At 56.9% G+C, this 57,037-nt stretch carries 57 protein-coding genes (2 of these 57 only partly in view); 37 read left to right on the top strand and 20 right to left on the bottom strand.

Going from position 1 to position 57,037, the window contains the following annotated elements; translation table 11 throughout:
* The 6 genes in view from tsaE to trxA are tightly spaced (at most 59 nt apart) and all read left to right on the top strand, a layout consistent with a single transcriptional unit that may run on beyond the window.
* Nucleotides 1–285, top strand: partial view of a tRNA (adenosine(37)-N6)-threonylcarbamoyltransferase complex ATPase subunit type 1 TsaE gene (gene tsaE, locus C7964_RS00555; RefSeq protein ID WP_110277780.1) — the 3' portion only. 180 nt of this gene lie to the left of the window's left edge; only the last 285 of its 465 coding nucleotides appear in the window; the start codon falls outside the window, past its left edge; its stop codon occupies nt 283–285.
* A complete protein-coding gene (locus C7964_RS00550) occupies nt 278–1,249 on the top strand; it encodes an aminoglycoside phosphotransferase family protein (RefSeq protein WP_110277779.1) in 972 nt (323 codons plus the stop codon). The genes tsaE and C7964_RS00550 overlap by 8 nt, the downstream gene beginning before the upstream one ends.
* Nucleotides 1,246–1,917, top strand: a complete 672-nt coding sequence (locus C7964_RS00545) for a nucleotidyltransferase family protein (RefSeq protein WP_110277778.1) — start codon at nt 1,246–1,248, stop codon at nt 1,915–1,917. Before C7964_RS00550 ends, C7964_RS00545 begins: the two co-directional genes overlap by 4 nt.
* The gene (gene addB / locus C7964_RS00540) at nt 1,910–4,837 is read left to right on the top strand and encodes a double-strand break repair protein AddB (protein ID WP_110277777.1); all 2,928 of its coding nucleotides are present in this window, start codon (nt 1,910–1,912) and stop codon (nt 4,835–4,837) included. The genes C7964_RS00545 and addB overlap by 8 nt, the downstream gene beginning before the upstream one ends.
* Nucleotides 4,834–8,172 (top strand): double-strand break repair helicase AddA, encoded by a 3,339-nt coding sequence (gene addA, locus C7964_RS00535; protein WP_110277776.1) that lies wholly within the window; start codon nt 4,834–4,836, stop codon nt 8,170–8,172. Before addB ends, addA begins: the two co-directional genes overlap by 4 nt.
* A gap of 59 nt (nt 8,173–8,231) precedes the next feature.
* The gene (gene trxA / locus C7964_RS00530; RefSeq protein WP_055295234.1) at nt 8,232–8,552 is read left to right on the top strand and encodes a thioredoxin; all 321 of its coding nucleotides are present in this window, start codon (nt 8,232–8,234) and stop codon (nt 8,550–8,552) included.
* A 53-nt stretch (nt 8,553–8,605) separates the two neighbouring features.
* On the opposite strand, the gene C7964_RS00525 is transcribed toward trxA, so the two are convergent.
* Entirely contained in the window at nt 8,606–9,523 is a 918-nt protein-coding gene (locus tag C7964_RS00525) for a capsular polysaccharide export protein, LipB/KpsS family (RefSeq protein WP_110277775.1), read from the bottom strand.
* 100 nt (nt 9,524–9,623) lie between these two features.
* Between C7964_RS00525 and hslV the strand changes: the two genes are divergently transcribed.
* Genes hslV through hslU form a run of 3 tightly spaced genes read left to right on the top strand, consistent with a single transcriptional unit; the run spans nt 9,624 to nt 12,550 of the window.
* The gene (hslV, locus tag C7964_RS00520; RefSeq protein WP_110277774.1) at nt 9,624–10,181 is read left to right on the top strand and encodes an ATP-dependent protease subunit HslV; all 558 of its coding nucleotides are present in this window, start codon (nt 9,624–9,626) and stop codon (nt 10,179–10,181) included.
* Nucleotides 10,178–11,233, top strand: coding sequence for a hypothetical protein (locus tag C7964_RS00515; protein WP_110277773.1), 1,056 nt, complete (start codon nt 10,178–10,180; stop codon nt 11,231–11,233). The genes hslV and C7964_RS00515 overlap by 4 nt, the downstream gene beginning before the upstream one ends.
* A 9-nt stretch (nt 11,234–11,242) precedes the next feature.
* Entirely contained in the window at nt 11,243–12,550 is a 1,308-nt protein-coding gene (hslU, locus tag C7964_RS00510) for an ATP-dependent protease ATPase subunit HslU (RefSeq protein ID WP_110277772.1), read from the top strand.
* A 23-nt stretch (nt 12,551–12,573) separates the two neighbouring features.
* On the opposite strand, the gene C7964_RS00505 is transcribed toward hslU, so the two are convergent.
* Complete coding sequence (locus tag C7964_RS00505) at nt 12,574–12,954, bottom strand: hypothetical protein (RefSeq protein WP_110277771.1); 381 nt, start codon at nt 12,952–12,954, stop codon at nt 12,574–12,576.
* Nucleotides 12,955–13,100: 146 nt separating this feature from the next.
* Here C7964_RS00505 and C7964_RS00500 point away from each other — a divergent pair, with 146 nt between their 5' ends.
* The gene (locus C7964_RS00500; protein ID WP_110277770.1) at nt 13,101–14,336 is read left to right on the top strand and encodes an MFS transporter; all 1,236 of its coding nucleotides are present in this window, start codon (nt 13,101–13,103) and stop codon (nt 14,334–14,336) included.
* Here C7964_RS00500 and C7964_RS00495 read toward each other — a convergent pair.
* Genes C7964_RS00495 through C7964_RS00485 form a run of 3 tightly spaced genes read right to left on the bottom strand, consistent with a single transcriptional unit; the run spans nt 14,319 to nt 16,562 of the window.
* On the bottom strand, nt 14,319–14,906 hold the full coding sequence (locus tag C7964_RS00495; protein ID WP_110277769.1) for a Smr/MutS family protein: 588 nt from the start codon (nt 14,904–14,906) through the stop codon (nt 14,319–14,321). The two genes, C7964_RS00500 and C7964_RS00495, sit on opposite strands and share 18 nt — an antisense overlap.
* Nucleotides 14,906–15,859: a murein transglycosylase A gene (mltA, locus tag C7964_RS00490; RefSeq protein WP_502693546.1), complete on the bottom strand. Its 954-nt coding sequence runs from the start codon at nt 15,857–15,859 to the stop codon at nt 14,906–14,908. The genes C7964_RS00495 and mltA overlap by 1 nt, the downstream gene beginning before the upstream one ends.
* A gap of 40 nt (nt 15,860–15,899) precedes the next feature.
* Nucleotides 15,900–16,562, bottom strand: coding sequence for a Tim44/TimA family putative adaptor protein (locus C7964_RS00485; protein WP_110277768.1), 663 nt, complete (start codon nt 16,560–16,562; stop codon nt 15,900–15,902).
* A gap of 111 nt (nt 16,563–16,673) precedes the next feature.
* Here C7964_RS00485 and C7964_RS00480 point away from each other — a divergent pair, with 111 nt between their 5' ends.
* Both C7964_RS00480 and secB read left to right on the top strand, forming a co-directional pair.
* The gene (locus C7964_RS00480; protein WP_110277767.1) at nt 16,674–17,156 is read left to right on the top strand and encodes an FxsA family protein; all 483 of its coding nucleotides are present in this window, start codon (nt 16,674–16,676) and stop codon (nt 17,154–17,156) included.
* Between the two features lie 58 nt (nt 17,157–17,214).
* Nucleotides 17,215–17,712, top strand: a complete 498-nt coding sequence (gene secB, locus C7964_RS00475; protein WP_110277766.1) for a protein-export chaperone SecB — start codon at nt 17,215–17,217, stop codon at nt 17,710–17,712.
* A 3-nt stretch (nt 17,713–17,715) separates the two neighbouring features.
* Here the strand turns inward: secB and dnaQ are convergent, their stop codons facing one another.
* The 4 genes from dnaQ to C7964_RS00455 are packed head-to-tail and all read right to left on the bottom strand — an operon-like array spanning nt 17,716 to nt 20,444.
* A complete protein-coding gene (gene dnaQ / locus C7964_RS00470; RefSeq protein ID WP_110277765.1) occupies nt 17,716–18,441 on the bottom strand; it encodes a DNA polymerase III subunit epsilon in 726 nt (241 codons plus the stop codon).
* Nucleotides 18,434–19,024 (bottom strand): dephospho-CoA kinase, encoded by a 591-nt coding sequence (gene coaE / locus C7964_RS00465; RefSeq protein ID WP_110277764.1) that lies wholly within the window; start codon nt 19,022–19,024, stop codon nt 18,434–18,436. The genes dnaQ and coaE overlap by 8 nt, the downstream gene beginning before the upstream one ends.
* Nucleotides 19,021–19,848, bottom strand: a complete 828-nt coding sequence (locus C7964_RS00460) for a shikimate dehydrogenase (RefSeq protein WP_181417072.1) — start codon at nt 19,846–19,848, stop codon at nt 19,021–19,023. Before C7964_RS00460 ends, coaE begins: the two co-directional genes overlap by 4 nt.
* Nucleotides 19,845–20,444, bottom strand: a complete 600-nt coding sequence (locus C7964_RS00455; RefSeq protein ID WP_110277762.1) for a Maf family protein — start codon at nt 20,442–20,444, stop codon at nt 19,845–19,847. The genes C7964_RS00460 and C7964_RS00455 overlap by 4 nt, the downstream gene beginning before the upstream one ends.
* A 405-nt stretch (nt 20,445–20,849) precedes the next feature.
* On the opposite strand from C7964_RS00455, the gene hemJ reads away from it, so the two are divergent.
* The 7 genes from hemJ (at nt 20,850) to C7964_RS00420 (ending at nt 28,180) form a co-directional block, all read left to right on the top strand.
* Nucleotides 20,850–21,299, top strand: coding sequence for a protoporphyrinogen oxidase HemJ (gene hemJ, locus C7964_RS00450; protein WP_110277761.1), 450 nt, complete (start codon nt 20,850–20,852; stop codon nt 21,297–21,299).
* A gap of 119 nt (nt 21,300–21,418) precedes the next feature.
* Nucleotides 21,419–22,690, top strand: coding sequence for a transcription termination factor Rho (gene rho / locus C7964_RS00445; RefSeq protein WP_110277760.1), 1,272 nt, complete (start codon nt 21,419–21,421; stop codon nt 22,688–22,690).
* Nucleotides 22,691–22,719: 29 nt separating this feature from the next.
* Complete coding sequence (mnmE, locus tag C7964_RS00440) at nt 22,720–24,000, top strand: tRNA uridine-5-carboxymethylaminomethyl(34) synthesis GTPase MnmE (RefSeq protein ID WP_110277759.1); 1,281 nt, start codon at nt 22,720–22,722, stop codon at nt 23,998–24,000.
* A gap of 12 nt (nt 24,001–24,012) precedes the next feature.
* On the top strand, nt 24,013–25,881 hold the full coding sequence (gene mnmG / locus C7964_RS00435) for a tRNA uridine-5-carboxymethylaminomethyl(34) synthesis enzyme MnmG (protein ID WP_110277758.1): 1,869 nt from the start codon (nt 24,013–24,015) through the stop codon (nt 25,879–25,881).
* 3 nt (nt 25,882–25,884) lie between these two features.
* Nucleotides 25,885–26,505: a 16S rRNA (guanine(527)-N(7))-methyltransferase RsmG gene (rsmG, locus tag C7964_RS00430; RefSeq protein WP_110277757.1), complete on the top strand. Its 621-nt coding sequence runs from the start codon at nt 25,885–25,887 to the stop codon at nt 26,503–26,505.
* Nucleotides 26,495–27,292 (top strand): ParA family protein, encoded by a 798-nt coding sequence (locus tag C7964_RS00425; RefSeq protein WP_110277756.1) that lies wholly within the window; start codon nt 26,495–26,497, stop codon nt 27,290–27,292. The genes rsmG and C7964_RS00425 overlap by 11 nt, the downstream gene beginning before the upstream one ends.
* Entirely contained in the window at nt 27,293–28,180 is an 888-nt protein-coding gene (locus C7964_RS00420; protein ID WP_110277755.1) for a ParB/RepB/Spo0J family partition protein, read from the top strand. It abuts the gene before it with no gap.
* On the opposite strand, the gene hemW is transcribed toward C7964_RS00420, so the two are convergent.
* Genes hemW through rph form a run of 3 tightly spaced genes read right to left on the bottom strand, consistent with a single transcriptional unit; the run spans nt 28,177 to nt 30,648 of the window.
* Nucleotides 28,177–29,331: a radical SAM family heme chaperone HemW gene (gene hemW, locus C7964_RS00415; protein WP_110277754.1), complete on the bottom strand. Its 1,155-nt coding sequence runs from the start codon at nt 29,329–29,331 to the stop codon at nt 28,177–28,179. The genes C7964_RS00420 and hemW overlap by 4 nt on opposite strands.
* A gap of 1 nt (nt 29,332) precedes the next feature.
* Nucleotides 29,333–29,941 carry an RdgB/HAM1 family non-canonical purine NTP pyrophosphatase gene (gene rdgB, locus C7964_RS00410; RefSeq protein WP_076660353.1) on the bottom strand — a complete coding sequence of 203 codons (609 nt, stop codon included), beginning with the start codon at nt 29,939–29,941 and terminating at the stop codon, nt 29,333–29,335.
* Nucleotides 29,941–30,648, bottom strand: a complete 708-nt coding sequence (gene rph, locus C7964_RS00405; RefSeq protein ID WP_110277753.1) for a ribonuclease PH — start codon at nt 30,646–30,648, stop codon at nt 29,941–29,943. Before rph ends, rdgB begins: the two co-directional genes overlap by 1 nt.
* Before the next feature lie 115 nt (nt 30,649–30,763).
* Between rph and hrcA the strand changes: the two genes are divergently transcribed.
* Both hrcA and C7964_RS00395 read left to right on the top strand, forming a co-directional pair.
* A complete protein-coding gene (hrcA, locus tag C7964_RS00400; protein WP_110277752.1) occupies nt 30,764–31,828 on the top strand; it encodes a heat-inducible transcriptional repressor HrcA in 1,065 nt (354 codons plus the stop codon).
* Between the two features lie 11 nt (nt 31,829–31,839).
* Nucleotides 31,840–32,397, top strand: coding sequence for a nucleotide exchange factor GrpE (locus C7964_RS00395; protein ID WP_110277751.1), 558 nt, complete (start codon nt 31,840–31,842; stop codon nt 32,395–32,397).
* A 17-nt stretch (nt 32,398–32,414) separates the two neighbouring features.
* Here C7964_RS00395 and mutS read toward each other — a convergent pair whose 3' ends face one another.
* The gene (gene mutS, locus C7964_RS00390) at nt 32,415–35,036 is read right to left on the bottom strand and encodes a DNA mismatch repair protein MutS (protein ID WP_181417071.1); all 2,622 of its coding nucleotides are present in this window, start codon (nt 35,034–35,036) and stop codon (nt 32,415–32,417) included.
* 123 nt (nt 35,037–35,159) lie between these two features.
* Here mutS and C7964_RS00385 point away from each other — a divergent pair, with 123 nt between their 5' ends.
* The 4 genes from C7964_RS00385 (at nt 35,160) to C7964_RS00370 (ending at nt 39,998) form a co-directional block, all read left to right on the top strand.
* Nucleotides 35,160–37,415: an NADP-dependent malic enzyme gene (locus C7964_RS00385; protein ID WP_110277750.1), complete on the top strand. Its 2,256-nt coding sequence runs from the start codon at nt 35,160–35,162 to the stop codon at nt 37,413–37,415.
* Nucleotides 37,415–38,281, top strand: coding sequence for a ribokinase (locus C7964_RS00380; RefSeq protein WP_110277749.1), 867 nt, complete (start codon nt 37,415–37,417; stop codon nt 38,279–38,281). The genes C7964_RS00385 and C7964_RS00380 overlap by 1 nt, the downstream gene beginning before the upstream one ends.
* A gap of 66 nt (nt 38,282–38,347) precedes the next feature.
* Nucleotides 38,348–39,247 carry a D-amino acid aminotransferase gene (locus C7964_RS00375; protein WP_110277748.1) on the top strand — a complete coding sequence of 300 codons (900 nt, stop codon included), beginning with the start codon at nt 38,348–38,350 and terminating at the stop codon, nt 39,245–39,247.
* A gap of 52 nt (nt 39,248–39,299) precedes the next feature.
* On the top strand, nt 39,300–39,998 hold the full coding sequence (locus tag C7964_RS00370; protein WP_110277747.1) for a sulfotransferase-like domain-containing protein: 699 nt from the start codon (nt 39,300–39,302) through the stop codon (nt 39,996–39,998).
* Between the two features lie 68 nt (nt 39,999–40,066).
* On the opposite strand, the gene C7964_RS00365 is transcribed toward C7964_RS00370, so the two are convergent.
* Both C7964_RS00365 and C7964_RS00360 read right to left on the bottom strand, forming a co-directional pair.
* On the bottom strand, nt 40,067–41,281 hold the full coding sequence (locus C7964_RS00365) for an argininosuccinate synthase (RefSeq protein WP_110277746.1): 1,215 nt from the start codon (nt 41,279–41,281) through the stop codon (nt 40,067–40,069).
* A gap of 140 nt (nt 41,282–41,421) precedes the next feature.
* Nucleotides 41,422–41,859 carry an NUDIX hydrolase gene (locus tag C7964_RS00360; RefSeq protein ID WP_110277745.1) on the bottom strand — a complete coding sequence of 146 codons (438 nt, stop codon included), beginning with the start codon at nt 41,857–41,859 and terminating at the stop codon, nt 41,422–41,424.
* Nucleotides 41,860–41,935: 76 nt separating this feature from the next.
* Between C7964_RS00360 and hslO the strand changes: the two genes are divergently transcribed.
* The 8 genes from hslO (at nt 41,936) to C7964_RS00320 (ending at nt 50,718) form a co-directional block, all read left to right on the top strand.
* Entirely contained in the window at nt 41,936–42,928 is a 993-nt protein-coding gene (gene hslO, locus C7964_RS00355; RefSeq protein WP_110277744.1) for an Hsp33 family molecular chaperone HslO, read from the top strand.
* Nucleotides 42,921–43,505 carry a CoA pyrophosphatase gene (locus C7964_RS00350; RefSeq protein ID WP_110277743.1) on the top strand — a complete coding sequence of 195 codons (585 nt, stop codon included), beginning with the start codon at nt 42,921–42,923 and terminating at the stop codon, nt 43,503–43,505. The genes hslO and C7964_RS00350 overlap by 8 nt, the downstream gene beginning before the upstream one ends.
* On the top strand, nt 43,502–44,638 hold the full coding sequence (locus tag C7964_RS00345) for a CCA tRNA nucleotidyltransferase (RefSeq protein ID WP_110277742.1): 1,137 nt from the start codon (nt 43,502–43,504) through the stop codon (nt 44,636–44,638). The genes C7964_RS00350 and C7964_RS00345 overlap by 4 nt, the downstream gene beginning before the upstream one ends.
* Nucleotides 44,631–45,212 (top strand): LysE family translocator, encoded by a 582-nt coding sequence (locus C7964_RS00340; RefSeq protein ID WP_110277741.1) that lies wholly within the window; start codon nt 44,631–44,633, stop codon nt 45,210–45,212. Before C7964_RS00345 ends, C7964_RS00340 begins: the two co-directional genes overlap by 8 nt.
* 46 nt (nt 45,213–45,258) lie before the next feature.
* Nucleotides 45,259–47,103, top strand: coding sequence for an ABC transporter ATP-binding protein (locus C7964_RS00335; protein ID WP_110277740.1), 1,845 nt, complete (start codon nt 45,259–45,261; stop codon nt 47,101–47,103).
* Nucleotides 47,103–48,935, top strand: coding sequence for an ABC transporter ATP-binding protein (locus C7964_RS00330; RefSeq protein WP_110277739.1), 1,833 nt, complete (start codon nt 47,103–47,105; stop codon nt 48,933–48,935). The genes C7964_RS00335 and C7964_RS00330 overlap by 1 nt, the downstream gene beginning before the upstream one ends.
* A complete protein-coding gene (locus tag C7964_RS00325) occupies nt 48,936–50,138 on the top strand; it encodes a class I SAM-dependent RNA methyltransferase (protein WP_110277738.1) in 1,203 nt (400 codons plus the stop codon).
* An 88-nt stretch (nt 50,139–50,226) separates the two neighbouring features.
* Nucleotides 50,227–50,718, top strand: a complete 492-nt coding sequence (locus tag C7964_RS00320; protein ID WP_286163672.1) for a L,D-transpeptidase family protein — start codon at nt 50,227–50,229, stop codon at nt 50,716–50,718.
* On the opposite strand, the gene dalA is transcribed toward C7964_RS00320, so the two are convergent.
* The gene (gene dalA / locus C7964_RS00315; protein WP_110277736.1) at nt 50,715–51,266 is read right to left on the bottom strand and encodes a divisome-associated lipoprotein DalA; all 552 of its coding nucleotides are present in this window, start codon (nt 51,264–51,266) and stop codon (nt 50,715–50,717) included. The genes C7964_RS00320 and dalA overlap by 4 nt on opposite strands.
* Before the next feature lie 168 nt (nt 51,267–51,434).
* Here dalA and C7964_RS00310 point away from each other — a divergent pair, with 168 nt between their 5' ends.
* Nucleotides 51,435–52,016 carry a L,D-transpeptidase gene (locus C7964_RS00310; RefSeq protein WP_110277735.1) on the top strand — a complete coding sequence of 194 codons (582 nt, stop codon included), beginning with the start codon at nt 51,435–51,437 and terminating at the stop codon, nt 52,014–52,016.
* 83 nt (nt 52,017–52,099) lie between these two features.
* On the opposite strand, the gene C7964_RS00305 is transcribed toward C7964_RS00310, so the two are convergent.
* From C7964_RS00305 to C7964_RS00290, 4 genes are all read right to left on the bottom strand, one after another.
* Nucleotides 52,100–53,389, bottom strand: a complete 1,290-nt coding sequence (locus tag C7964_RS00305) for a serine/threonine protein kinase (protein WP_110277734.1) — start codon at nt 53,387–53,389, stop codon at nt 52,100–52,102.
* Nucleotides 53,390–53,614: 225 nt separating this feature from the next.
* Complete coding sequence (locus tag C7964_RS00300) at nt 53,615–53,866, bottom strand: DUF6522 family protein (protein ID WP_110277733.1); 252 nt, start codon at nt 53,864–53,866, stop codon at nt 53,615–53,617.
* A gap of 9 nt (nt 53,867–53,875) precedes the next feature.
* A complete protein-coding gene (gene hemH / locus C7964_RS00295; protein WP_110277732.1) occupies nt 53,876–54,961 on the bottom strand; it encodes a ferrochelatase in 1,086 nt (361 codons plus the stop codon).
* Between the two features lie 52 nt (nt 54,962–55,013).
* The gene (locus C7964_RS00290; RefSeq protein WP_110277731.1) at nt 55,014–55,838 is read right to left on the bottom strand and encodes a methyltransferase domain-containing protein; all 825 of its coding nucleotides are present in this window, start codon (nt 55,836–55,838) and stop codon (nt 55,014–55,016) included.
* 22 nt (nt 55,839–55,860) lie between these two features.
* Between C7964_RS00290 and C7964_RS00285 the strand changes: the two genes are divergently transcribed.
* The 3 genes in view from C7964_RS00285 to C7964_RS00275 are tightly spaced (at most 32 nt apart) and all read left to right on the top strand, a layout consistent with a single transcriptional unit that may run on beyond the window.
* A complete protein-coding gene (locus C7964_RS00285) occupies nt 55,861–56,583 on the top strand; it encodes a ComF family protein (RefSeq protein ID WP_110277730.1) in 723 nt (240 codons plus the stop codon).
* A gap of 32 nt (nt 56,584–56,615) precedes the next feature.
* On the top strand, nt 56,616–56,873 hold the full coding sequence (gene grxC, locus C7964_RS00280; protein ID WP_076660395.1) for a glutaredoxin 3: 258 nt from the start codon (nt 56,616–56,618) through the stop codon (nt 56,871–56,873).
* Nucleotides 56,870–57,037, top strand: the start of a protein-coding gene (locus C7964_RS00275; RefSeq protein ID WP_110277729.1) for a carbon-nitrogen hydrolase family protein. 663 nt of this gene lie beyond the right edge of the window; only the first 168 of its 831 coding nucleotides appear in the window; the start codon lies at nt 56,870–56,872; its stop codon lies off the right edge, out of view. The genes grxC and C7964_RS00275 overlap by 4 nt, the downstream gene beginning before the upstream one ends.

Raw genomic sequence — 57,037 nt, 5'->3', positions numbered from 1 at the left:
GTGCCGTCACCCACCTTTACGCTGGTCCAAACCTATGAAGACCCGCGCGGCGATATCTGGCACTGTGATCTTTACCGGTTGACCCACCCTGACGAAGCGCTCGAGTTGGGGCTGGACGAGGCGTTTGAGACCGCGATCTGCCTGATCGAATGGCCGGACAGACTGGGCGATGCAGCCCCTGCCTCCGCGCTCACCCTATCCTTTGTGGCAAGCAGTGATGCGCATCACGTCACGATCAGCGGACCAGACCCGTGGCCCGAACGTCTTGAGGGCCTGCATGTCTGACCGCAACGCCCTTATCAATGATTTCCTGACTGATACTGCATGGCAGGACTGGACACACGCACCCTTGGCCGGTGATGCCTCAGCCCGACGTTATCACCGGTTATCCTCAAACGGCCAGTCGGTGATCCTGATGGATGCCCCGCCCGAGAACGGCGAAGACACTGTACCCTTCGTCGAAATCGCAACGCTGTTGCGCAAGGCGGGCTTTGCTGCCCCTGATATACTGCTGCATGATGCCAAGAATGGGCTGCTTTTGCTGAGTGACCTTGGGACAGCTGACTATGCGCAATGGTTGCGCAAAACCCCGACAGATGAGGGGAGGCTCTATCACTCTGCGACGACCGTCCTGCTAAAGCTGGAAGATCTCCCGCCACCGCCGCACCTCAAACATCTGACCCCTGCCATTGGCGCTGAGATGGTTGAGATCGTCGGCACCCACTATACCCACGCATCCGTTGCAGACCTTTGCACCGAGGTCAAAAAATCCCTCGAAGAATTCGCGCCCGAACCAACGGTGCTGGCCTTGCGCGACTATCACGCCGAAAACCTGATCTGGCGGGCAGGGAAAACAGGCATAGATCAGGTTGGTCTGCTTGATTTCCAGGATGCCTTCATCGCACCGCCCGGCTATGATCTTGCGTCGCTCTTGCGGGATGCACGGCGTGATGTGAGCCCTGCAATCGTTGAGGACATGATCACTTATTTCGGCGCACGTACCAAAGCAACAACACCATTCCGCACATCACTTGCCTGCCTTGGTGTGCAGCGCAACCTGCGCATCCTGGGCGTTTTCGCCCGCCTGGTCAGCACGCTCAACAAACCACGTTACACCGCATTCATGCCCCGCGTCTGGGCACACATCATGGAAGACCTGCAAGATCCCGCGCTGGCAACACTGCGACAGGCAGTGATAGATCTGGTCCCGGAACCCACCGCAACTCGGCTTGCGGGGCGCGCGACATGACATTGCCCATTCTCTTTTTCGCCGCTGGGCGTGGCACCCGTATGGGCCCGCTGACCAAAGACCGGCCAAAACCGCTGATCAACGTGGCCGGCAAAGCACTGATCGACCATGCGCTGGATATCGCAAACGCGGCCGCAGTCGGTCGGAAAGTCGTGAACCTGCACTACCACGGCGAGATGATCCGGCAGCATCTGGCGGGCCAGAACATCACTTTTTCTGACGAGCGTGCACAGCTTCTGGAAACAGGCGGCGGCCTCAAGAAAGCCTTGCCACTGTTGGACGCCAGTCCGGTCCTGACGATGAACACAGATGCGGTGTGGCAGGGGCCGAACCCGATCACACAGATCCTCAACGCTTGGCGCCCCGAGATGGAGGCGCTGATGCTGCTGGTCGAAAAGAAAGATGTGGTGGGCCATCTGGGCAAAGGTGATTTCGAGATCGACAAGGACGGACGGCTGAAACGCGCGCCGGAAGATATCTACACGGGTCTCCAGATTATCCGGACCGATGTGCTGGGCGAGATCACGGACACTGCGTTTTCCATGAACGCCGCATGGGACATCATCGCAGCACGCGGCGGGCTTTTTGGCACCCGCTTTGCGGGCAAATGGTGCGATGTCGGCCAGCCTGAAAGCATCCCTCTGGCCGAGGATATGCTACATGTTTGACCCCGGCAAAACCCCTCGCATCTTTGCCAGTCCCCCCGGCGTGGATTTCGCTGAAGGATTGGTTGCAGGGCTCTTGAACCGCACAGCTGGGATGGCGCCCAATGATCTGGCAAGGGTCGAAATCTACGTCAACACAACACGGATGCAGCGCCGGATCAGGGCCGTCTTTGACGCAGGGCCACCGCGCTTGTTGCCGCGCATCAGGCTGATCACAGACCTCGCCAATGATCCAGTTTCGCTTGCCTTGCCGCCAGCGGTTTCACCACTGCACAGGCGGTTGGAATTGTCCCAATTCGTGGCCAAATTGCTGGAACAGCAGCCCGATCTTGCACCGCGCGCAGCGCTCTACGATCTTTCCGACAGCCTTGCGAAACTGATGGACGAAATGCAGGGCGAGGGCGTCAACCCCGACACGATCGCCAATCTCGAAGTTGCCGACGAATCCGGCCATTGGGAACGCGCCCTCAAATTCGTCAAAATCATCACCCGCTATTTTGACGACCAGGACCAAGCGCCCGACAAAGAGGCACGCCAACGCATGGTCATCGAAACGCTGGCCGCTCGCTGGCAAGACACGCCACCCGATCATCCGGTCATCATCGCGGGCTCGACCGGATCGCGCGGCGCGACGGCGCTGTTCATGCAGGCGGTGGCGAAACTGCCGCAAGGCGCGATCATCCTGCCCGGTTTTGACTTCGATCTGCCCGCCCATGTCTGGGACGCGATGGACGATGACATGACCGCCGAGGATCACCCGCAATACCGCTTCCGCCGCTTGATGGATATCATTGGTTTCACGCAGGACGACGTCAGATCATGGTCGGTCCATCAACCTGTCCACCCCCAACGCAATGCGCTTGTGTCCCTATCGCTCCGTCCGGCACCTGTCACCGATCAATGGCTGGCTGAAGGGCCCAAGCTTGGGGATCTTCACAAAGCAACCAAAGGCCTCACACTCGTCGAGGCCGCGTCGCCACGCGCCGAGGCGGAAACCATCGCGCTGCGTCTGCGCCAGGCCGCCGAAGACGGCATCACCGCCGCGCTGATTTCCCCTGACCGTATGCTGACCCGTCAGGTCACGGCGGCCCTGGATCGCTGGAACATCAAACCCGATGACAGCGCGGGCATCCCGCTCGCGCTATCCCCGCCAGGGCGATTTCTACGCCATGTCGCAGACCTTTTCGGCAAGCCATTAACAGGAGAGGCCTTGCTGACGCTGCTGAAACATCCGCTGTGCCATTCCGAGCACCCCGACCGAGGCGATCACCTGCGCCACACCCGCGATCTGGAGTTGCACCTGCGCCGCAATGGACCCCCGTTTCCGACGGCTGATGACCTGATGACTTGGGCCAAAAACGGATCAGGGCGCGCGGAATGGAGCGCATGGCTTGCCGGTCTTGTGACAGGTCTGGACACGGTTGGCGCAAGACCACTCGCTGATCATCTCGGCGATCATCTGGCGCGCGCAGAACAACTCGCCGCTGGGCCGGAGGCCGATGGCACAGGCGGTCTTTGGGACGAGGCCGCAGGCCGCGAGGCCCGCAAGATTTGCGACAACCTGATACAGGCCGCCAGCGCCGGCGGCACTATGACCGCGCGCGATTACAGCGCCCTTTTCAGTGCCGTCATCGCCGAAGGCGTCGTACGTGACCGGGACGCTGGCCACCCCGGTATCCTGATCTGGGGCACGCTAGAGGCACGGGTGCAGGGCGTGGACTTGACGATCCTTGGCGGTATGAACGATGGCGTCTGGCCCGAAGCCCCGCCACCCGATCCGTGGCTTAATCGCGTGATGCGGGCCAAGGCAGGGTTACTGTTGCCGGAACGCCGGATCGGCCTTTCGGCACATGATTACCAGCAGGCCGTAGCAGGGCGCGAGGTCTGGATTACACGGGCGAAACGTTCGGCGGACGCGGAAACCGTCCCGTCCCGTTGGGTAAACCGGCTGACAAACCTGCTCAAAGGATTGCCCGAACAGGGCGGGGAGGACGCCCTGAAAGCCATGCGCAAAGAGGGTGATCGCTGGTGCGCAATGGCCGAAGCCCTCTCTGCGCCCAACGAGAAGACCAAACTCGAACCGCGGCCTTCGCCCTGTCCACCCATCGACGCGCGGCCCCAGAAATTTTCGGTTACGGAAATCAAAACCCTGATCCGCGATCCCTTTGCGATCTATGCCCGGAAAACTCTGCGGCTGAAGGTGCTTGACCCGCTGGTGCCCACAGCTGACGCACCTTTGCGGGGCACGCTGATCCATAAAATCCTTGAAGTTTTCATTGCCGCTGGCCATGGCCCCGATGACCGCGCTGCGCTCTTGAAAATCGCCGAAGACATGTTTGTGCAAGATTGCCCATGGCCCACAATCCGCGCGCAATGGATGGCCCGACTGGCCCGCTCCGTCGATCAGTTCCTCGCCGATGAGCGCGCGCGTCAGGCGCTGGCCCCTGACCGCTTGCTCGAAAAATTTGGCGAAATCATCGTGGCCCCGTCCGGCGTGACGCTGACCTGCAAAGCCGACCGGATTGATCTGACACCATCAGACGAAGCGTTGATCTACGACTATAAGACCGGTGCCGTGCCTACCGGCCCGCAGCAGGAAAAATTCGACAAACAACTCTTGCTCGAGGCCGCGATGGTCGAACGCGGCGCATTCAAGGATGTGGGCAAAAAACCGGTTCTGGCCGCCACATTTATTGGCGTGAACACGACAATGAAAAACAGCAACGCCCCGCTGGACAAACACCCGCCCGAACAGGTCTGGGAAGAACTCGAAGCGCTTTTCGCGGCATGGCAAGACATCAGCCGCGGCTACACCGCCCGCCTCGCGCTGTTTTCGAAGACCGACATCAGCGACTATGACCACCTGTCCCGCTTTGGCGAATGGGACACGCATGATGAACCGGCCCCGCAGGTGCTGACATGATCCGCGACGAGGCCACTCAAAGGCAGGTCGACGCCGCAAATCCCGGCACCTCGACATGGCTGTCCGCCAATGCCGGGTCGGGCAAAACCCGCGTGCTGACCGACCGTGTTGCACGGTTGTTGCTGGATAAGGTGTCGCCGCAGAATATCCTGTGCCTGACCTATACCAAGGCTGCTGCTGCCGAAATGCAGAACCGGCTGTTCCAGCGCCTTGGCGAATGGGCAATGATGCCCGAGGATGACTTGCGCCGCGCCCTGCAAACCCTTGGCATTGATCGCGCCATTGATGCCTCACAGCTGGCACAGGCACGCACCCTCTTCGCCCGCGCCATTGAAACGCCCGGTGGTCTGAAAATCCAGACCATCCACTCGTTCTGCGCAGGCGTCTTGCGGCGGTTCCCGCTCGAGGCACAGGTCAGCCCGCAATTTCGCGAGATGGAAGACCGCGCCGCTGAAATCCTCCGCGCCGAGGTGGTGGATGAAATGGTCTTGGGGCCAAGGGCAGAGGTGGTCCACAATCTGCTTGCACTGTTCACAGGCGACGATCTGGCAAAATTCACGGCCGAGATAGCGGCGAAGGGCGATCATTTCGCACAAGAGCCGGATCTTGCGCGGCTTTGCGATATCCTGGAAATACCCCAAGGCCTGACGGTCGAAACACTCTACGATGACATCTTCGACAAAGACCTGATCGCACAATTCATCGACGCCTGTGCTACCGGATCAGTCACCGACGTCAAAGCTGCCGACACCCTGCGCCCGCTGCTGTCAGGGTCCCTCTCGCCACATGAAGCGCTCGCAATCCTTGAAAATGTGTTCCTGTTCGGCGAAACCGCAGCCGCGCCCTTCGGTGCCAAGATCGGCAAACTGCCCACCAAGAAAACCCGCGAAGCAAACGCCGAACTCATGGATCAGATTGAGCCGATTATGGGGCAGGTCGAGGACATGCGCCCCTATCGCCTCGGCCTGATCGCGCTTGACCGCACCATAGCACTTTACAATTTCGCCCGCGTCTTTGTTCCCGCCTACGAGGCGCGCAAACTGGCGATGGGGATGCTTGATTTTGACGATCTGATCCGCAAAGCCAAGGCGCTTTTGACCGACCGCGATGTGGCGCAATGGGTGCTGTTCCGGCTTGATGGTGGCATCGACCATATTCTGGTGGATGAAGCACAAGACACCAGCCCCACCCAATGGGCAGTGATCGAACAACTGACCCAGGAATTCGCCACAGGCGAAGGCGCGCGCATGGACCGCGAACGCACCGTCTTCATCGTCGGTGATAAAAAGCAGTCGATCTATTCGTTCCAGGGGGCGGATCCGGCAGCCTTTGACCAGATGAAGGCCCATTTCGAAGCGACCCATGCCGCGATTTCCAAACCGTTCAACGAGACCTCGCTCGACTATTCCTTCCGTTCTTCGCAGGCCATCCTGACGGTCGTCGACAAGACCTTCACAGGTGACCGCGCGGCGGGCATGGACGACAACCTGAACCACCGCGCGTTCAAGGAAAACATGCCCGGTCGTGTTGATCTGTGGCCCGTGATCGAGAAATCCGAGGCACCACCCGACCGCGAATGGTTCAAGCCCGTCGATGAACCCAGCAGCACCGACCACACCGTCAAGATGGCCGAGCAGGTGGCGGAAAAGATCAGATATATGATCGCCCATGAAACCATCCCCGAAGAGATAGGAAACACCGGCGACTTTATCCGTCGGCCGATCACCGAGGGCGATTTCCTGATCCTCGTGCAGCGCCGGTCAGATCTTTTCGCTGAAATCATCCGCGCCTGCAAATCGGCGGGCCTGCAAATTGCGGGCGCCGACAGGCTGCGCGTGGGGGCGGAACTTGCGGTCAAGGACCTTGCGGCGGTGCTGCGGTTTCTGGCCCTGCCCGAAGACGATCTGTCACTTGCCGCCGCCCTACGGTCCCCGCTGTTCGGCTGGAGCGAGCAAGATCTTTTCACCCTCGCGCACCATCGCCCCGACAAGGCCTATCTATGGGAAACCCTGCGCAATGCGGACTACCCCGAAACGCTGGCGATCCTGAATGATCTGCGCGGCAAGGCGGATTTCCTGCGTCCTTACGACCTGATCGAACGTATCCTCACCCGCCACGACGGGCGGCGCAAGTTGCTCGCGCGGTTGGGGCCAGAGGCCGAGGACGGGATCGACGCGCTGCTGTCGCAGGCGCTCGCCTATGAAAATACCGCTGTGCCGAGCCTCACCGGGTTTTTGTCGTGGATGGACACCGATGATCTCGAAGTGAAACGCCAGATGGACAGCCAAGGCGACCAGATCCGTGTGATGACAGTGCATGGCGCAAAGGGGCTCGAGGCACCAATCGTCATTCTGCCCGATACCGCGAAACGCGATGTACAGGTCAAACAGGAAATCCTGCCAGCGGACGACCATGTCATCTGGAAGCCCTCGGCAAAATCTGCGTCCCCTGCGGTCATTGCCCTGCGCGAGGATGTCATTGCCAAACAAACCCGCGAACGCCTGCGCCTGCTTTACGTCGCAATGACCCGCGCCGAAAAATGGCTGATCGTCGGGGCAGCAGGTGACGTGGGCGAGGGTGACGCAAGTTGGTACAATATCGTCGCCGACGGCATGCGCGCCTGCGGTGACTATGACGCGAAACTGGGCGATCTTAAGTTACGCCGCGTGTCAGAACTGACATGGGATGCGCCCGCCCTGCAGGAAAAGTCACCCGTCAAGAAAACGCAGGTTACGCCGCCCGCATTCGGTGAACTCCTCGTTCCGGCACAGACCAAGACCATCTCGCCTTCTGAACTGAAAGGCGACAAGATCTTCCAAGGCGATCCAGCGGGCGACAACGAAGAAGACGCGATGGAGCGCGGCACGCAGATCCATAAGCTTCTCGAGCATCTGCCGATGGCCGCCCCAGCAGACAGGCACGCCCTTGGTCTGCAACTTTTGCAAAATGATGACACGGCCTTGGTCGCAGAGGTGATGGCACTGATCGACAACCCTGATCTGGCTTGGATCTGGGGCGCTGATGCCTTGAACGAGGTCGATATCACCGCCGACATTCCCCAACTTGGCCGCATCCACGGCACAATCGACCGTCTGCTGATCGGGCCGGATACAATCACGGCGATCGACTATAAATCGAACCGCCTGGTACCGACAAAGCCTGAGGATACGCCCATCGGTCTTGCGCGCCAACTTGCCGCCTATGACAGCGCGCTCCGGCAAATCTATCCCGATCATACAATCAGGACCGCTATTCTCTGGACCCACACGGGAACATTGACCACTTTGTCCCAAGAGCATCTTCACGAAGCCCTGAACACGCTTGCGACATCTTGACCATCGCGGGCAGGGTACCTAGTTTCCCACTTCAACGCATTTCGCCAAGGAGCACCCCAATGGCAACCGTAGCAGTAACCGACGCAACCTTTGACGCCGAAGTCCGCCAGTCCGATATCCCCGTTGTTGTGGATTTCTGGGCAGAATGGTGTGGCCCTTGCAAACAGATCGGCCCCGCTCTGGAAGAGCTGTCAGCCGAAATGGAAGGCCGCGTGAAGATCGTCAAAGTGAACGTGGACGAAAACCCCAATTCACCCGCGCAGATGGGCGTGCGCGGCATTCCTGCGCTTTTCGTCTTCAAGAACGGTGAAGTTGTCTCGAACAAAGCGGGCGCGGCACCCAAGGCAGCGATTCAAGGCTGGATCGAAGAGTCGATCTAAGCACTTCGCGTATCAGATATCAAAGGGCGTCCCATGCGGGCGCCTTTTTTCGTTCAAACAGGCCAACCATGGCCGCGCAACACATTGCGGATCTTCTTGGCTGCCTCTGGCCTGCCTGCATTGATGGCGCGCTGCTGGAGGAACCAGAAAAGATAGGCCGCAAAATCCGGCCTGTAGCCATGGACCAGATCAAACGCGCTTTCGACACCAATATCAGCCACATTCAGCGCGATATGATGAAAGTCTGATTTCCCGAACAGAATGAGCGGTTTGCCAAAGAAATACCCCTCAAATCCAACAGCCGAATTCTGCGTGACGATGTAATCGCAATTTTTCAAATTCTGGTTTGTGCCTTGTTCGTCAAGCGTGAGGCGATCTTCCCTCGCGACCAGCGCTGCAAGGGCATGGCGCTCTTCTGCAGAATATGTCTCGGACGGATGCAGCGTCACGACGATATGTTTGTTCGGCTCTTCCTCAAGGACCGTTTTGACCATCTCCAAAGGGCTACAGGTTTGAAAAGACCGCCGGCGCAAAAGCTGCCCCTGCAAGGGCACATAGACAAAGCCGTCCTGACGGGCATTCAGCGGAGCCTCATCAAATAGACGTTGCCGCCAGAACCGGTAGAAATTTGCGGCCTTGCGCGGATCAACAGCAGCCGGATCGAACCGCTCTTTCGCAACAGGCCATTCCCAACGCTCGGCCTCTTTCTCGATATGCCAGAACGGATAGATATAGGTTTTGCGAAACGTCAGACCGCGCCCGTTCGCTGGCGGGTCCATCAGGTAGAGCCCGCGCCCCGGCCGCGCCTTGGCACGCAGGCGCGCAAAATCATCGTCGTCGTCAAAAGCAACCGAAAGCCCAGCGCCGCTGAGCACCTCGCCCACCTTCCTGATAAAATTGTGATTGCCGCGCTCGGCCTGATTGCGCAGCTGCAATGGTAGGTAAAAGGTCACGGTGTCACGGGCGCTCATGCGGCGAAAGCTAGCCGCGCCTGTGGGCAGGAACAAGCCATGCGGGGTTGTTTGCCCGCATTTGGCCCGCCATATATGCAAAAGCGACAAGGAGCAGATGATGGCAAGTGAAGAATTTCCCGGCTGGCACGGAACGACAATCATCGGTGTCCGCAAGGGCGGGCAGGTTGTGATTGCCGGTGATGGCCAAGTCAGCCTTGGACAGACCGTCATCAAAGGGACCGCGCGCAAGGTGCGGCGCTTGTCACCCGGCGGGCAGGACGTGATCTGCGGTTTTGCCGGATCAACGGCAGATGCCTTTACCCTGCTTGAACGTCTGGAAAAGAAACTCGAAGCCACCCCCGGTCAACTGGCGCGCGCGAGCGTTGAACTGGCCAAGGACTGGCGCACCGACAAATACCTGCAAAAGCTCGAGGCGATGCTGATCGTCAGCGACGGATCCGAGCTTTTCGTGATTACCGGCGCCGGTGATGTGCTGGAACCGGAACATGATATCGCCGCCATCGGATCAGGCGGCAACTATGCGCTGGCCGCTGGTCGCGCCTTGATGGGCACCGACAAAGATGCCGAAACCATCGCGCGCGAAGCCATGGCGATTGCCGCTGATATCTGTGTTTACACCAATGGCAACCTGACGGTTGAAGCCATTAAACGATGATCGAACGCGACGATCTCCGCGCCGCGGTCGCGAGTGGTTTGTTATCTGAAAAGCAGGCCGCAGACCTGATCAGCCTGTCTGACAGCCGCCGTGGCGCGCGCGAAAACCTGAACCCGGGTGATGAACCCTTTGAGCTTTTCAAAGGGTTCAACGAGATTTTCATCGTTGTCGGGCTATTGATACTGTCGTCCGGCTGGTGGGGTGTCTCCGCGCTCGTTTTCAACGATCGGGTCGTCAACCTGCAAGATTTTGCCATGTGGTCTTCGCTATTGGCCGGTGTGCTGTTGTGGCTCTTGTCCGAATATTTTGTGCGCAAAAGACGCATGGTCGCGCCGGCCATTGCATTGTCAGTGATGTTCGCCAGCAACGCCGCCTTTGGCTTTGTCGCAGTGCTGTCCGAACCCTTTATGATCGCCCAGAACGACTATTCCAGCATTCCCTTCCCGCTGTTTCTCGCCACGCTTTCGCTCGCAGTTTACTGGTGGCGCTTCCGCGTCCCCTTCGCGATGGCAATGATCGCACTGGGGCTTTTCGCCGTCGCCATCGTCTTTGCCGCCAGCCGCGAAGGACGCATCGCAGACCTGAGCGAATTCTTCCTGCTCTCGGCTGGCGGACCTTTTGCCTGGATCACGCTGGTGCTGGGGATCGTGGTCTTTGCCGTCGCCATGATGTTCGATATGAGCGATCCGCACCGCGTCACCCGCCGTTCGGCAAACGGGTTCTGGCTGCATATGGTTGCCGCACCCGCGCTGGTGAATACCATGGCGCTTTCGCTTCTTGACCAGTCAAACCTGATCCTTCTCGCCGTTCTTGCGATGTTTGCTATCGTCGCAATCGTCATCGACCGCCGGTCGTTCCTGATTGCCGCGATCGGGTATATCGTCGCCCTTGGGGCCACTGTTTTTGACGGTGCCGGCACAGCGCCGACCATCCTGATCCTCGGCATCGTCCTGCTTCTTCTTGGTGCATTCTGGGAACGTATCCGCGCACGCATCCTGCGCGTGATGCCCGGATTTATCCCGTTGCACCGTCTTCCCCCTTCTCAAGTTTAAGGCTCATCCATGACTGACCTCACGCCTCGCGAAATCGTCTCCGAACTTGACCGCTTCATCATCGGCCAGAAAGATGCCAAACGCGCCGTTGCTGTCGCCCTGCGCAATCGTTGGCGTCGCAAGCAATTGGGCGATGACTTGCGCGATGAGGTTTACCCCAAAAATATCCTGATGATCGGACCAACCGGTGTGGGCAAAACCGAAATCTCGCGCCGTTTGGCAAAACTGGCGCGCGCGCCATTCCTGAAAGTCGAGGCGACGAAATTCACCGAAGTCGGCTATGTTGGCCGTGATGTCGAACAGATCATCCGCGATCTGGTCGATACCGCAATCATCGACACCCGCGAGCATATGCGCGAAGACGTCAAAACCAAAGCGCGTGCTGCCGCCGAAGAACGGGTGATTACCGCAGTTGCAGGCACCGATGCGCGCGAAGGCACGCGCGAGATGTTCCGCCGCAAACTCAAATCAGGCGAACTTGACGACACGATCATCGAACTTGAACTGACCGACAATTCCAACCCCATGGGCGGTTTCGAAATCCCCGGCCAGCCCGGCGGCATGGGCGGTATGATGAACCTTGGCGAACTGTTCGGCAAAGCCATGGGTGGCCGCACTGTCAAAAAGCAAATGACTGTCGCTGATAGCTATGATGCGCTGATCGCAGATGAAGCTGACAAGTTGCTGGACGATGAAACCGTCACCAAAGCCGCACTTGAAGCGGTCGAACAGAACGGCATCGTCTTTCTGGACGAAATCGACAAGGTTTGCGCCCGCGCCGATGCGCGCGGTGCTGATGTATCCCGCGAAGGTGTCCAGCGTGATCTGCTGCCCTTGATCGAAGGCACGACAGTTTCCACCAAACACGGGCCGATCAAAACCGACCATATCCTGTTCATCGCCTCTGGCGCGTTCCACGTGGCGAAGCCCTCTGATCTGTTGCCCGAACTGCAAGGCCGCCTGCCCATCCGCGTTGAACTGCGTGCACTGACCGAGGATGATTTCGTGCGCATTCTGACCGAAACGGATAACGCGCTAACACTGCAATACGCCGCCTTGATGAAGACCGAAGAGGTCACCGTGACCTTCACCGAAGACGGGATCAAAGCACTGGCCAAGATCGCCGCCGAGGTCAACGAATCCGTCGAAAACATCGGCGCACGCCGCTTGTACACCGTGATCGAACGGGTATTCGAGGACCTGTCCTTTAACGCACCAGACCGCGCTGGTGACGAAATCGCAGTAGATGCAGCCTTTGTTGAAAAGCATCTGGGTGAGTTGTCACGGTCACTCGATATCAGCCGCTACGTGCTTTGATGCCAGCAATCAACGGGTGGGCTCTAACCGCCCCGTTTCCAGGTCATGTAGTCTTCGACCAAGTTGGCATAGACTGGCTCTGCCCGGTCCCAAAGGAACAACCAGATAAGAAACGCAGCAATTGCCCAGTTGATGATCGAAATGATCAGGTTGCGCAGACTTGCGAGTTCATAAAAACACTCTGAATCGAGATCGACCCTGAACCAGATATCATCAATGGAAAAAGCGTCGCGGAAAAAGAGATCCGATTTGGATTGTGCGCGATAGCGTTCATAACGGGAAATCCCGCGCGCAGGGTTCCCCCTGGGGGCAAAGGGCCGCCAGAGACCTCTGAAGACATGGCCGATAATCCCTGCCAGAATGACAAACGCGGGCAAGGCCATATAGTATTCAAAGTCGGTCATGGTCATGTATCTCGCAAGATGCGGCGCGTTCTGACACGACCATAACAAAAACGCCGTTTCGTTTCATACAAAATCTGGCGGCCTAATTTGCGGGTATAGCGAAGTTTCTCCTTCCAAACGCCTGACAGTCAGATCATCAAAGGCGCATGAACCGACAACCCACTTACTTCCGCTTCATCCGCGAAAACTTCCCGTTCCTTGCAACGGGATTTTTGTTGTCGTTTCTGTCCAGCTTTGGCCAGACATTTTTTATCTCGATCTTTGGCGGTGAAATTCGCGAAGCCTACGGGCTGACCAACGGTGAATGGGGGCTGACCTATATGATCGGCACAGGTGCCTCGGCGGTGGTGATGGTCTTTGCGGGCGGTCTGGCTGACAGGTTTCGGGTGCGGACATTGGGGATCGTCGTCGTCCTGCTACTTGCGTCCGCCTGCCTGTTCATGGCCTTCAATAGCATTGTCGCGCTGCTGCCTTTCGTGATTTTCGCGCTGCGTTTCACAGGCCAAGGCATGACCACCCATGTCGCCACTGTCGCCATGTCCCGCTGGTTTATTGCCACGCGCGGCCGCGCGCTGGCAGTCGCTGCCTTTGGCTTTATGCTGGGCGAGGCCGCATTGCCGCTGACAATGGTCTGGCTCAAATCCATGATTGAGTGGCGGACACTCTGGGTCTGTTTCGCCGTTTTCTGTGTGTTGGCCTGCTTTGTGCTTTACCGCCTTCTCCGCCTCGAGCGCACACCGCAGGCCATGGCTGAAATCACGCAATCCACAGGTATGAACGGGCGGCATTGGACACGCAGCGATGCGCTGCGCCATCCACTGTTCTGGGCCATGGTGCCGGCGGTGATGTCATTCTCCGGATTCGGGACAGCATTCTGGTTTCACCAGGTCCATTTTGCGGAAATCAAAGGCTGGTCGCATCTGGCGCTCGTCTCGGTCTTTCCTTTGGGCACCGCAGCACTTCTCATCTCGACCATCGGCTACGGCTGGGCGGTCGACCGTTTCGGCGCAACGCGGCTATTGCCGATTTACCTGATCCCGCTGGTGATCGCCTTCATCCTGCATTGGTACGCGCCGTCACTGGGTTGGACTGCATTAGCGGTCATCCTGATGGGGGTCGCGGGCGGCGGGCAGGCGACTTTGCTGAACGCTTGCTGGGCAGAATTCTATGGCACTCGGCACATAGGCGCGATCAAGGCAGCGGCAGCGGCTTTGATGGTGCTCGGCTCAGCCATCGGGCCAGGTTTAAGCGGTTGGTTGATTGACCAGGGTGTCGGATTTGAACAACAACAACTGGGCTATGCCGCAACCTTTGCTTTCGCAGCCCTCGTCCTGATCATCCCGACCAGCAAAGCGCGACAGGCTTTAGCGGTTTCGCTTTAAATACACGTAATAGGCACCATGGCCGCCGTGTCTGATATGCGCTGGCGTCACCTGCAAAATCGCCTGCGACAATGGTGGCAGCGCAAGCCATTGGGGCACCTGATGCCTTAAGACGCCATACCGTGTCGGGATCGGCCCGCCATCATCACGGTCTTTCCCTTTCCCGGTAATCACCAGAACCAAACGCCGCCCCTGCAATTGCGACCCAAGGATAAAAGATACCAACGCCGGATGTGCCTGCGCCATCGTCATGCCGTGCAGGTCAATCCGGCCTTCCGGTTTCAGCTTGCCACGCTTCATTTTCCCGAAAGACTTGTTGTCCATATTGACGGGCGAGGCGGCCAAACGCTCTACAAGCGGGCGCATGATGTCATGGGGGCGGGCGGCGTTTGTTTTTTGGCCGACGCGGAAATCCGGCACAGGTTCGCGGATATCATCAGGTTTGGGTTTAGGTTTTGGCGCCAACTCTGGCGCACGCGTTTTGCGCTTGGGATCAAGCGGTGTGGCGCGTTCTGCCACGCGATCCCAGAGTGCACGTTCTTCGGATGAAAGGTGCCGTGGTTTGCGCATCAACTTACCACCAACTGCACGGGCAATAACACAATCATCCGCCCGCCATCCTTGATCCGGCCAGCCTGCACACCTGCATCTGGACCAGTCCCGAAAAAGATATCCGCCCGTTGCGCACCCTTGATCGCGCCACCGGTATCTTGGGCAATCACCAAACGCTGCATGGGGGTAGCTCCGTCCTTTTCAATCCAGACAGGCGCACCAAGCGGCACAAAGGCAGGATCAACTGCGATAGACCTGCCAGCGGTAATGGACCGGTTCATTGTTCCCAAGGGTCCTTGATGGGCAAGGACTTCGCTGACCTCGCGAAAAAAAACATAGCTTTCGTTTTCCAGCAAAAGCGCACGGCCCACTTCACCGTTCGCCTGCACCCAATCGCTGATAGCATCAGCTGAAACCTGATCCGGCCCGAACACCCCACGCGCCACCAAGAGCTTGCCAATCGAGGTATAGGGCCGCCCATTCTTTCCACCAAACCCGACACGCATCATGCTGCCGTCGGGCAGACGAATGCGGCCGGACCCCTGCACCTGAAGAAAGAACACATCAACAGGGTCTGTCAGCCAGGCTAGTTCAAGCCCACGATCTGCCAGAACCCCGTCTTGCTCTATTTCGCGGCGCGAATAGTTGAGGTCGTCCGGCCTGGTATAAATCGGATAGCGATAAGATTCACCGCGTTCGCGCGATCCGGTCAGTTCGGGCTCATAATATCCGGTGAACAGCGTTGCATTCCCGTCTTCAATCAAAACAGGACGGAAGAATTCCTCAAAGAACGCACGCGGCGCGGGGCCAGTGCGGGCAATGTCATTTAGCGTTGCCCACTCGGGACCATCCATATCGTCACAGGTGGTCTTGAAAACATCAAAGGCGGCCTGATGATTATCATCACGCCACCCTTTCAGCTGATCAAACGTCAGCGCGGTATATGTTTTTTCCGCCATCGCACCGCCCATCGGCTTGCAGGGTCAGGCAACTACCAGACCCTGCAAGGGGTTAATCACCCGTGGCAACCAGCCGCCAATTCGGATCGCCAGAATCCATTTTGCGGGCAAAGGTCCATGTATCTTTCTGGCGTTTGATCTCTTTCTCGCTGCCTTCGATAATATCGCCCGCGCTGTCACGCACGATAGAGGTCATCTCGCTCTTGAATTGTACGGAAACCTCGGCCTCGTTCGTGGCATCGTCAAATTCGGCGGCAACCAGTTTCATATCACTGATACCGATGAACTTGGCTTCAATAGTCAGGCCTTGACGCTGGCGTTCATCAACGACAGACGCGAATGCTTCGTAAACATCTTCGGAAATAAACGGCACGATCTCATCGAGATCGCCTCTTTCAAAGGCCATCAGGATCATCTCATAGGCGCCACGCGCACCGCCCAGAAACTCGCTTACGTTGAACGACGGATCAACGCGCTTCATGCTGGCCAATGCCTTGGCTGAAACAGAACCTTCGTCAACATGATCCGTAATATCCAGATCAGGGCCACCTTCGATCACGTCGAATTCCGGCTTGCCGATACGGCTTGACGGTTCCGGCCGTGCAACGGGCGGTTTTTCAAAACCTTCGCGCGTGCCAAGAACACCGCGCAGACGCAAAATCAAGAAAACAGCGATGCCGGCTAGCACCAAGAGCTGAATAATCGGAGAGTTCATCGGGACCTCGTTCAGGGGAAGGCATGGAAACACGCCCATTCGTTCCCTATGTAGGTCGCAGGCAGGCCCAAGTCCACCTTAGGCCCACACATGTTATGAAAGGCACGTATAATGTGGCTGTTAATTGCGTTTATCGCAGTCCCGATGATCGAAATTGCGCTGTTTATACAGGTCGGCGGCCTGATCGGCGTGTGGTGGACCCTCTTGATTGTCCTTCTGACGGCGATCACCGGATCTTATCTGGTCCGTAGTCAGGGCCTTCGCGAGTTGGGGAACCTGCAGAGATCATTCTCAGAACTCGACGACCCGACCGAACCGCTGGCCCACGGCGCGATGATCCTTTTTGCCGGGGCGTTACTTCTGACACCGGGGTTTTTTACCGATGTCGTGGGTCTTTCGCTTCTTGTCCCAAGCGTCAGGCGCGCCGCTTTCGTTTGGGCCAAATCCCGCATGAATGTACAGCGCTTTGAAATGGGCGAGACCCCGCACCACCGCCCGCGGCAACCAAATGACCGTGTAATCGACGGTGAATTCGAAGACGTCACACCGCAGAAGAATAGGCCTGAGGGCCCCTCAAACTGGACACGGGATTGAGCCTGCGCTTCTAGGCTGCTAGGAACGCGCCAACCTTATTCAACTGGAGCAGTTTCCAATGTCCGATACACCTGAAAACGGTGCCGCCGCCCAACCCGCCGCCGCCCAAGTCACCAACCGTATTCTCGCGCAGTATATCCGCGACATGTCGTTCGAAAATATTCTGGCGCAAAAGGGTGTCACAGGTGACGCACAGCCAGAGATTCAGGTGCAGGTGAACCTTGATGCACGCAAGCGTGGCACAGAAAACCAGTACGAAGTGATCACAAAGCTGAACATCACCAGCAAGACCAAGGAAAAAGGCGATCCGCTTTTTGTTCTTGAACTTGAGTACGCTGGCGTTTTCCTCGTGCAAGGCGTTCCGGAAGAGCAGATGCACCCCTTCCTTCTGATAGAGTGCCCGCGCCTGACATTCCCGTTCCTGCGCCGGATTGTCAGCGACGTCACACGTGACGGGGGCTTCCCGCCACTGAACCTTGATACGATTGATTTCCTTGCGCTTTACCGCTCCGAGCTGGCCCGCCGGACAGAAGCCGAAAAAGCAAAAGCCAACTAGGCCCTAGTTTTTCCAGATCGCGCCGTCGCCCAGCTTTTCGATGAAAGCAGCATGGGCGGCGGCTTCTTCTTTTGTGATCCGTGGTGCAAGCGGTTCCTGACGCGGCATCGGGCGCCAATCATCTGCTGCGCCACCTGCGTTTCGGCTGCGAGTATCTGCCGCCAATGCAAAATCCGGCTGACGTCCGCCGATCAGCTCCAGATAGACTTCTGCCAAGATCTCACTATCCAAGAGCGCGCCGTGCAAAGTGCGCGAGCTGTTGTCGATCGCAAAGCGCCGGCACAGCGCATCCAAGGACGCAGGCGAGCCCGGAAATTTGCGGCGTGCAATAGCAAGCGTATCAACAGCCTGATCCATCGGCAGAAGCGGACGATTGAGCCAGCCCAGTTCGGCATTGAGAAATTTCATATCGAATGCGGCGTTATGAATCACGAGCTTCGCGTCACCGATAAAATCCACGAAATCCTGCGCAATATCCTTGAAAATCGGCTTGTCGCGCAACGTTTCTTGCCCCGGTTTAGGCTCTTGCGGCGGCTCCAGCAGATCGGGACCAATGCCGTGCACGCCAAAAGCCTCAATCGGCATCGACCGCTGGGGGTTGATATATTGATGGTATGTGCGGCCCGTCGGGACGTGGCCCATAAGTTCAACTGCACCAATTTCGACAATGCGGTCGCCCTCATGGGGTTCAAAACCGGTGGTTTCCGTATCAAGTACGATTTCACGCATCTGTTCGCCCTGTCAGTTTCGCGATCAGGTGTCGCACGGCCTGTCGGGTGTCGTCCAGTGTCAGGGTTTCGATAATGTGGTCCGCACAGGCCCGTTTTTCAGCATCCGGCATTTGGCGTTCCAAAATCCTTTGAAACTGGCTTTCGGTCATACCCGGGCGGGCCATGACGCGTTCTCTTTGCACATCGGCGGGGGCTGTGACGACAAGAACAGAGGACAGCCAGTTCTGTGCACTGGTTTCAAAAAGCAGCGGGATATCCAGAACGACCAATGGGTCAGTATGGGAGGCAAGAAACGCCGCGCGGTGTTCTGCGACCAGAGGATGCACGATCTCTTCGAGTTTTCCCATGACGCTGAGATCATCTGCGATCATTTCTTTCAACCGCTCGCGGCTGACATGACCGTCCTCAATCGCTTCGGGTAATGCGGCGCTGATGGGGCCAACCGCCGCGCCACCTTTGGCGTAGAGCGCATGTACCGCTTCGTCGGCGTCCCAAACGGGGATCCCTTCATCACGAAACATCTGGGCTGTTGTAGATTTTCCCATTCCAATTGAACCGGTTAATCCCAACAGATGCGTCATGCGAGGACCGCCGCGCGGGTGGCGTCATCTACGTCGGGTCTTTGCCCGAACCATCGTTCAAAGCCAGGCACACCCTGATGCAACAACATCCCAAGGCCATCAACCGTTCGGGCACCTTTGGCCTCGGCCGCTTTGAGAAACGGTGTCCGCAAAGGATTATACACAATGTCGGTCACGACCGCGTCTTTCGAGAGCGCATCAAGCGATACTTTGAATTCCTGCGCGCCAACCATACCAAGCGATGTGGTATTGATCACGGTTTTGGCGCCATCAAGCATCTGATCGGCCTGCACCCAATCCACGACCGACACACGGGCACCGAAATCGGCGCGCAAGGCCTCGGCTTTGGGGCGGGTCCGGTTTGCAATAATGATTTCGGGAACACCCGCGTCAGCAAGGGCCACAATGATCGCACGGGCAGCACCACCTGCCCCGAAAATGGCGGCCGGGCCTGCCTTGGGGTCCCAATCCGGCGCGCCCTGACGGACATTTGCCATGAAACCATAGCCATCGGTGTTATCTGCAAAAATACGGCCATCTTCCTTGAAAATAAGGGTATTGGCCGCACCAATCAAAGTGGCTCGGTCTGTGATCTGATCGGCATATTGCATCACGCTGACTTTGTGCGGCAGGGTGACATTCGCGCCGATAAATCCCTGCTTTGGAAGATCACGGAGCGTAGTTTCAAGCGCGTCTTCTGTCACCTGCAGGGCGGTATACTCACCTTCAATGTCGTAACGTTCGAGCCAATAGCTATGGAGCTTTGGCGAAAGCGAATGACTGATCGGATTGCCGATGACACCGGCGCGAGGAATACTGGTCATGAGGGTAATGTTCCGCGAAGTGTCAGATATGACAAGAGTTCTAAGAGTGGCAAACCGAGGACAGTGAAATAATCTCCTTCAATGCGTGTAAAAAGTCGCACTCCTTCTTCTTCAAGCTTATAGGCGCCGACAGAATGGCGGATACTGTCCCAGTTCCGGTCGACATAATCCGCAAGATAGGTGTCGGACGCGTCACGCATATGCAGTCGGACGATACCGACATGACGCCAAAGCGGTTTTCCTTCACCATAGATCACGGCGGCAGACAAAAGCTGGTGTTTTTGACCGCGAAGGGACTGAAGTTGCGACAGGGCCTCGGCGGGTGTTTCGGGCTTGTTGAAGATTTGCGGGCCTAGCGCAAGAACTTGATCGCAGCCGATCACCAGGGCATCAGGGTGACGCGCCGCGACACGCTGGGCTTTCAACTCTGCCAGCGTATCGGCAATATCGCGGGGGCTGGCAGTTTCGGCCAAAAGGGATGCACGCACTGCTTCCTCATCGACGCGGGCAACGGAAACATCAAAATCGAGGCCTGCGTTTGTGAGCAATTGCGCGCGGATTTCCGAGCCTGATGCAAGAATGATCTGGTCGCTCATGTGGATAACCTTTTGGACAAGTCTTGTGTCACCGTGAGGATTGATACGGGCATAACTAGCAGGCTGCAGCGTTTTGTGTAGAACAGACCTGTCCCAAATTGCACCACAGGGTTTTTTCCACGGTGGGTATGAATAAGTCGGGCCTGTGGAAGAATCGCGTTGAAGAGAGAGTCAATGCTGTAACTGACCGGATTACGTAGAAAAATATACTCCACAAGACATTGTTTTTAAATGGTTTATTTTCCAATCTGTTCTCTTCAGCAGCTACCTTAGAGAGATCACACCTTGGGATAAATCTGAGGATGAAAAAACAACCCACAGAAAATCAGGTGACAAACAACAACATCATCTTTTCTTTCTCTTTAAATTTATTAAGGAAGAGCAGGGCAAAGAAGGCATAAACACATGATGGATTTTTTGAGTGGTATCTATCCGTGGATCAAGGCGCTCCATATTATGGCAGTGCTCGCTTGGATGGCTGGGCTGTTCTATCTGCCACGTCTGTTTGTCTATCATGCCGAGAAAGCCATGGTTGGATCAGAGCTCGATCAGACGTTTCAAATCATGGAAGAGAAGCTGCTGCGGGTCATCATGAACCCTGCGATGATTGTGGCATGGATTGCCGGTCTGATCATGATCGGTTTGGGTGCGTTTGACTGGGGCGCGGTCTGGTCGTGGGTCAAGCTTGTCTCGGTGATTTTGATGACTGGTGCGCACGGCTGGATGAGTGCGCGGCGCAAAGAGTTTGCAGCGGGCACGAATACACGGTCAGGGCGGACCTATCGGTTGTTTAACGAGGTGCCCACGGTTCTGATGGTGTTGATCGTTGTGGCAGTGATTGTGCGGCCCTTCTAAGCGCGATTGACTCAGATGCCTTGCATGTCTATGTGTGGCGATGCTTCCCGTCCGGGAAAGCGGTTTTCCATTCCGAAACGTAGAAATGCCGGCATATGTGCTGGCAGCAGGATTTATTCATGTCACAGCACCGTTTGAACCTTGCTGATCTGAAGGCGCAGAGCCCGAAGGATTTGCTGTCTTTGGCCGAAGAGCTCGAGATCGAGAACGCATCGACGATGCGTAAAGGCGACATGATGTTCGCTATCCTGAAAGAACGGGCAGACGAGGAATGGGTCATCGGTGGTGATGGCGTTTTGGAAGTGTTGCAGGACGGGTTCGGTTTCCTGCGCTCGCCAGAAGCAAACTATCTTCCCGGTCCTGATGATATTTATGTCTCACCGGATATGATCCGGCAGTATTCCCTGCGCACCGGTGATACGGTCGAAGGGGTCATGAAAGAGCCCAATGACAATGAACGCTATTTTGCGCTGACCTCGGTTGAGTTGATCAACTTCGAAGATCCCGAGAAAGCGAAGCACAAGGTTGCCTTTGATAACCTCACACCGCTCTATCCTGATGAGCGTCTGACGATGGAAATCGCGGATCCGACGGTAAAAGACCGTTCGGCGCGGATTATTGATCTTGTAGCCCCGATCGGGAAAGGCCAGCGGTCTTTGATCGTGGCGCCACCGCGGACCGGCAAGACAGTACTGTTGCAGAACATTGCGAACTCGATCGAGAAAAACCATCCAGAGTGCTACCTGATCGTTCTGCTGATTGACGAACGCCCCGAAGAGGTGACGGATATGCAGCGTTCTGTGAAGGGCGAGGTTGTGTCGTCTACCTTTGACGAGCCTGCAACACGCCACGTGGCTGTGTCCGAGATGGTGATCGAAAAGGCGAAACGTCTGGTCGAGCATAAGCGTGATGTTGTGATCCTGCTGGATTCGATCACACGTCTGGGGCGCGCGTTCAACACGACTGTGCCATCGTCCGGCAAAGTCCTGACCGGTGGTGTCGATGCGAACGCGCTGCAGCGGCCCAAGCGGTTCTTTGGTGCGGCACGGAACATTGAAGAGGGCGGGTCGCTGACGATTATCGCAACCGCGCTGATTGATACCGGTTCGCGTATGGACGAGGTGATCTTTGAAGAATTCAAAGGTACCGGCAACAGCGAGATTGTGCTGGACCGGAAGGTGGCTGACAAGCGTGTCTTCCCGGCGATGGATATCCTCAAGTCCGGGACCAGGAAGGAAGAGCTGCTGGTGGATAAGGCCGATCTGGCGAAGACCTATGTGTTGCGCCGTATTCTGAACCCGATGGGCACGACCGATGCGATTGAGTTCCTGATCGGTAAGCTGAAGCAGACCAAGACAAACGCAGATTTCTTCGACTCAATGAACACGTAACTTATTGTTCTAAAACAATGGGTTAACCTATGGATACGATTTTTGCCTTAGCGACGGCGCAGGGCCGGGCAGGTGTTGCTGTGGTGCGGATTTCCGGGCCAATGGCAGGGCCTGCGGTGTCGGGTTTGTGCGGTGATGTCCCTGTGACGCGGGGCGTGCGCTCATTGCGTGACGCGAGCGGAGAGTTGCTGGATGAGGCGCTCATCCTGCACTTCCCTGAGGGCAAGAGCTTTACCGGTGAAAGCGTAGTCGAACTTCAGCTGCACGGCAGTCCGGCGGTGGTCAATGCGGTGTTGCGGTGTTTAGGTGATAACCCTGCGCTACGACAGGCAGAGGCAGGCGAATTCACACGTCGTGCGCTGGAAAACGGACGGCTCAACCTGGCCGAGGTTGAGGGACTTGCTGACTTGATTGATGCCGAGACCGAGAGCCAGCGTAAGCAGGCTGTACGGGTCTTTTCCGGCGCGCTGGGGGTATTGGCAGATAGCTGGCGGACACGTCTTATTCGGGCGGCTGCTTTGCTTGAGGCGACAATTGATTTTGCGGATGAGGAAGTGCCTGTCGATGTCAGCCCTGAAGTGAACGATCTCTTGGGTCAGGTCCGGACCGAGATGACCCGCGAGGCCGCAGGTGTGCGTGTTGCCGAGCGTGTGCGGGACGGGTTCGAAGTGGCCATTATCGGGGCACCGAATGTTGGTAAATCAACGCTCTTGAACCGGCTTGCCGGACGTGATGTTGCGATCACATCCGAGGTTGCGGGTACCACGCGTGACGTGATCGAGGTGCAGATGGACCTTGATGGCCTGCCAGTGACGCTGCTGGATACAGCGGGCGTTAGGGACACGGATGATATCGTCGAGGGGCTTGGTGTCGCGCGGGCGAAAGAAAGGGCTGAGCGGGCCGATTTTCGCATACACTTGGTCATGGATCCTTCAGAAATAAATAGAGAGCTTAGCCCTGATGATCTTGTCGTGCAGGCAAAATCCGATCTTGGTCATGGGGATGGACTGGCGATATCTGGCAAGACAGGGGCTGGCATCGACGCGCTGATTGAATGTGTGCGGCAGCGTCTGCAGGAGAAGGTCGGACAAATCGGGATTGCGATGCGCGAACGGCACCGGGTCGCGATGGTGCGCGCAATCGGATATCTGGATGATGCGGTGCTGGCACTTGAAACACCTGATGCGATGACCGATCTCGTGGCAGAGGATTTGAGATCAGCCATTCGTGCCGTGGATAGTATTGTGGGCCGCGTTGATGTAGAGCACGTGCTGGATGAGATCTTCAGCAGTTTTTGCATCGGCAAGTAGGGAGTGTTTCACGTGAAACATCAGGACTACGACGTAATTGTGATTGGTGGCGGACATGCAGGCGCCGAGGCAGCACATGCGGCGGCCCGTATGGGCTTGCGCACAGCATTGGTGACGCTAACCAAGGCTTCTATCGGTGTGATGTCTTGCAATCCAGCAATTGGGGGTCTGGGAAAAGGCCACCTCGTGCGCGAGATTGATGCGCTTGACGGCGTTATGGGACGTGTTGCCGATAAGGCGGGTATCCAGTTTCGCTTGCTGAACCGGAAGAAAGGGCCTGCCGTACAGGGGCCGCGCGCCCAATCTGACAGGCAAATCTATCGCAAGGAAATGCAGGCAGAGCTGGATTTGCTGGCAAACCTCACCATCCTTGAGGGCGAAGCCGTTGATTTGCTGATGTCTAAGGGCCGCGTGACCGGTATCCAGATGCGCGATGGTGCTGCCATTTCCGCAAATAGTGTGATTCTGACAACCGGTACATTCCTGCGCGGTGTGATCCATATCGGCGATGTGTCGCGGCCTGGCGGGCGGATGGGTGATGACCCCTCGGTCAAAATGGCAGAGCGCCTTGATAGCTTTGGATTGCCGCTTGGCCGTCTGAAAACGGGTACACCACCACGTCTGGATGGTCGCACAATTGCTTGGGATAAATTGGAAACGCAGCCTAGTGACGCGGATCCTGTGTTGTTTTCCTTTCTGTCGACAGGTCCGTCGGCCCCGCAGATTGATTGCGGAATCACCCATACGAATGAGGCGACCCACGATATTATCCGCGATAACCTTGGCCGTTCGGCGATGTATGGTGGACGGATCGACGGCGTGGGCCCACGCTATTGCCCGTCGATCGAGGATAAGATCGTTCGCTTCGCAGATAAGACATCGCACCAGATTTTCCTCGAACCAGAGGGCGTGAATGATCACACGGTCTATCCGAACGGTATTTCAACATCTCTGCCTGAGGACGTGCAAAAGGCCTATGTGAATTCGATCTATGGTCTTGAAAATACAACGATTTTGCAGCCTGGTTATGCGATTGAATACGACTATGTCGATCCGCGGGCCTTACGGGCGACATTGGAACTCCGCGATGTTCCGGGGCTGTTTTTGGCGGGCCAGATCAACGGGACGACCGGTTACGAAGAGGCCGCGGCGCAGGGCATGGTTGCGGGCCTCAATGCGGCTGCGCAAGTAAAAGGACAGGATTCTGTCATCTTTAGCCGTCGGGAATCCTATATCGGCGTGATGATTGATGATCTGATCACACGAGGTGTATCAGAACCCTACCGCATGTTTACCTCACGCGCCGAGTTTCGTTTGTCGCTTCGCGCGGATAACGCAGATCAGCGGCTGACAGAGCGGGGCCATGCGATTGGCTGTGTGGGTGAAAACAGGTGGTCGCACTTTAGCGACAAGATGGAACAGATCGGAAAAGCCAAGGCGTCACTTTCCGAGATGATGATCTCTTCGCGTGATATTGCAGGTCTTGGAGTGAAATTGAACGCGGACGGTCCGCGCAAATCTGCGCTGGATGCGCTTGCCTTGGCGGATTTCAATTTTGAACATCTGGCGCAATTGCAGCTAGATGTAGATGATATTCCTGTTCAGATACAAGACCAGGTAAAGAAAGATGCACTTTACGCACATTATATCGCGCGGCAAGAGCGTGATATTGCGGCGATGGAGCGGGATGAAAACCACATCATTCCCGATGACACAGACTATACGCAAATCAGGGGCCTTTCGAACGAAATCGTGGCAAAACTGTCCGCAACGCGTCCGTCAACGATTGCGCATGCGGGTCGTATCGAGGGCATGACGCCTGCGGCCCTGATGCTGATTATCGGGGCCATAAAGAAACAGCACCAAGCGACCGGAACCTGAGAGATGTCATTGGTTGTTGCCGGCGTGAATGTTTCACGTGAAACAATGTCAGACCTTGAGGCATTTGCTGCTCTGACTGCGAAATGGACCGCAAAGATCAACCTAATCGCGCGGGGAACACGAGATTCCATCTGGGAGCGCCATATCGTCGATTCGGTCCAGCTCTATAGGTTTGCGCCAGAATCCTTTGAAAAATGGGTCGATATCGGCAGTGGTGGCGGGTTTCCCGGCATCGTTATGGCGATTCTCGCTAAAGACAAGAACCCGCATGCGGAGTTTGTTCTCATTGAAAGCGACCAACGCAAAGCAGCATTCCTGCGCACAGCGGCACGTGAGCTTGGCCTTTCAGTGCAAGTGATTGCTGAACGAATTGAAACTGCCCCTGAACAGAATGCAGATGTGGTATCTGCTCGCGCACTCACCGCACTATCTGGATTGCTTTCTCTGACACAGCGACACCTGAAGCACGACGGCTTGGCTCTTTTTCACAAAGGTCGCCAGTCCGGACAGGAAGTTGCCGATGCGCAAAAGAACTGGTCGTTTGACCTTGAAGAAAACGCCAGTATCACTGATCCTGACGCACGAATACTCGCCATCCGAAGGATAGATAAGCTTGGCTCATGATCCAATAATCATCGCGGTTGCGAACCAAAAAGGGGGTGTCGGGAAAACGACCACCACTATCAATTTGGGTGCAGCCTTGGCAGAAAAAAAGAAAAACGTCCTGCTGATCGATCTGGACCCGCAAGGGAACGCATCTACGGGCCTTGGCGTTGATCATGACAAGAGAGAGGCCACAACCTACGATCTGCTGGCTGGCGATGTCACCTTGACCAAGGCCATTCAGAAAACATCCGTCAATCGCCTTTGCATCATTCCAGCAACAACCGACCTAAGCTCTGCCGATCTTGAACTTGTCGACAATGCAAAACGCAGTTTCCTGTTGCGGGATGTGCTGCGGGGCAATGATCCGGCGCTTTTCGTCTTTGACTACATTTTGATAGATTGCCCGCCCTCTCTCAACATATTGACTGTCAACGCGATGGTAGCGGCGCATTCCATCATTGTGCCGCTACAAAGCGAGTTTTTCGCGCTCGAAGGCCTTTCACAGCTTATTCTCACTGTCCGTGATGTCCGGCAAACCGCCAATCCCGATCTGAGGATCGAAGGTATTGCGCTCACAATGTATGATAGCCGCAACAACCTCTCTTTGCAGGTTGAGGATGACGCCCGCGAAAACATGGGTGATATGGTGTTCAAAACCGTCATTCCCCGCAACGTCCGCCTGAGCGAAGCGCCATCATTCGCGATGCCCGTGCTCTCCTATGATAGTGCATCAAAAGGCAGCGCCGCATATCGTGCGCTCGCTGCTGAATTGATTGAAAGAACAAAGAAAAAGAAGGCCGCATAGATGACACGCACACCAAAGAAATCCCGTGGCCTGGGCCGTGGTCTCTCTGCTCTGATGTCAGATGTGGCAACGGACGACAGCAGCGAAGCACCGGCAAAGCGGCCCGATCTCGTCGTGCCGATTGAACGGGTGCGCCCCAATCCCGATCAGCCGCGCCGCACCTTTGCAGAGGATGCGCTTGACGAACTCGCAAGTTCCATTGCCGAGAAAGGCATCATTCAGCCTCTCATTGTCCGGCAATCTCCGGCTGATCCTGATTTCTTCGAAATCGTTGCGGGTGAACGTCGTTGGCGTGCTGCGCAACGCGCCAAGTTGCACGAAATCCCGGTCCTCTTGCGTGACTATGATGACACAGAAGTCCTTGAAATTGCGATCATCGAAAACATCCAGCGTGCAGACCTGAACCCCGTGGATGAGGCCGCAGGCTATAAACAATTGATGGACCGCTTCGGCCACACTCAAGATAAACTCGCCTCTGCTCTGGGCAAAAGCCGCAGCCACATCGCAAACCTGCTGCGCCTCCTGACCCTACCGGAAGAGGTGCAGACCTATCTTGTCAGTGGCCAGCTGTCCGCCGGTCACGCACGTGCCCTTGTCGGGCACGATCATGCCGTCGCCTTGGCCCGCGAAATCATTCAACGCAAACTCTCGGTCCGCGAAACCGAAAAGCTGGCCAAGAAGGGTCCTGCAATCAAAAAGCGTTCGGTGCCAGGGGCGCCAGTGCCCAAAGATGCTGACACCATCCAGATCGAAGATGAGCTGTCAGCGACGCTGCGCATGAAAGTCACAATCGATCATCCGGCAGGCAGTGAAGGCGGCAAAATGACGATTGCATATAAGTCGCTTGATCAGCTGGATGATCTTCTCCGCGCGCTTTCCGGTGGTTAATCGTCCAATAAGGCGCGCAGGACAGCGTTCAAGACAGGAGCGCCTTGAGCGGTAAGTTGCAGGATCTCCGAGTTATAGGTGACCATCCCCAAGTCAACTAACCCATTGATTTTATTTATATATTCGTCTCTACCGAGATGCGGAAAGCGCGTAGTATCCACACCTTCGCGCAACCGCATCCCCATCAACAGAAACTCCGCAAACTGCTCGTCTTGCGTGAGCGCCTCGCGTGACAAGTCCCCGTTTCCTGTTTTGCGCACCTGTGCCAACCACCCCGCGGGTGCGCGTGGTGCCTCGGTCGCAAACCGCTGTCCACCCAATGTCAGACGCCCATGTGCGCCTGGCCCAATCCCAGCGTAATCGCCATAGCGCCAATAGATTTTGTTGTGGATACTCTCACAGCCCGCGCGCGCGTGATTGGACACCTCATAGCCCGCAAATCCGGCCTCTTCGCAAATCTCTTGCGTCGCGGCATACATGTCAGCTGCCGCATCATCATCCGGCAGACCGCGCAGTCTGCCTGCCGCATAGCGATCACCAAAGGCCGTGCCATCCTCGATTGTGAGCTGATAGAGCGATAAATGATCGACCGCCAAATCCAGCGCACGCCGCAATTCCGCCGTCCAATCCGTGACCGATTGGCCTTGCCGCGCGTATATCAGATCAAAACTCACGCGATCGAACACCTTGCGTGCAATTTCAAAGGCCCGCATTGCTTCTTCAGCGCTATGCAACCGGCCCAGTGCCTTCAAATCTGCATCATTCAGCGCCTGAATACCCATGGAAACGCGGTTCACCCCCGCATCGCGGTAGCCGGCAAAGCGTTCCGCTTCGACTGACGTCGGATTCGCCTCCAGCGTGATCTCGATATCATTCGCCATCGGCCAAGTCGCACGTACCTTCGTCAGGATTGTATCAACCACCGCCGGATCCATCAGGCTGGGCGTGCCACCGCCAAAGAAAACAGACCGCAAAACACGGCCCTGCGTTTCGGCCCCAACACGTGCAATCTCGCTCAAATAGGCCTCGGCCCAGGCACCTTGGTCAATCTGGGCCACGACATGACTGTTAAAATCGCAATAGGGACACTTCGCCTGACAAAACGGCCAGTGAATATAGAGGCCAAAGCCTCCATGCTCCCAATCTTCCATCCTAGGCAAAACAACCCGCGATCAGCTTGGCAAAAGCATCAGCTCGGTGGCTGATCTTGTTCTTTTCCCAGCGATCCATCTCGCCAAAGGTGATGTCATAACCATCAGGCTGAAAAATCGGATCATATCCATGCCCTTGGTCACCACGCATCGGCCAAACAATCTGGCCGGGCATGACACCGGGAAACACCTCGTCATGTCCGTCAGGCCAGGCCAGAACCAAGGTGCAACAAAACCGCGCAGTCCGTGGGTAGGGGGCGGAAACAGACTCTAACTCGGCCCAACTCCGCGCCATTGCCATCTTGAAATCGCGGCCGTTGGGTGTTTCCGCCCAATCCGCAGTATAAACGCCGGGCGCACCACCAAGGCCGTCAATCTCGATCCCGCTATCATCCGACAGGGCCGGCAGGCCGGTTGCCTTGGCTGCTGCATGCGCCTTGATCCGTGCGTTCCCGACAAAAGTGGTTTCGGTTTCTTCCGGCTCGGGCAACCCATGATCTGCGTTTGACGTCAAAGACACCCCGTAAGGGCGCAACAGATCGGCAATCTCTTCCAGCTTCCCTTGGTTATGGGTCGCAATCACCAATTCCTTGCCGTCAAATCGCCGCATCAGGACACCGCCGCCAGTTGCGCCGCTGTCAGTTCCGCGACACCTTTTTCCGCCAGATCAAGCAGGGCATCCATCTGCGCGCGCGTATAGGTTGACCCCTCTGCAGACATCTGTACCTCGATCAGTTTTCCAGCTGACATGACAAAGTTGCCGTCAACACCGGCTTCACTGTCCTCGGGATAATCCAGATCCAGCACTTCCTGACCCGCATAAATCCCGCAAGAAATTGCCGCGACAGGGTCGATCAAAGGATCGCTGATCACATCACCCGCCTTCATCAACTTTTGCACTGCCAGCTTCAACGCGACCCAACCGCCCGTGATTGATGCACAGCGTGTGCCCCCATCGGCCTGAATAACATCACAATCCACCACGATCTGGCGCTCCCCCAGTGCGACCCGATCAACACCGGCCCGCAAAGACCGCCCGATCAACCGCTGGATTTCCTGTGTGCGGCCGGATTGCCCGTTCTTTGCCTCACGCCGCATCCGCGTATTTGTCGCACGTGGCAGCATGCCGTATTCCGCTGTCACCCACCCAAGGCCGGAATTCTTCAGAAACGGTGGTACACGCTCGTCAATGGTCGCGGTGCAAAGCACATGGGTATTGCCACATTTGATCAGACAAGACCCTTCCGCGTGCATCGTCACGCCTGTCTCGATCGAGATTTCGCGCATTTCATTCGTTTGACGGCCAGATGGACGCATCGGGTTTCCTCCTATCGGTTGCATTAGCGGCATACGCTGCCCACATATGAAATCCAACCCCGATTGACGCTACCGCAAACTTCGTTTTAATTGCGACGCCTTGCCAGTGGAACCAATGACAGCACAATCGCCAAATATTGACGAAATGAACGCGCGCTCCCGCGAGGTGTTTCGCCGCGTGGTCGAAGGCTACCTTGAAAGTGGCGCACCTGTCGGGTCACGCTCGCTCACCCGAGATTTTTCCGAACAGGTCAGCGCCGCGACGATCCGCAATGTGATGCAGGATCTCGAGTATCTCGGACTGTTGGGAAGCCCCCATGTCAGCGCGGGCCGCATTCCCACCCAGTTGGGGCTGCGCCTTTTCGTTGACGGGTTGCTGGAAGTTGGCGATCTTGATGGTCAGGACCGTGAAAAAATTGATCGCACCGTTACGTCGAACAATCAGGACGTTACCACTGTTCTGGATGAGGTCGGCCAGGCGCTCTCTGGTGTGACGCATGGTGCCAGCCTTGTGCTGACCCCGAAGCACGAAGCGCCGATTAGACATATCGAGTTTGTCTCGCTCTCTGCCGACCGCGCGCTGGTTGTGCTGGTCTTCGGTGACGGCCATGTGGAAAACCGCGTCTTTACACCGCCACCTGGCCAAACCCCGTCTTCCATGCGCGAGGCTGCGAATTTCCTGAATGCAATCGCGGCGGGGCATACGCTATCGGACCTCAGCGCCGTAATTTCACGTGAGATCAAAACACGGCGTCAGGAAATCAACGCCTTGGCTGCCGAACTCGTCGAGAATGGCGTCGTTCTTTGGGAGAATGAAGGCGAATCGACGGAGCGGTTGATTGTGCGCGGGCGCGGCAATCTGCTTGGTGAAGGTGGTGACGAGGCAGATCTTGCCCGTATCCGTACCCTCTTTGACGACCTTGAACGCAAGCGTGACATCGCGCAATTCCTTGATCTTGCCGAAGAAGGTGAGGGGGTGCGCATTTTTATTGGCTCCGAGAACAAATTGTTCTCACTTTCGGGTTCATCTCTGGTCGTTTCCCCTTATATGAACGCCGACAAAAAGATCATTGGCGCCGTTGGGGTGATTGGTCCAACACGGCTGAACTATGGGCGCATCGTACCAATCGTGAACTACACCGCAAAGCTGGTCGGCAAGATGATCGTTGACCGCTCGTAAAGGGAAGACTGATGTCTGATAAAGACGAAGAACTACAAAGCCTTGATGAACTCGCAGCTGAAGGCGACGAGATTGATTTCGATGCTGCTGAAGCAAGCTTTGATGAAATCGAAGCCCTGCGCGCAGAGCGTGATGAATTCCGTGACAAGTTCATGCGCGCATTGGCTGATGCGGAAAATACCCGCAAACGTGCCGATCGTGACCGCCGCGAGGCTGAAAACTATGGTGGTTCCAAACTCGCCCGCGACATGCTGCCGGTTTACGACAACCTGCGCCGCGCGTTGCAGTCCTCAGCCGAGGCCGAGCAAGACGCAAACAAAGCCTTGCTTGAGGGTGTCGAGCTGACAATGCGCGAATTGATCAGCGTGTTCAAAAAGCACGGAATCGACCCTATTACGCCTGAAGTAGGTGATAAATTCGACCCGCAGCTACACCAGGCTATGTTCGAAGCGCCTGTGCCCGGCACCAAAGCAGGCGAGATCATTCAGGTCGCCGCCGAGGGTTTCATGCTGCACGACCGCCTGTTGCGCCCGGCCCAAGTCGGCGTGTCATCCATGCCCGCATCGTAGGGTGGGACCAACCCACGCTACAATTTCGACCGCAACTCATAAATCAGATCAAGCGCATCCCGGGGGCTCAGCTCATCGGGGTGCACATCGCGCAAACGTTCCTCGATTACAGAGGGCTTTGGCGCAACGGTGACCGGGGCAGGCGTTGCAGAAAACAGCGGCAGATCATCAATGATCGCTTTCTGCGCTGTCCCGCCTTCGCGCTCACCTTTTTCCAAAGCTTCCAGAACCACTTTGGCGCGCTCTACAACGACGGCAGGCAACCCTGCCAAACGCGCAACTTGCACCCCGTAACTGCGATCCGCTGTGCCGCGCTTGACCTCATGCAGGAAAATCACGTCGCCTTCCCATTCCTTCACGGTGACCGTTGCGTTATCCACACCCTCGAGCTTTGCCGATAGCGCCGACATTTCGTGGTAATGCGTAGCAAACAGCGCGCGACAGCGGTTCACATCATGCAAATGTTCCAACGTCGCCCAGGCAATCGACAAACCGTCATATGTCGCGGTGCCGCGCCCGATTTCATCCAGAATGACAAGCGCCCGATCATCGGCCTGATTCAAAATCGCTGCCGTTTCCACCATCTCGACCATAAAGGTCGACCGCCCGCGTGCCAGATCGTCTGACGCCCCGACGCGGCTAAACAACTGGCTGACAATCCCGATGTGGGCCTCGGTGGCCGGCACAAAACTGCCCATCTGAGCCAAAATCGCAAGCAGCGCATTCTGTCGTAGAAACGTCGATTTACCTGCCATGTTCGGACCGGTCAGCAACCAGATTGGTGTGTCGGTCAATCCGCAATCATTGGCGATAAATGGCGCGCCGTCTTTCTGCAAAGCCGCCTCAACAACGGGATGCCGCCCGCCTGTGATGTCAAATGCGCGGCTGTCGTCCACCCGTGGCCTGACCCAGTTTTCGGTCACCGCCAATTCCGCAAGACCTGCGTTCAAATCAATTTCGGACAGCGCCCGCGCCAATGCGCCAAGCGGCCCTGCCTGCGCAATAATCGCCTCTTTCAGGCTGGAATAGAGTCTCTTTTCGATCTCGAGTGCACGCCCGCCCGCATTGAGGATACGCGTCTCGATCTCTGACAGCTCTACGGTGGTAAAACGCACCTGATTGGCCGTGGTCTGGCGATGAATGAAGGTTTCATTCAATGGCGGGGCCATCATTTTGGCCGCATGCGTTGCCGTTGTCTCGATAAAGTACCCCAGCACGTTGTTGTGCTTGATCTTCAGCGACGACACGCCCGATGTCTCGATATACTCTGATTGCATCTGCGCAATCACAGACCGGCCTTCGTCACGTAACTTGCGCACTTCGTCCAGTTCGGCGTCATACCCCGGCGCAATGAACCCGCCGTCGCGCGACAAAAGCGGCGGTTCTGCAATCAGCGCCTCATCCAACAGGTCCAACAACGCCTGATGCCCTGTCAAATCCTGCGTTGCATCCGCCAGAATAGGGGGCAAATCCGCCGGCATCAGCGCGGAAAGCGCAATGGCCTGTCCGATGGTGTTGCGAATTGCTGCCATATCCCGTGGCCCGCCACGATCCAGCGCCAAACGTGACAACGCGCGGTCCAGATCATGCACGCCGCGCAAACTCTGTCGAATATCCTTGGTCAGCCGCGCCTGATTGGCCAAGAACCCGACCGCATCCAACCGCCCCGTGATGACATCACCATTGCAGGACGGTGACGAAAGCCGCCGTTCCAACAATCGCGCACCACTTGCGGTGACTGTGCGATCAATGCAATGCAAAAGCGACCCTTGCTTGCCGCCGTTCATCGCTTGGGTCAGCTCCAATGATCGCCGTGTCGCCGCATCAATCTGCATTGCTGCTGACTGGCCCTCCTGAACGGGGGGGCGCAACAAAGGCAGATTACCGCGCTGCGTAATATCCAGATATTCGGCAACAGCAGACATGGCCCCAATCTCGGCGCGACCAAAGCTGCCAAACGCATCAAGTGAGCTGACTTTATAGACACTACACAGGCGCTTTTCGCCTGAAACACTGTCAAATGCCGCTGCACCCAAGGTTGTCAGCGTTGCACCGGAATCCGACACTATTCCAGCCCAATCCGCCTCGGACCCGTCTGCAACAATCACCTCGCGTGGCGTTAATCGTGCCAGTTCGGGGCCCAGTTGCGCGCCCCCGCAAGGCATCACATGGAACGCACCGGTCGAGATATCGACCCACGCCAGTGCCCCTGCATCGCGCACGCTATGATAGGCCGCCAGAAAATTATGCCGGCGTGCATCAAGCAACGAATCCTCGGTCAACGTACCCGGCGTGACCAGACGCACGACTTCACGTTTCACAACCGCCTTATAACCACGCTTCTTCGCCTCAGCGGGGCTTTCCATCTGCTCACAAACCGCCACGCGGAACCCTTTGCGGATCAGCGTGAGGAAATAGCCTTCAGCCGCGTGATGCGGCACACCGCACATCGGTATATCCTGTTCATCATGCTTGCCGCGTTTTGTCAGCGCGATATCAAGCGCCTCTGCCGCAGCAACGGCATCGTCAAAGAACATCTCATAGAAATCGCCCATCCGGTAAAACAGCAGCGCATCAGGATGCTCAGCTTTGATTTCCAGATATTGCGCCATCATCGGCGTGACTGTGCTGTTGCTCATGTATCCCCCGGGATCATTCCGCGCACATTACCACTGCATGAAAGCTGCGAAACCCTGAAATGAACCCGTTGCAGGCCCTTGGCAGAAACCGCTATGTCTTGTGGACTAAAACAGGGGGACCCGATGTCGAAGAATAAACTGACCCGCGAAGATGCGCTGCAATTCCATATGCATCCAACTCCGGGCAAATGGGAAATTCAGGCAACTGTCCCGATGACGACGCAGCGCGATTTGTCACTGGCCTATTCCCCCGGCGTCGCGATCCCCTGCGAGGAAATCGCCGCAAACCCCGCGCTCGCTTATGATTACACCAACAAAGGCAATCTGGTTGCCGTGATTTCAAACGGCACTGCGGTCCTTGGCCTCGGCAATCTCGGCGCGCTGGGCAGCAAACCGGTCATGGAAGGCAAATCCGTGCTTTTCAAACGTTTTGCCGACGTCAATTCCATCGACATTGAACTGGATACCGAAGACCCGGACGAATTCATCAAGGCCGTCCGCCTGATGGGTCCCACCTTTGGCGGTATCAACCTTGAAGACATCAAAGCGCCCGAGTGTTTCATCATTGAACAAACGCTCAAAGAGCAGATGGATATCCCCGTTTTTCACGATGACCAGCATGGGACGGCGGTGATCTGTGCCGCAGGTCTGCTGAACGCGCTGCATCTGTCGGGCAAGAAGATCGAAGATGTCAAAATCGTCCTGAACGGGGCCGGTGCCGCAGGGATCGCCTGCCTTGAATTGCTCAAGGCGATGGGTGCGAAACATGACAACTGCATCATGGCTGATACCAAAGGTGTCATTTACCAGGGCCGGACCGAGGGCATGAACCAATGGAAATCTGCCCACGCTGCCAATACCACCGCCCGCACGCTTGATGATGCGATGAAGGGCTGTGACGTCTTCCTCGGCGTCAGCGCCAAAGGGGCTGTGACACAGGAAATGGTGTCTAACATGGCTGAAAACCCTGTTATTTTTGCCATGGCGAACCCCGATCCCGAAATCACACCCGAAGACGCCCATGCTGTACGCGAGGATGCCATCGTCGCCACAGGCCGCAGCGATTACCCAAATCAGGTGAACAACGTGCTGGGCTTTCCCTATCTTTTCCGTGGTGCGCTCGACATCCACGCCCGCGCGATCAACGACGAAATGAAAATCGCCTGTGCCGAGGCGCTTGCGGCACTGGCGCGCGAGGATGTGCCGGATGAAGTCGCCATGGCCTATGGCAAGAAACTGACCTTCGGGCGCGACTACATCATTCCGACGCCGTTCGACCCCCGTCTGATCCACCGCATCCCGACGGCGGTGGCACGGGCCGGCATGAAAACAGGCGTCGCGCGCCGCCCCATCGTGGATATGGACGCCTATGAGCTCTCTCTCAAATCCCGCATGGATCCCACGCAGTCCATTCTGCGTAGCCTGAACGCGCGCGCCCGCGCCAACCAATCCACTGTTGTGTTCGCCGAAGGCGATGATCCCCGCGTGTTGCGCGCCGCCGTCATGTATCAGCGCTCTGGCATGGGCAAAGCGTTGATCGTTGGCCGCAAGGACGATGTGAAACAGAAACTCACGGCCGAAGGTCTGGCAGAGGCCTTTGACGAACTTGAAATCGTCAACGCCGCTACGACCCCGTATTTGGAAACCTACAAGGATTTCCTTTATAAACGCCTGCAACGCAAAGGTTTTGATGCGCAAGACGTCCATCGCCTTGCCGCCCGCGACCGTCATGTGTTCGCGGCACTCATGCTCGCGCATGGTCACGCAGACGGGATGGTGACAGGGGCCACGCGCAAATCGGCGCATATTCTGGAACTGATTAACCACGTCTTCGACGCAGAACCACACGATGGCGCAGTGGGTGTTACCGCTGTCCTGCACAAAGGGCGGATCGTGCTGATCACCGACACGCTTGTCCATGAATGGCCCGACGAAAACGATCTCGCGGATATCGCCGAACGCGGTGCTGCCGTTGCGCGCGAACTGGGGCTAGAACCGCGCGTGGCCTTCCTGTCTTTCTCGACCTTCGGTTACCCCGTCTCCGAGCGGGCAGAAAAAATGCACAAAGCCCCCCAAGTGCTCGACGCGCGCAAAGCCGATTTCGAATACGAGGGTGAAATGACGGTCGACGTGGCACTCAATGCCGCCGCACAAGAGAACTATCCGTTCCAACGCCTGACGGGTCCAGCGAACGTCTTGGTCGTGCCGGCACGGCATTCCGCCTCGATTTCCGTGAAACTGATGCAGGAAATGGCAGGCGCGACCGTGATCGGCCCAATCCTGTCGGGTATCGGGAAGCCAATCCAGATCTGTTCGACTGTCTCGACGGTCAACGACATCCTCAACATGGCCGTGATTGCGGCCTGCAAGGTCGACTGATGGCAATCTGGAACCTTGGTTCAATCAACGCGGATTTCGTCTATCGCGTCCCGCATATCCCGGCACCCGGTGAAACACTGTCGTCCACGGGCCGCCAGATGTTTCTGGGCGGCAAGGGCACGAATATGTCGGTCGCCGCTGCCCGAGCCGCTGCCCGCGTCAATCACATTGGCGCTGTCGGTCAAGACGGGCGCTGGGCGATCCAGCGCCTGCTGGAATACGGCGTCGATACCCGCAATATCGCTGTGTTAGACACTGAAACGGCCCAAGCGATCATTATGGTCGACCCCGAAGGCGAGAATGCAATCGTCCTTCATCCGGGTGCGAATGCGGAGATCCCCCAGGTTACCCTGCAGGCCGCAATGGCCGAGGCGGAAACCGGTGATTGGCTGGTCATCCAGAACGAAACCAACCTGCAACGCACTGCCGCCGAAATGGGCAAAAAGCTGGGCCTGCAGATCGCCTATGCTGCCGCGCCTTTCGATGCGGATCGCGTCAAGGCGGTGCTGCCGTCGCTTGATTTTCTGATCCTCAATGCGGTTGAGGCCGCCCAGCTTGAAGAAGCTATTGGGACCGCGCCCGCTGATCTGCCTGTGCGCGATGTGATCGTGACCCGCGGTGCCGATGGCGCAGATTGGTTTAGCGCTGCAGGAAAACAGCACTTCCCTGCGATCAAGGTCGATGCTGTCGATACAACCGGCGCAGGTGACACCTTCACCGGCTACGTTCTGGCTGGCCTCGATCGTGGCCTGCCCATGGAACAGGCCATCGGGCAAGCGACCAAAGCAGGCGCACTGATGGTCATGCGGCATGGTACCGCTGACGTTATTCCTGATCTGTCTGAAGTGCAGGACTTTCACCCCTGACACCTGCGTTTTCCCTCTTGGAACGGCCAGAGCACTGGCCTAGCGTCCACGACAAGGAGAACACCAATGACCGAAGTCACCACCCATAAGGCCGAGGATGATGCCCGCAATGAGGCCATCCTGATCTACGTTAACGGACAGATTGTCCCGAAAGCCCAGGCCACTGTCAGCGTCTACGACAGCGGCTTTATGCTGGGTGATGGGGTTTGGGAAGGGCTGCGGCTCTATGATGGCAAATGGGCCTTCATGGATGAGCATCTGGACCGGCTTTTTGAGGCGGCAAAGGCGATTGATCTCGACATCGGCATGGACCGGAAAGGCGTGGTTTCCGCCTTGTTAGAGACACAAAAAGCCAATGGCATGACGACAGACGCCCACGCGCGGTTGATGGTGACACGCGGGGTGAAGGTGCGCCCTTTCCAACACCCCAGCCTCTCACAATCAGGGCCCACTTTCGTGATCATCATGGAACATTCGCGCCCCAAAATCCCGCGCCCGATTACGCTTGCCACGGTCCCCCACCAGCGCGGCCTGCCGATGACGCAGGATCCAAAACTGAACAGCCACTCGAAACTCAACTGCATTCTCGCCTGTATCGCTGCGCAGAAGGCAGGTGCAGATGAGGCGCTGATGCTCGACGTGCATGGTTTTGTGAACACGACAAACGCCTGCAACTTCTTTATCGTCAAAAAGGGCGCGGTCTGGACCAGCACGGGCGACTATTGCATGAACGGCATTACCCGCCAAAAGGTGATCGACCTGTGCCGTGCCAACGACATTCCGGTGTTCGAACGCAACTACAGCCTCGTCGACACCTACGCGGCTGATGAGGCGTTTCTCACCGGCACCTTCGGCGCGCAAACGCCCGTCAGCAGCATTGATGGCCGCATCATAGGTAACGGCGAATTGGGTCCAATGACCGCACGTTTGCGCGCCCTCTACAAGGATTTGGTGGACCGGTCATGATGTGTCATCTGTATGTACAGGTTGTGTACAGCTTGTGTACGGGATGTGGCCGATGAGAATCGCCATGTGGTCCGGTCCCCGCAATCTCTCAACCGCGATGATGTACGCCTTTGGCAACCGTGCGGATTTCGCCGTCTGGGATGAACCATTCTATGCTCCCTACCTGAAAGCAACCGGCGCAAACCACCCGATGCGGGATGAAATCATCGCCGGGCACGAGACGGACCCGACGATTGTCGCACAGCGCTGTTTAGGCACTATTCCGGACAAAAAGCTGCATTTCTACATGAAGCACATGCCGCATCACATGATTGCGGGCTTCCCGCTGGACTGGGCTCGTGACTGCATCAATATCCACCTCATCCGTCACCCCGCCCGCGTAATCGCGAGCTATGGTGCCAAACGCGATGAGATGACCCTCGAGGACATCGGCTTCACCCAGCAAGCGGCGCTTTATGACCAGATTGGCGGCCTCGTGATTGACAGCGCCGACATCCGCGCAGACCCCGAAAGAATGCTGCGAAAGCTCTGTGATGCCATAGACTTAGCCTTTGATCCCGCAATGCTGGCATGGCCTGCCGGACCACGCGCGGCCGATGGTGTCTGGGCCGCGCATTGGTACAACGCGGTCCATCGAAGTACTGGCTTTGCCTCTGTTGAAGGGCCGCTGCCGATGGTGGATGACAAACATCACGAAATGCTAGCCAAGGCCCTACCGCTCTACGAAAAAATGCAGGCCAGAAAGCTCTGAAAGCCCGCGCCATTATTGGCCCGAAAATATCCTGGGGGGACCCGGCACGGGTCGGGGGTAAAACCCCCTCAGCCCTTGCGATTACGTGCCGCCAACAGTTTCAACCGCAGCGCGTTCAACTGGATGAACCCTTGCGCATCCGTCTGGTCATAAGCGCCCGCATCATCCTCAAAGGTCACATGCGCCTCGGAATAAAGCGACTGGTCCGACCAACGTGCAACAGTCGTGGCCGACCCTTTATAAAGCTTTACACGGACCGTTCCCGACACATGTTCCTGGCTCTTGTCGATCAGGGCCTGCAGCATTTCACGCTCTGGCGAGAACCAGAAACCGTTGTAAATCAGTTCCGCATATCGCGGCATGATGCTGTCTTTCAGGTGGCCCGCACCGCTATCCAGCGTAATCTGCTCAATCCCGCGATGCGCTTCCAGCAGCACGGTACCGCCGGGTGTCTCGTAAATCCCGCGTGATTTCATCCCGACGAAGCGGTTTTCAACCAGATCAAGCCGGCCCACACCATGCTTGCCGCCCAGTTCATTCAGTTTGGTCAGGATCGTTGCAGGCGACATACGCTCGCCATTGATCCCCACGGCATCGCCGCGCTCAAATTCGATCTCGACCATTTCCGCGACATCCGGCGCATCTTCTGGTGCGACCGTCCGCTGGTACACATAATCGGGCGCTTCAACACCCGGGTCCTCCAGCACTTTCCCTTCGGACGATGTGTGCAGCAGGTTGGCATCCACACTGAACGGGGCTTCGCCGCGCTTGTCCTTGGCAACAGGGATCTGGTTCTTCTCGGCAAACTCCAAGAGACGGGTCCGGCTCGTCAAATCCCACTCACGCCAAGGCGCGATCACTTTGATTTCAGGGTTCAACGCATAGGCCGCCAGTTCAAACCGGACCTGATCGTTGCCTTTGCCAGTCGCACCATGCGCCACGGCGTCGGCACCTTCAGCGGCGGCAATCTCGACCAGACGCTTGGAAATCAGCGGGCGCGCAATCGACGTACCCAGCAGATAAAGCCCCTCATATAGCGCGTTGGCGCGGAACATCGGGAATACGAAATCGCGCACGAATTCTTCGCGCAGGTCCTCGATATAGATCGCAGATGCGCCCATCATCTCGGCCTTGGCGCGCGCCGGCTCCAGTTCCTCACCCTGACCGAGATCGGCGGTAAAGGTCACCACCTCGCAGCCGTACTCGGTCTGCAGCCATTTCAGAATGATCGAGGTATCAAGCCCACCGGAATAGGCCAGAACAACTTTTTTCGGAGCGGTCATCAGCAAGCGCCTTTACGTCAATACAAGTTGTCTCGCGCGATAAAGGTTTTTCCCGACAGGGGCAAGAACAGCAACCAGTCCCGTTATTACTGGCCCAAAAATATCCTGGGGGAGGCGCGTAGCGCCGGGGGCAAAGCCCCTTAAGACGCAAACCGTGCGACAAAATCCGCATCGCCGTCGTTATAAAGCTCTGTCAAAGCCTCATCGACTGACAACCACAGCGCCATATGTCCCGGCTCGCTTGGCGGGCCATGGGGCCGCACGGGACGGGCCAGATAGATATGACACAGCTTTTCGGCCCAAAGATCGTATTCCGGCATAAAAGTGAACCGCCGGAACGCGCCTAGCTTGCGCGGTGCCGTAATGCGCCAGCCTGTTTCCTCAAACACCTCGCGGTGCAGCGCATTCAACGGATGTTCCCCGTGGTCTATGCCGCCGCCGGGCAGTTGAACCTCATAATGCGGATCACCCTGATAGGTGCAGAGCAGCTTGCCTGCACGCGGTAAAATCGCGTAAACACCGGGTCGTAATTTGTAGCGCTGCCCGTTTTGTGGCACCTCGCCATACCGTCTGATCATAGCTTCACCCTTGGACGCCGCCTTGCCCCACCTATATAGGCGCGGTATGCCATCCAGAAACCTGTTAGGAAAGACCATGAGCCTCGGCACCAAAATCGCCTGGGACGATACCGTCCTGCCATTCCAACTTGACGCCTCCGACATCCGTGGACGGGTGGCGCGGCTTGATGGTGTCTTGGAACAGGTTCTCAAGCAACACAATTACCCTGCCATGATCGAAGGTCTGGTGGCCGAGATGGCGCTGCTGACCGCCTTGATCGGTCAAACCATGAAACTGCGGTGGAAGCTGTCGTTGCAGGTGCGCGGCGATGGCCCCGCCCGTTTGATCGCGACCGATTACTACGGCCCGACCGAGGACGGCGCCCCTGCGCGCATCCGTGCCTATGCATCCTATGATGCGGAAACACTGGACCAGTCGGCTGATGCGTTTAGCCAGATCGGCAAAGGGTATTTTGCAATCCTGATTGATCAGGGTCAGGACATGGCCCCCTATCAGGGGATCACGCCGATTGCTGGCGGCTCACTTTCCGCCTGTGCCGAAACCTATTTCGCGCAATCCGAACAGTTGCCGACGCGCTTTCAACTGACCCATGGTCTGTCGCAACTGCCCGGTGAAGGGACCCATTGGCGTGCGGGTGGCGTGATGTTGCAGCATATGCCCAAGGCGTCACCCCATGTGACCGGTGAAGGCGGATCAGGCGAAGATGGCCTGCTGGACGCAACGGATATCTTGGATGCCGAAGAGGGCGAAAACTGGATTCGTGCAAATGTGCTGTTGGATACGGTAGACGAGATTGAGCTGATCGGCCCAAGCGTTGCGCCCACGGACCTGCTTGTGCGTTTGTTCCATGAGGAACAGCCGCGTGTCTATGATGCACAGCCCGTCAAATTCGGTTGTAGCTGTTCCGAGGATGCGGTCCGTCAAAGCCTGTCGATCTATTCGGCCAAGGATATCCGCACGATGACAACCGAGGAAGGCACCGTAACAGCGGACTGCCAGTTCTGTGGCGCGCACTATATTTTCAAACCTGAAACGCTCGGGTTTGAAGCCACGGATACCGGTGCCTGATCTGCGCAAAAAACTGGAAGGCGCGCTTGCACAAGCGGGCAGCACGTCTTCCGATTTTGACCTGAACGCAGATGTGAAGAAACCCGACGCGGTGCTCACGCCTGCAGCCGTTCTGATCGGTATTCGGGCAGAAACCGAGACTGTTATTCTGACAAAGCGCTCGGCGCGGCTCAAACATCACCCGGGTCAGATTGCCTTTCCTGGCGGCAAACAAGACCCCACTGACAGCACGCTTATTGATGCCGCCCTGCGCGAAGCGCGCGAGGAAATTGGTCTGCCGCCTGTGATCGTCGATGTTCTGGGCGAACTGCCCCCGCATCAGACTGTCACGGGGTATCAGGTGACACCGGTAGTCGGCCTTATTGACGGGCACTATGATCCTGTGCCGGAACAGGGTGAAGTGAGCGAGATCTTCGAGGTCCCTTTGGCACATCTTCTCGAGCCAAAAAACTACCTGATCGAGGGTCGCCGCTGGCAAGGTCGCCGCAGGCTCTATTACACCGTACCTTTCGGCCCCTATTATATCTGGGGTGCCACAGCGCGTATTTTGCGCGCCTTTGCCGAGCGCATGGCATGACCCGCATTTCTGCATCATGGTTGCACGATGAGGGCGCGCAAAAGGTATGCGCCTTGCTGACCAACGCAGGCCATCAGGCGTGGTTTGTGGGGGGATGTGTCCGCAATGAACTGCTGGGCGCGCCCGTCGCGGACCTTGATCTTTCGACTGATGCTTTACCGCAGACTGTGATGACATTGGCCAAAAAAGCACGGATCAAGGCCATTCCCACTGGGATCGACCATGGGACAGTCACTTTGGTTGTGAACGACACCCCGTTCGAGATCACGACGTTTCGCCGAGATGTTGCCACCGACGGCCGCCGCGCTGCTGTCGCCTTTTCCGATAACATCAAGGATGATGCCCGCCGTCGCGATTTCACCATGAATGCGCTCTATGCGGCCCCGGATGGCCAGATCACCGATCCTTTGGGCGGTCTGCCGGACCTGACCGCGCGCCGTGTGCGGTTTATCGAAGATGCCGATCAGCGGATCAAAGAAGATTACCTGCGCATCCTGCGGTTTTTCAGGTTTTATGCGTGGTATGGGGATGTGAGCGAAGGCCCCGACCGCGATGGGATGGCCGCCTGTGCGGATAATATCGATGGTCTGCAATCGCTTTCGGTGGAGCGCATCACCGCTGAAATGCTCAAGCTTCTTGGTGCGCCTGATCCCGCACCAGCTCTGGCTGCGATGGCCTCAACCGGGGCCTTGGCGCAGGTCTTGCCGGGTGCAGAAAGTGGGGCACTGGCCGTGCTCGTGCATCTGGAACAGTCACTTGGTATCGCGCCAGATCCATTGCGCCGTTTGGCGGTGATTGGCGGGGACCCCGCGCAGGCACTGCGCCTGTCTAACGCCCAATCCCGTGTGCTGGGTCACATCACCGCCGGTCTGTCGCCGGTTGAAACCGCTTATCGTCACGGCGAGGCCGCGGGACGGGATGTTTTACTGGTCCAATCCGCGTCATCGGGACAGCCAATCGCCGACACCGCTCTTGCGGCGATCACCCATGCGGCAAACCAAGTATTTCCCCTCAAAGCCGCTGATCTGATGCCTGCACTTTCCGGTCCCGTGCTGGGCAAAGCCCTGCAAGAGGCCGAGGCGCGGTGGATCGCCTCAGGCTTTACCCTCACGAAAGCAGACTTGCTTGGCTGAGTTTCTGCCTCTCATCGGTTTTGTTTTCTTCGGCCTTTTCTCGCCAGGGCCGAATGTGATCTTGATTACAACCTCCGGCGCGCGTTTCGGGTTTCAACGCACTCTGCCGCATATCATCGGCGTGGCTTTGGGTGTCGGCATCATCGCTGCTGTCACAGGCATCGGCATCGGGGCATTGATCACCGCGCATCCTGCGCTCGGCGGGGTGTTGAAGATCATCGCGGGCCTTTGGATTCTCTGGATGGCCTATAACCTCTGGCGCGCTGATCCGGCAAAGAAGCGCGAGACGGACAGGCCCTTTACCATCCTTCAGGCGATCCTGTTTCAATGGGTGAACCCCAAGGTCTGGGCTGTTGCACTCAGCGCCACCGCCTATGTCGCCACGCTGGCTCCCATGCAGCAGGCGCTGACCTTGGCGGCGACCTTCTCCTCGCTCAACCTTGGCGTCTGCATCTTCTGGGCGGTCGCGGGTAGCTTGCTGGCTTATCTGCTGAAAAACCCGGGTGCGTGGCGCATCTTCATGCGCGTCATGGCGCTGGCTTTGGCGGGTTTCTCGGTCCTGCTTTTTCTCTGAGATAAGCTTTGCTATAGCGAGGGTCTAACCCAGAAAGGCAGGCCCCGTGTTTCGTTGGTTCGAAGGTCTTGTCGATCCCTATGTGCCCTACAAGGAGAACGACACACCGCCCAAGCGGCTTTACCCGTTTCTGCGCGCCTACGCAGAGCCGTTCAAAAAGGTGTTTTGGGTCACAGGTATTTCCGCCATCATCATCGCAATGATTGAAATCTGGCTGCTGAGCTATCTTGGCCGCCTTGTTGATATCCTTGGCGGTGGCACACCTACGCAGGTATGGGCCGAGAGTGGTGCGGAGTTTCTGCTGGTTGCTTTCCTGATCCTGACGATCCGTCCCGCCTTTCACATGTTGCAGATCCTGCTGCTGAACAACACGATCCTGCCGAATTTTGGCACGTTGGTGCGCTGGCGGGCGCACCGCCATGTGTTGCGGCAATCCGTGGGTTGGTTCGAGGATGATTTCGCAGGCCGAATTGCGAACCGCATCATGCAAACACCCCCTGCTGCGGGGTCTGTCGTGTTTCAACTGTTCGATGCGCTGACCTTTGCCGTGGCCTATATCATCGGCGCTGCCGTTTTGCTGGGGCAGGCGGATTTGCGGCTGTTGCTGCCGCTGATGCTCTGGCTTGTGCCCTATCTTTTCCTGCTTCACTGGGTCATCCGCCGCATCACGCCCGCATCTGAGGCGGCGTCGAACGCGCGGAGTGCGGTGACGGGGCGTGTCGTGGACAGCTACACCAACATTCACGCCGTCAAGATGTTCGCCCATCACGACCGCGAAATTGATTACGCAAAAGAAGCGATCGAGGAAGCGCGCCGTACCTTCCAGATCGAAATGCGGCTTTATACGCTGATGGACGCGGGTTTGATGCTGCTGAATGGCGTATTGGTTGTGGGTGTCGTTGGCTGGTCCATCTGGCTTTGGATGCAGGGGATGGCGTCTGTTGGTGTGGTGGCTGTTGCAACCTCGCTTGCGCTGCGCCTGAATGCCATGTCGGGCTGGATTATGTGGGCGATGACGGATTTCTTCCGCGAATTGGGTGTGGTGAAGGAGGGGATGCTGACTATCGCACAGCCTGTGACTTTGCTTGATCAACCGGATGCCAAACCTTTGAATATCCGCTCCGGTGCAGTCGAAATCTGCAATCTGTCACATCACTACGGCAAGAAGACCGGCGGTCTGGATCATGTGAATCTTTCGATTGCAGCCGGTGAAAAGGTTGGTCTGGTCGGGCAATCCGGTGCGGGCAAGTCGACCTTGGTGAAGCTTCTGCTGCGGTTCTATGATGTAGAACAGGGGCAGATTCTGATTGACGGGCAGGACATCAGATCCACCACTCAGGACAGCCTGCGCAGTGCCATCGGTATGGTGCAACAGGACAGCGCGCTTCTGCATCGCTCGGTGCGCGAGAATATCCTTTATGGCAACCCCGCCGCCACCGAAGAGGCCATGATCGCTGCCGCCCAAAAGGCCGAAGCGCATGATTTCATTATCGGACTGCAGGATAATGAGGGCAACACAGGATATGATGCCCGTGTCGGCGAACGCGGTGTGAAACTTTCGGGTGGACAGCGACAGAGGATCAGTCTTGCACGGGTGATTTTGAAAGATGCGCCGATACTGCTCTTGGACGAAGCGACGAGCGCACTAGATAGTGAGGTCGAAGCCGCAATTCAGCAGACACTTTATGGAATGATGGAGGGCAAGACCGTCATCGCCATCGCACACCGTTTGTCGACGATTGCCCGGATGGACCGGATCATCGTGATGGATCAGGGCCGCATCATCGAAGACGGCACCCATGACGCACTGCTGGCGGCAAATGGACAATACGCACGGTTCTGGGCGCGCCAATCAGGGGGCTTTCTGGGACAGGGCGGACAGGAAAAATAATGACCCCAGAACGCTGGATTGACCCCTTTGAACCCGCCGAAGGCCCGCCGCCACAGACCCTGATGGCGTTCCTGCGCTGGTGTCTGAAAGGCAGCACGAAAATCACATTGTGGGCTGGATTAGTGTCTGCTTTGGCCGGCACCCTAGAGGTCGCAACGGCGCTGATGCTGGGCTGGGTGATTGATGCGGCGCTGAATTCGTCAGGCGAGGGATATTTCACCGAAAATGTACTTTTGTTGATGGGGGTCACCGCGTTTTTCATCGTTTTGCGTCCGGTTATCCTTGGTGTGTCGGGCGTGATGCAGGCGGTGGTCGTTGGCCCGTCTTTAGGCAATCTCATCCTGTCACGCTTGCACCGCCATTCAATCGGACAGTCGGTCACATTCTTTGACGATGATTTCGCAGGCCGAATTGCCCAAAAGCAGATGCAGGCAGCGCGAGCGACCACTGACCTGATTGTCGATATGATCCATACGGTCGCCTTTGCTTTGGCGTCTTTGGTGGGCTCAATCATTTTGTTGTTCACGATAGACGCGCGGTCTGCACTGCTTTTGGCGGTTTGGGCGGCGTCCTATATCTGGCTGATCCGTTTTTTCATGCCGCGTATCCGCGCAAGGTCCAAAGCGCGCGCGGCGACGCGAGCGATGGTCACAGGGCAGGTCGTGGATACGATTACCAATATCAAGACCGTCAAACTGTTTGCACATGACGCCCATGAAGACCGCGCGGCGATTGACGCGATGGAGAATTACTGGGGCACTGCTGTGCGCTATGGCTGGATGTCCGCATCCTTCCGCTTTTGGCTGATGGCGCTGGGCGGGCTGTTGCCTGTCATTCTGGTCGGCATGACGCTCTATTTCTGGAGCGTAGGCACCGCTTCTGCCGGTGATATCGCCGCTGCTGGCGCGATATCGCTGCGGCTTGCGCAGATGACGGGTTGGGTCAGTTTCACGTTGATGGGCATGTACGCCAATGTGGGCGAGGTTGAAGATGCGATGATCACGCTCAGCCCGGCACATACGTTGACTGATGCTGAAAACGCGATTGAATTGACCGCGCACAAGGGCGCGATTGCGCTGGAGGACGTGTCATTCACCTATGGCGGCGGCCCGGGTGGCTTGGACGGTGTATCGCTGAATGTGGCCCCTGGTGAAAAGCTGGGGCTGGTCGGGGCCTCGGGTGCGGGTAAATCGACTTTGGTGGCGTTGTTGCTGCGGCTTTATGATGCCGAGGCGGGCAAGATCACGATTGATGGCGCCGATGTGCGCGACGTGACCCAAGAAAGCCTGCGCCGCCAGATCGCGATGGTCACGCAGGAAACCGCAATGTTCAACCGGTCGGCCCGTGACAATATCAGATACGGCAAACCCGATGCGACGCAGGACGAAATCGAAGCTGCCGCAAAGCAGGCCGAGGCGCATGATTTCATCCTGACGCTGAAAGATCATAAAGGGCGCACCGGCTATGATGCGCATTTGGGCGAACGCGGCGTCAAGCTCTCGGGCGGGCAACGCCAGCGCATTGCGATTGCGCGCGCAATCCTGAAAGACGCGCCAATTCTGGTGCTGGACGAGGCGACGAGCGCGCTTGATTCCGAGGTCGAAGCATCGATTCAGTCTGCGTTAGACTCTATTATGGACGGCAAGACCGTTATTGCGATCGCACACCGCCTGTCCACTTTGGCGCGGATGGACCGTATTGTCGTGCTTGACGCAGGTCGCATTGTCGAACAAGGAACGCACGACGTGCTTTTGGCCCAAGGTGGTCTTTACGCGCGCTATTGGAACCGCCAGTCCGGTGGGTTCATCAATGTGAAAGATGCGGCGGAATAAATGCTGACGATCGAAAGTCTGACCCACCTTGGCATGGGGCGTGCCTCTGACGGGCAATCCTTGCTGCCGCGTGTCTTGCCGGGTGAAGAGGTGGATGTCGCGCAAGACGGTACCCTGCGGATCGTGACGCCTTCCGTGGATCGGGTCGCCGCCCCCTGTCGACATTTCAAGACTTGCGGTGGCTGTGCTATGCAACACGCCACAGACGCGTTTGTTGCCGCGTGGAAACAGGATATCGTTGTCAAAGCCGTCCATGCCCGCGGACTGGACCCAGCGTTCCGCGAAATCGCAACGTCACCCGCACAATCGCGCAGGCGGGCGAAATTCTCGGGGCGACGCACGAAAAAGGGCGCGATGGTCGGGTTTCACACCCGCGCGTCGGATAACCTCGTGCAGGTGACAGATTGCCAACTGGTCACGCCCGCACTTCTGGCCAGTTTTCCCGCGCTCGAGGCTTTGACCGTTCTGGCCTGTTCGCGCAAAGGCGAAATCGACCTGACTGTGACCGAAGCGGTTCTTGGCCCTGATATCTTGATCGGGACAGAAAAAGAGCTGACGCCGCAGTTGCGTGTCGAATTGGCGGCGCTTGCCAACCAGTTTGGTCTGTCACGGCTGGTGTGGAACGACGAACCTGTCGTTACGATCAATCCGCCGATGCAGGACTTCGGTGGGACCGGAGTTGTGCCGCCGCCCGGTGCGTTTTTGCAGGCAACGAAACATGGCGAGGCCACCTTGCTTGCCGCCGTTGACGAAATCACTGCAGATGCAGTCCGAATCATCGACCTTTTTGCAGGCTGCGGCACTTTCACTCTTCCGCTTTCAAAACGCGCAGAGGTGCATGCAGTTGAGAGCGAAGCTGCGATGCTGGCAGCACTTGATCGGGGCTGGCGGGCGGGACATCAGTTGCGTCGTGTCACCACAGAAACCCGCGATCTTTTTCGCCGCCCGCTTGAGGCGGACGAGTTGCGCCATTTTGATGCCGCTGTGATTGATCCTCCACGCGCAGGTGCCGAGGCCCAGATCGCGAATCTGGCAGAATCGGACATCAAGACCATTGCAATGGTATCCTGTAACCCCGTGACATTCGCCCGAGATGCAAGAATGCTCGTTGATGCAGGGTTTGTGATGCCTTGGGTGCAGGTTGTAGATCAGTTCCGCTGGTCACCGCATGTTGAAGTTGTTGCATCATTCACGCGGAAATGAGTGTAATCGCACAACATTATCTTTTCTGACACATCCACATCATATAATCTGGTCGAAACGGCGTAGACCGTAGCGATTGGGCAGAGACATGATTTCAAGACGTTCCATGATTGCGGGTTCAGCCGCATTTGGGCTTGCCGGGTGTGCAAGTCAGGCATCGGTTTACACTGGGCCAGAAGTAACCCGTATTCAGGTGCTGAAAGAACGGCGTGAGATGCAGTTGCTCAACAACCGTACGCTGCTGAAGTCCTACAAAATCGATCTGGGTTTTGATCCGATCGGCCACAAGACCCAAGAAGGTGACGGCCGCACGCCCGAAGGCGGCTACCGGATTGATCGGCGCAACCCCAACAGCCGCTTCCACCTATCTTTGGGGATCTCTTATCCTGATGCCAACGACCTTGCCTATGCGAAGGCCAAAGGTGTGGATCCGGGGGGTGATATCTTTATCCACGGAACACCGCAAAGATGGATCGGCACACCGGATTGGACGTGGGGCTGCATTGCAGTGACTAACGAAGAGATGGAAGAAGTCTACGCGATGGTCGACACAGGCACGCTGATCTACATCTACGCCTAGAAGCTGAAGCCGGCGATTGGCTGCCTGATGCTTGGGTCGCTACCCATGTTCAATGTCCACCAAAGCTTGGCTGATTCCTCTTGATACCATGCAAAGCCCATAAAACGCGCGTCGGGATCAAGTATTACAGCGCGGGTATCAGGTTGCGCCATCCACGCTCCGAGTGTCTGCAATTCTGTTTCAAATGACTCTGAAATATTCTCACCCAACAGCCGCCCAGGGAAACCCACACGACGTGCCCGTTCCAGCGGGCTTGAACCATCAGATCCAAAAAGCCAGGGCCTGTTCTGTACGGCCATATCGCGTGAGTGCGTCGCGGCGGCGGCATTCAGCCGTGAATCGAGTTCGACAGGCGGGACGCCTGCGGTGCGCCGTAGCGCGTTGACACTATCCAGCATCCGGAACTGCACAGCGGCTTCATCGCCGGAACGTATCACATAAGCCGTCGGCAAGGGGAGCCCATCCGGCCCAAGCGGTCTGTTGCTCGGAGCACTACAGGCCGCAAGTCCGACTGCTGCCAGTCCCATCACCATTTCGCGTCGCAACATTAGACCGCTCGTCCTTTTTGAGTTTCTAAACCTTTAGCTTGATTGGCGTGACACTTCAAACCCACATCCACTCAGATTGGCGGGAATGACATTTGTTTGAATTGCGATGCTATGCCAGACACATTATCTACTATTCTTAAGAAGAATGATCCTTTGAGGAGGGCCAAAATGACAAATACGTTCTCGCGCCGTGGGTTCTTGGCGGCTTCGGCAGCTATCGTCGGCACAGGGGCTGTTGCACAGACGGCCAACAGCACAGAAATCGAGGCTGATATCTCGCAAGGTGTTCAGCGGAATATCGCGAGTTTCCGGTCGTTGGACTGGCAGCCGTATTTCAGCAACCTGAACAATGGCGCGATTCTGGTCGACCTGCAGTCGCGCGCTTTGCATTTCTGGTCTGAAGACGAGTCGATTTATAAGCTGTATCCCACAAGTGTTCCGCTGTCCGACGAACTGACGCGCACGGGCCGGACCGAGATCACACGCAAGGTTGAAGGACCAAGCTGGGCGCCGACGCCATCCATGAAGCTGCGTAACCCCGAATGGCCGGATTTCATTGGTCCGGGTCCTGACAACCCGCTTGGTACGCATGCCTTGCACTTGTCTTGGCAATACTACCGTATTCACGGCACCCATGACACACGCAAGATTGGCCGCCGGTCCTCTAACGGGTGCGTTGGCCTGTATAACGAACAGATTGCAGAGCTCTATGCGCTGACCCGTGTCGGTACGCAGGTTCTTCTGATTTGACAGTCATACGGTGGAATTAACGAAAAAGGCGCACCTTTGGATGCGCCTTTTTTTATATGTTTCTATCAAGCGCCCGTTTCGCCCTATTTTCTGACAAAACCCAGACGCCACCACTTTTTCTTGCGCTCTTCGGCAGCCAATCGTGCTGCTTTTCGGGCTTCAAGTTCTGCAACTGTCTTTTCCACCGCGCGCTGCTCTTCCACTGTGTCGACCAGACTGCTTATCCCCGTCTGAGGCGCTTTGCCTGTCTCATGGTTGAATTCCTGAACCCAACCCGGTGCCCTTACCGGTTTCGCTTCTGCTGGCTTGAGCTCGAGTGGTTGTGATTTGGGTGTGCGTGGTTCCGAGTTCAGGACGTACTCATTTGTCTCGGACACCAACCGTGTCAGAGTCTTGTTAAGGTCAAACCGGGAATTTACCTTTAGCGGTTTTACCCGCTCGCCTTCTTTGTTGATGATGTTCAGCCATTCCCGTGCTGACTGGATCCGTGCCTTTGGCAAGATCTGCATGGCTTTGTCGATCGCTTCGAGAAATGCGCGATCATATTCAGGGAAGCGCCCGGCAAGCGGTTCACACGGATCAGGGTTTCTGCCAGCAAATTCGGCCATGCGGGTTTGGCTGTTTGGCGGGGCAACACCGCTGATCAGGTGATAGAACGTGGCGCCAAGCGCATAAAGGTCACTACTGGGGCCTTGTTTTCCGCCTGCAAAGTAGAATTCCTGCGGGGAATAGCCATCTTTCACGATCAACACGGATGAAACGGCACGTGTTTCACGGCTGGCTTCTTCGCGTGCAGCGCCGAAATCAATCAGGAACGGGCTTCCCCATTTGTCCAACAGAATGTTGTCGGGCGATATATCGCGGTGCAGCAGGTCATTTTGGTGTACCAGATCAACCGCATCCAGAACCTTGATCAGGATTTCCTTGATCTGGGCTGGCGGCAAAGGCTTGTTCTTGTCATTCACAATGCTCAGCAAATCGCGGCCGTGAATCAGATCAAGAACCATATAGGCGGTCTGGTTGTCCTCGAAGATGCGATGGACGCCCACGATATTGGGGTGACGCATCTTCGCGATGCTCCGCGCCTCGCGCATGAACATCTTTACAATTGTACGGTATTTTTCTTTGTGCTGGTCAGAGCGCACAAGCACGTTCTTGCCTTGGCGCATACAGAATACTTCGGGATAGCATTCTTTGATAACAACGCGACGATCAAGGTAATTGTCCCTCGCCAGGTAGGTGATCCCAAAGCCGCCGTTGCTTAGCGCCCGTTCAACCGTAAACTGATCACCCAAAAGGTGCGTCCCATCAGGAAGTGCTTCACTTCTTTCCTGTTGCTCGTCACCTTGCATTGGCTGGGTTGCTGCATTCATAATTCTCACTTGTCGTGCCATACTCTCGGCACGCTCCAAACAAACACTTTACGACAGTTTTATGTCATTGAATTATGTTTCCTTTGGGGCGGTGACCGGTAAAAATATGGCACAATTTGCGCAAAAGGCAGTCTTTTCAACCGATCAGCCGGTAATTCCTCATGCAGCGCGCGTCTAATTGGTAGAAAATATGAAAATCAGACAATCTGTTGTCGACTGCCGCAATCAGGTTCCGGCTCTGATTCTTGTGGTTTTCAGAACGGTTCCGTCAGTGTCGCAGATCAGCCGAACACGTTGACCTTTATACCAAAATGTCAGACGTACACGCCCCGCATCATCGTCAACACCTTGTTCGGAACGGCTTGTGATTTCGCCCGACCGCATTTTGGCCGGCACTTCGGCAGGATCCAGACCAAGAAGTGGTCCAAGATCATGGGCGTCAACTGTCGCAACGGTATCGGACAGATCGACTTTCATCGCTGACGTTCAGCCCAACCAGCCCTTGAGGTTTTTCTCAATCACGCCCGAGAGCGCGTCAATATGTGCGGGATCATCGTTGAGGCACGGAATATAGGTGAAGTGCTCGCCGCCGGCCTCTTCAAAGCTCTCTTTGATCTCTTCGTTGATCTCTTCCAGAGTCTCGATGCAGTCAGCTGAGAAAGCAGGGGCACAAACGGCGATGTTTTTAACGCCGTCCTCTTCTGCAAGGCGTGCAACCTCTTCAACTGTATAGGGTTTCAGCCATTCCTCTGGTCCGAAACGCGACTGGAATGTCGTGACGATCTGCGTGTCATCCCAGCCCAGGCGTTCTTTGAGCAGGCGCGTCGTTTTCTGGCATTGGCAGTGATAGGGGTCACCCTCGCGCAGATAGCGTTCAGGAACGCCGTGGTACGAACACACCAGTTTTTCGGGCTTTGTTTCTGCTTCCGCATAGGCGCGCTCGATGGATTGTGCCAAAGCTTCAATATAGGCCGGTTCGTTGAAGTAAGGCTCAACAATACGTGCGACCGGCTGCCATTTCTCGTCCATCAGGGCGCGGAAGAATTGGTCGTTCGCCGTCGCTGACGTCGCACCGGCGTAATGTGGATAAAGCGGGAAGAACAGGATTTTGGTACACCCTGCTTCAACCATTTCGCGCACCTTGGACTTGGTCGAAGGATTGCCGTAGCGCATGCAGTAATCAACGCGTACATCATCGCCATACCGTTCAACCATCTGCGCCTTGATCGCGGCGGTTTGCTTTTTGGTGATAGTCAGAAGCGGGCTTTCGTTGTCTTCCTCGTTCCAGATCGACTTATACGCCGCACCGGACGAAAACGGGCGCTTGGTCAGGATGACCAACTGCAAGAGCGGTTGCCAGATCCAGGCTGAATAATCCACGACACGTTTGTCGGACAGAAATTCATTCAGGTACCGCCGCATCGACCAATAATCGGTTGCGTCAGGTGTCCCAAGGTTTGCCAGCAAAATGCCAACACGGGCCGGTTTCACCGCCGGATGATCGGGTTGCGCATGTACGGGGCATACGGCGGGGCGCTCTTCGGCCTGGTTCTGTGCATCAAACATTTTCATGGGCCCTTAGGTAACGTCATTTTGCTGGTAGTTAAATGGGATACGCGCCGCGTCAATCATTGGACCTGTTTAAAGGCGTTTCTTTTGTGTTTAGCGCATCCGCCAAGCGCGTTTTCGCGCTACCGGGGCGCAATGGCTGCGGTTGGCTCTCGGCAGGTGCCCATCCAGTGAGCGTGATGAACTCAAAAGTGGCATCGACGCGATTCTCTGTATTGCGGAAATTATCGGCGTAAATGCAGGCTGCCTCGGTCAGGACATTGCGCCGCGTCGGGTGCTTGATCCTGCCCGTGAGCGCGTTGTTTTCCCCCATCTTGCGTAGATCGTGCATCAGGTGAAAGGCATTGACGTAGCTGGCCGTCAGCGGTGTGCCGTCAGCGACTGGCAAGGCAAAGCCGGCCCGTTGCAGCAATCCGCCCAGATCACGAATTTCGCCCATGGGTGCGATCCGTGGCGATAGTCCACCGGTGATAGCGACCTCGGCCTCGGCCAATGACATGCGCAACTCATGCAGGGTTTGCCCGCCAAGGAATGTGCAGAGCAACAACCCGTCTGGCTTCAACGCGTGGCGCGCCTGCACCAGCTGGCCGACAGGGTCATTCGCCCAATGCAGGCACATGGTGTGCAGGATCAGGTCATGCGCCTGCGGTTTCAGATCAAGCGTGTCGTCATCGGGCACAATCGTCGCATCAGGGTAACGCGCGCCCCAAAAATCGAGGAAACCGGTGACAATCGCGACGGACGTAAAGGTTCTATTAACCTCAATCAGTCTCTCTTGAAGTTCATCGGCAGCATGTTCTTGCAGGAACAACGCCTCGGGCAACGCGCGGGCGCGGTTGCGCATCAAGGCGGCACGGTCGGTGATCTGGGGCATATCCATGCCGGTCATTTAGGGTGCATTCATGCGGTTGCAAAGCGTCATTCGGGCAATTTATCCCGCGCAATGTGTCGCGTGCGACGCGCCGACCGAGGATGATTTTGGTCTTTGCGCCGCATGTTGGCGCGAAACACAGTTCATTGGCGGGCTGGTTTGCGACAGTTGCGGCGTGCCGCTGCCCGGGGAAGACCACGGCGAAACGGTGCAGTGTGATGATTGCATGACCATTGCCCGCCCTTGGGATCGCGGGCGTACGGTGCTGGCCTATAGCGGCGTCGGACGGCGCCTTGTCTTGTCACTCAAGCATGGTGACCGTACCGAACTTGCACGCCCAGCGGCGCGGTGGATGGCGCAAAAAATTACGAATTGGGCCGTATTAGACACTGTTTTTGTGCCTGTCCCGCTACATTGGCTGCGGCTTCTTCGCAGGCGCTACAATCAATCCGCCCTGCTTGCGCAAGAGATCGCCAAAGTGATGGATGCGCCGGTTTGTGTTGATGCGCTCTTGCGGCACAAACGCACTGCAACCTTGCAAGGCCATAGCCGCGACGCGCGCTTTGCCGAGCTTGCAGGGGCTATCTTGCCCAATCCCAAACGCTTGGCGCAGATCGCGGATAAACATGTGATTTTGGTGGATGATGTCATGACCTCGGGGGCCACGCTGGCTGCCAGTGCCGAGGCTGTGATGGCCGGTGGTGCCAGAAATGTGTCGATTGTTACTCTGGCAAGAGTGGTCAAAGACGCTTAGATCAGTGCTAACGCGATGCAAGGATCATTCTTATGGCAACTGTCGAGATTTATACCAAACCAACCTGCGGGTTTTGTCATATGGCCAAACGCCTGCTGTCTTCCAAAGGGATCAGCTTTGCCGAAGTGAATATATCTGCGCAGCCCGAGCGCCGTGCAGAAATGATCCAGCGCGCGAATGGCGGCAGCACAGTGCCGCAGATATTCATCGACGGCACCCATGTGGGCGGTTGTGATGATCTTTTCGCACTTGAGCGCGGCGGCAAACTGGACGCGCTGCTCGCTGCATGAAGGCGGCCCTCCTGCAACTCAATGTCAGCGATGATCCCGTCATCAATCTGGCGCGGACCGCTGACATGGTCGCACAAGCGGCTGGGCAGGGTGCAGGTTTTGTCCTGACGCCGGAAGTCACCAACTGTGTCTCACAAGATCGCGCGCATCAAAAGCGCGTGTTG

Source organism: Loktanella sp. PT4BL, assembly GCF_003201935.1.
Lineage (GTDB): Bacteria > Pseudomonadota > Alphaproteobacteria > Rhodobacterales > Rhodobacteraceae > Yoonia.
Note: the sequence above shows the minus strand (reverse complement) of the source record. Positions and strands in the feature narration are given on the sequence as shown.

Coding starts and splice junctions, on each gene's coding strand:
- C7964_RS00550 (WP_110277779.1), top strand. CDS start 278: ATGTCTGACCGCAACGCCCTTATCAATGATTTCCTGACTGATACTGCA.
- C7964_RS00545 (WP_110277778.1), top strand. CDS start 1,246: ATGACATTGCCCATTCTCTTTTTCGCCGCTGGGCGTGGCACCCGTATG.
- addB (WP_110277777.1), top strand. CDS start 1,910: ATGTTTGACCCCGGCAAAACCCCTCGCATCTTTGCCAGTCCCCCCGGC.
- addA (WP_110277776.1), top strand. CDS start 4,834: ATGATCCGCGACGAGGCCACTCAAAGGCAGGTCGACGCCGCAAATCCC.
- trxA (WP_055295234.1), top strand. CDS start 8,232: ATGGCAACCGTAGCAGTAACCGACGCAACCTTTGACGCCGAAGTCCGC.
- C7964_RS00525 (WP_110277775.1), bottom strand. CDS start 9,523: ATGAGCGCCCGTGACACCGTGACCTTTTACCTACCATTGCAGCTGCGC.
- hslV (WP_110277774.1), top strand. CDS start 9,624: ATGGCAAGTGAAGAATTTCCCGGCTGGCACGGAACGACAATCATCGGT.
- C7964_RS00515 (WP_110277773.1), top strand. CDS start 10,178: ATGATCGAACGCGACGATCTCCGCGCCGCGGTCGCGAGTGGTTTGTTA.
- hslU (WP_110277772.1), top strand. CDS start 11,243: ATGACTGACCTCACGCCTCGCGAAATCGTCTCCGAACTTGACCGCTTC.
- C7964_RS00505 (WP_110277771.1), bottom strand. CDS start 12,954: ATGACCGACTTTGAATACTATATGGCCTTGCCCGCGTTTGTCATTCTG.
- C7964_RS00500 (WP_110277770.1), top strand. CDS start 13,101: ATGAACCGACAACCCACTTACTTCCGCTTCATCCGCGAAAACTTCCCG.
- C7964_RS00495 (WP_110277769.1), bottom strand. CDS start 14,906: ATGCGCAAACCACGGCACCTTTCATCCGAAGAACGTGCACTCTGGGAT.
- mltA (WP_502693546.1), bottom strand. CDS start 15,859: ATGGGCGGTGCGATGGCGGAAAAAACATATACCGCGCTGACGTTTGAT.
- C7964_RS00485 (WP_110277768.1), bottom strand. CDS start 16,562: ATGAACTCTCCGATTATTCAGCTCTTGGTGCTAGCCGGCATCGCTGTT.
- C7964_RS00480 (WP_110277767.1), top strand. CDS start 16,674: ATGTGGCTGTTAATTGCGTTTATCGCAGTCCCGATGATCGAAATTGCG.
- secB (WP_110277766.1), top strand. CDS start 17,215: ATGTCCGATACACCTGAAAACGGTGCCGCCGCCCAACCCGCCGCCGCC.
- dnaQ (WP_110277765.1), bottom strand. CDS start 18,441: ATGCGTGAAATCGTACTTGATACGGAAACCACCGGTTTTGAACCCCAT.
- coaE (WP_110277764.1), bottom strand. CDS start 19,024: ATGACGCATCTGTTGGGATTAACCGGTTCAATTGGAATGGGAAAATCT.
- C7964_RS00460 (WP_181417072.1), bottom strand. CDS start 19,848: ATGACCAGTATTCCTCGCGCCGGTGTCATCGGCAATCCGATCAGTCAT.
- C7964_RS00455 (WP_110277762.1), bottom strand. CDS start 20,444: ATGAGCGACCAGATCATTCTTGCATCAGGCTCGGAAATCCGCGCGCAA.
- hemJ (WP_110277761.1), top strand. CDS start 20,850: ATGATGGATTTTTTGAGTGGTATCTATCCGTGGATCAAGGCGCTCCAT.
- rho (WP_110277760.1), top strand. CDS start 21,419: ATGTCACAGCACCGTTTGAACCTTGCTGATCTGAAGGCGCAGAGCCCG.
- mnmE (WP_110277759.1), top strand. CDS start 22,720: ATGGATACGATTTTTGCCTTAGCGACGGCGCAGGGCCGGGCAGGTGTT.
- rsmG (WP_110277757.1), top strand. CDS start 25,885: ATGTCATTGGTTGTTGCCGGCGTGAATGTTTCACGTGAAACAATGTCA.
- C7964_RS00420 (WP_110277755.1), top strand. CDS start 27,293: ATGACACGCACACCAAAGAAATCCCGTGGCCTGGGCCGTGGTCTCTCT.
- hemW (WP_110277754.1), bottom strand. CDS start 29,331: ATGGAAGATTGGGAGCATGGAGGCTTTGGCCTCTATATTCACTGGCCG.
- rdgB (WP_076660353.1), bottom strand. CDS start 29,941: ATGCGGCGATTTGACGGCAAGGAATTGGTGATTGCGACCCATAACCAA.
- rph (WP_110277753.1), bottom strand. CDS start 30,648: ATGCGTCCATCTGGCCGTCAAACGAATGAAATGCGCGAAATCTCGATC.
- hrcA (WP_110277752.1), top strand. CDS start 30,764: ATGACAGCACAATCGCCAAATATTGACGAAATGAACGCGCGCTCCCGC.
- C7964_RS00395 (WP_110277751.1), top strand. CDS start 31,840: ATGTCTGATAAAGACGAAGAACTACAAAGCCTTGATGAACTCGCAGCT.
- mutS (WP_181417071.1), bottom strand. CDS start 35,036: ATGAGCAACAGCACAGTCACGCCGATGATGGCGCAATATCTGGAAATC.
- C7964_RS00385 (WP_110277750.1), top strand. CDS start 35,160: ATGTCGAAGAATAAACTGACCCGCGAAGATGCGCTGCAATTCCATATG.
- C7964_RS00380 (WP_110277749.1), top strand. CDS start 37,415: ATGGCAATCTGGAACCTTGGTTCAATCAACGCGGATTTCGTCTATCGC.
- C7964_RS00375 (WP_110277748.1), top strand. CDS start 38,348: ATGACCGAAGTCACCACCCATAAGGCCGAGGATGATGCCCGCAATGAG.
- C7964_RS00370 (WP_110277747.1), top strand. CDS start 39,300: ATGAGAATCGCCATGTGGTCCGGTCCCCGCAATCTCTCAACCGCGATG.
- C7964_RS00365 (WP_110277746.1), bottom strand. CDS start 41,281: ATGACCGCTCCGAAAAAAGTTGTTCTGGCCTATTCCGGTGGGCTTGAT.
- C7964_RS00360 (WP_110277745.1), bottom strand. CDS start 41,859: ATGATCAGACGGTATGGCGAGGTGCCACAAAACGGGCAGCGCTACAAA.
- hslO (WP_110277744.1), top strand. CDS start 41,936: ATGAGCCTCGGCACCAAAATCGCCTGGGACGATACCGTCCTGCCATTC.
- C7964_RS00345 (WP_110277742.1), top strand. CDS start 43,502: ATGACCCGCATTTCTGCATCATGGTTGCACGATGAGGGCGCGCAAAAG.
- C7964_RS00330 (WP_110277739.1), top strand. CDS start 47,103: ATGACCCCAGAACGCTGGATTGACCCCTTTGAACCCGCCGAAGGCCCG.
- C7964_RS00325 (WP_110277738.1), top strand. CDS start 48,936: ATGCTGACGATCGAAAGTCTGACCCACCTTGGCATGGGGCGTGCCTCT.
- C7964_RS00320 (WP_286163672.1), top strand. CDS start 50,227: ATGATTTCAAGACGTTCCATGATTGCGGGTTCAGCCGCATTTGGGCTT.
- dalA (WP_110277736.1), bottom strand. CDS start 51,266: ATGTTGCGACGCGAAATGGTGATGGGACTGGCAGCAGTCGGACTTGCG.
- C7964_RS00310 (WP_110277735.1), top strand. CDS start 51,435: ATGACAAATACGTTCTCGCGCCGTGGGTTCTTGGCGGCTTCGGCAGCT.
- C7964_RS00305 (WP_110277734.1), bottom strand. CDS start 53,389: ATGAATGCAGCAACCCAGCCAATGCAAGGTGACGAGCAACAGGAAAGA.
- C7964_RS00300 (WP_110277733.1), bottom strand. CDS start 53,866: ATGAAAGTCGATCTGTCCGATACCGTTGCGACAGTTGACGCCCATGAT.
- hemH (WP_110277732.1), bottom strand. CDS start 54,961: ATGAAAATGTTTGATGCACAGAACCAGGCCGAAGAGCGCCCCGCCGTA.
- C7964_RS00290 (WP_110277731.1), bottom strand. CDS start 55,838: ATGGATATGCCCCAGATCACCGACCGTGCCGCCTTGATGCGCAACCGC.
- C7964_RS00285 (WP_110277730.1), top strand. CDS start 55,861: ATGCGGTTGCAAAGCGTCATTCGGGCAATTTATCCCGCGCAATGTGTC.
- grxC (WP_076660395.1), top strand. CDS start 56,616: ATGGCAACTGTCGAGATTTATACCAAACCAACCTGCGGGTTTTGTCAT.